53 protein-coding genes (1 of these 53 running past the window's edge) are annotated in these 57,671 nt (G+C 39.7%); 28 read left to right on the plus strand and 25 right to left on the minus strand.

Annotation, left to right across the window (positions count from 1 at the left end; all coding sequences use genetic code 11):
- Positions 1 to 759 carry the 5' portion of a cation:proton antiporter gene (locus KQP93_RS19740; RefSeq protein WP_217876864.1) on the minus strand. The gene continues 429 nt to the left of window position 1, outside the view, so the window shows 759 of its 1,188 coding nt (coding positions 1–759); its start codon is at positions 757 to 759; its stop codon lies off the left edge, out of view.
- A complete protein-coding gene (locus KQP93_RS19745) occupies positions 759 to 1,970 on the minus strand; it encodes a tyrosine-type recombinase/integrase (RefSeq protein WP_217876865.1) in 1,212 nt (403 codons plus the stop codon). The genes KQP93_RS19740 and KQP93_RS19745 overlap by 1 nt, the downstream gene beginning before the upstream one ends.
- A 134-nt stretch (positions 1,971 to 2,104) precedes the next feature.
- On the opposite strand from KQP93_RS19745, the gene KQP93_RS19750 reads away from it, so the two are divergent.
- The 5 genes from KQP93_RS19750 (at position 2,105) to KQP93_RS19770 (ending at position 10,525) form a co-directional block, all read left to right on the plus strand.
- On the plus strand, positions 2,105 to 2,668 hold the full coding sequence (locus KQP93_RS19750; protein ID WP_054553327.1) for a YSC84-related protein: 564 nt from the start codon (positions 2,105 to 2,107) through the stop codon (positions 2,666 to 2,668).
- A gap of 371 nt (positions 2,669 to 3,039) precedes the next feature.
- On the plus strand, positions 3,040 to 3,357 hold the full coding sequence (locus KQP93_RS21705; RefSeq protein ID WP_054563095.1) for a hypothetical protein: 318 nt from the start codon (positions 3,040 to 3,042) through the stop codon (positions 3,355 to 3,357).
- Between the two features lie 164 nt (positions 3,358 to 3,521).
- The gene (locus KQP93_RS19760; protein ID WP_217876866.1) at positions 3,522 to 4,811 is read left to right on the plus strand and encodes a serine/threonine-protein kinase; all 1,290 of its coding nucleotides are present in this window, start codon (positions 3,522 to 3,524) and stop codon (positions 4,809 to 4,811) included.
- Between the two features lie 35 nt (positions 4,812 to 4,846).
- Positions 4,847 to 8,761: an ATP-binding protein gene (locus KQP93_RS19765; protein ID WP_217876867.1), complete on the plus strand. Its 3,915-nt coding sequence runs from the start codon at positions 4,847 to 4,849 to the stop codon at positions 8,759 to 8,761.
- 204 nt (positions 8,762 to 8,965) lie between these two features.
- Positions 8,966 to 10,525: a methyl-accepting chemotaxis protein gene (locus KQP93_RS19770; RefSeq protein ID WP_217876868.1), complete on the plus strand. Its 1,560-nt coding sequence runs from the start codon at positions 8,966 to 8,968 to the stop codon at positions 10,523 to 10,525.
- Positions 10,526 to 10,542: 17 nt separating this feature from the next.
- Here KQP93_RS19770 and KQP93_RS19775 read toward each other — a convergent pair whose 3' ends face one another.
- The 5 genes from KQP93_RS19775 to KQP93_RS19795 form a co-directional block, all read right to left on the minus strand.
- Positions 10,543 to 11,592 carry a patatin-like phospholipase family protein gene (locus KQP93_RS19775; protein WP_217876869.1) on the minus strand — a complete coding sequence of 350 codons (1,050 nt, stop codon included), beginning with the start codon at positions 11,590 to 11,592 and terminating at the stop codon, positions 10,543 to 10,545.
- 26 nt (positions 11,593 to 11,618) lie between these two features.
- Positions 11,619 to 13,028, minus strand: coding sequence for an alanine/glycine:cation symporter family protein (locus KQP93_RS19780; RefSeq protein ID WP_217876870.1), 1,410 nt, complete (start codon positions 13,026 to 13,028; stop codon positions 11,619 to 11,621).
- A 120-nt stretch (positions 13,029 to 13,148) separates the two neighbouring features.
- Positions 13,149 to 14,105, minus strand: coding sequence for a patatin-like phospholipase family protein (locus KQP93_RS19785; protein ID WP_217876871.1), 957 nt, complete (start codon positions 14,103 to 14,105; stop codon positions 13,149 to 13,151).
- 175 nt (positions 14,106 to 14,280) lie between these two features.
- Entirely contained in the window at positions 14,281 to 15,276 is a 996-nt protein-coding gene (locus KQP93_RS19790) for an LLM class flavin-dependent oxidoreductase (RefSeq protein WP_217876872.1), read from the minus strand.
- 67 nt (positions 15,277 to 15,343) lie between these two features.
- Complete coding sequence (locus KQP93_RS19795; RefSeq protein ID WP_217876873.1) at positions 15,344 to 16,117, minus strand: siderophore-interacting protein; 774 nt, start codon at positions 16,115 to 16,117, stop codon at positions 15,344 to 15,346.
- Between the two features lie 112 nt (positions 16,118 to 16,229).
- Here KQP93_RS19795 and KQP93_RS19800 point away from each other — a divergent pair, with 112 nt between their 5' ends.
- The 3 genes from KQP93_RS19800 to KQP93_RS19810 all read left to right on the plus strand — a co-directional run bounded on the left by KQP93_RS19800 (position 16,230) and on the right by KQP93_RS19810 (position 18,385).
- Positions 16,230 to 16,664 (plus strand): MarR family winged helix-turn-helix transcriptional regulator, encoded by a 435-nt coding sequence (locus KQP93_RS19800; RefSeq protein ID WP_054563088.1) that lies wholly within the window; start codon positions 16,230 to 16,232, stop codon positions 16,662 to 16,664.
- 63 nt (positions 16,665 to 16,727) lie between these two features.
- Positions 16,728 to 17,141 carry a LexA family protein gene (locus tag KQP93_RS19805; protein ID WP_054552219.1) on the plus strand — a complete coding sequence of 138 codons (414 nt, stop codon included), beginning with the start codon at positions 16,728 to 16,730 and terminating at the stop codon, positions 17,139 to 17,141.
- Complete coding sequence (locus KQP93_RS19810; RefSeq protein ID WP_217876874.1) at positions 17,129 to 18,385, plus strand: Y-family DNA polymerase; 1,257 nt, start codon at positions 17,129 to 17,131, stop codon at positions 18,383 to 18,385. The genes KQP93_RS19805 and KQP93_RS19810 overlap by 13 nt, the downstream gene beginning before the upstream one ends.
- Here KQP93_RS19810 and ybaK read toward each other — a convergent pair.
- Positions 18,382 to 18,843 carry a Cys-tRNA(Pro) deacylase gene (gene ybaK, locus KQP93_RS19815; protein WP_217876875.1) on the minus strand — a complete coding sequence of 154 codons (462 nt, stop codon included), beginning with the start codon at positions 18,841 to 18,843 and terminating at the stop codon, positions 18,382 to 18,384. The genes KQP93_RS19810 and ybaK overlap by 4 nt on opposite strands.
- A 150-nt stretch (positions 18,844 to 18,993) precedes the next feature.
- On the opposite strand from ybaK, the gene KQP93_RS19820 reads away from it, so the two are divergent.
- The 3 genes from KQP93_RS19820 (at position 18,994) to KQP93_RS19830 (ending at position 20,786) form a co-directional block, all read left to right on the plus strand.
- Positions 18,994 to 19,230 carry a hypothetical protein gene (locus KQP93_RS19820; protein ID WP_130167504.1) on the plus strand — a complete coding sequence of 79 codons (237 nt, stop codon included), beginning with the start codon at positions 18,994 to 18,996 and terminating at the stop codon, positions 19,228 to 19,230.
- 77 nt (positions 19,231 to 19,307) lie between these two features.
- The gene (locus KQP93_RS19825; protein ID WP_054552213.1) at positions 19,308 to 19,652 is read left to right on the plus strand and encodes a DUF3302 domain-containing protein; all 345 of its coding nucleotides are present in this window, start codon (positions 19,308 to 19,310) and stop codon (positions 19,650 to 19,652) included.
- 3 nt (positions 19,653 to 19,655) lie between these two features.
- On the plus strand, positions 19,656 to 20,786 hold the full coding sequence (locus tag KQP93_RS19830; protein ID WP_217876876.1) for an HlyD family secretion protein: 1,131 nt from the start codon (positions 19,656 to 19,658) through the stop codon (positions 20,784 to 20,786).
- Between the two features lie 60 nt (positions 20,787 to 20,846).
- Here the strand turns inward: KQP93_RS19830 and dnaJ are convergent, their stop codons facing one another.
- The gene (gene dnaJ / locus KQP93_RS19835; RefSeq protein ID WP_217876877.1) at positions 20,847 to 21,986 is read right to left on the minus strand and encodes a molecular chaperone DnaJ; all 1,140 of its coding nucleotides are present in this window, start codon (positions 21,984 to 21,986) and stop codon (positions 20,847 to 20,849) included.
- A 233-nt stretch (positions 21,987 to 22,219) separates the two neighbouring features.
- Complete coding sequence (dnaK, locus tag KQP93_RS19840; RefSeq protein ID WP_217876878.1) at positions 22,220 to 24,142, minus strand: molecular chaperone DnaK; 1,923 nt, start codon at positions 24,140 to 24,142, stop codon at positions 22,220 to 22,222.
- 239 nt (positions 24,143 to 24,381) lie between these two features.
- Between dnaK and KQP93_RS19845 the strand changes: the two genes are divergently transcribed.
- Positions 24,382 to 25,182, plus strand: coding sequence for a thioesterase family protein (locus KQP93_RS19845; protein ID WP_217876879.1), 801 nt, complete (start codon positions 24,382 to 24,384; stop codon positions 25,180 to 25,182).
- Here KQP93_RS19845 and KQP93_RS19850 read toward each other — a convergent pair.
- Positions 25,171 to 25,947 (minus strand): substrate-binding periplasmic protein, encoded by a 777-nt coding sequence (locus KQP93_RS19850; protein WP_254907758.1) that lies wholly within the window; start codon positions 25,945 to 25,947, stop codon positions 25,171 to 25,173. The genes KQP93_RS19845 and KQP93_RS19850 overlap by 12 nt on opposite strands.
- 140 nt (positions 25,948 to 26,087) lie before the next feature.
- Here KQP93_RS19850 and KQP93_RS19855 point away from each other — a divergent pair, with 140 nt between their 5' ends.
- From KQP93_RS19855 to KQP93_RS19865, 3 genes are read left to right on the plus strand one after another with little or no spacing between them, the layout of a single operon-like run.
- Positions 26,088 to 27,326, plus strand: a complete 1,239-nt coding sequence (locus KQP93_RS19855) for a PqiA/YebS family transporter subunit (protein ID WP_217876880.1) — start codon at positions 26,088 to 26,090, stop codon at positions 27,324 to 27,326.
- Complete coding sequence (pqiB, locus tag KQP93_RS19860) at positions 27,323 to 28,978, plus strand: intermembrane transport protein PqiB (RefSeq protein WP_175080622.1); 1,656 nt, start codon at positions 27,323 to 27,325, stop codon at positions 28,976 to 28,978. Before KQP93_RS19855 ends, pqiB begins: the two co-directional genes overlap by 4 nt.
- The gene (locus KQP93_RS19865) at positions 28,978 to 29,589 is read left to right on the plus strand and encodes a PqiC family protein (RefSeq protein ID WP_217876881.1); all 612 of its coding nucleotides are present in this window, start codon (positions 28,978 to 28,980) and stop codon (positions 29,587 to 29,589) included. Before pqiB ends, KQP93_RS19865 begins: the two co-directional genes overlap by 1 nt.
- On the opposite strand, the gene KQP93_RS19870 is transcribed toward KQP93_RS19865, so the two are convergent.
- Together KQP93_RS19870 and KQP93_RS19875 are read right to left on the minus strand one after the other, a co-directional pair.
- Entirely contained in the window at positions 29,572 to 30,063 is a 492-nt protein-coding gene (locus tag KQP93_RS19870; RefSeq protein WP_217876882.1) for a GNAT family N-acetyltransferase, read from the minus strand. The genes KQP93_RS19865 and KQP93_RS19870 overlap by 18 nt on opposite strands.
- A gap of 3 nt (positions 30,064 to 30,066) precedes the next feature.
- Complete coding sequence (locus KQP93_RS19875) at positions 30,067 to 30,471, minus strand: NUDIX hydrolase (protein WP_217876883.1); 405 nt, start codon at positions 30,469 to 30,471, stop codon at positions 30,067 to 30,069.
- A gap of 287 nt (positions 30,472 to 30,758) precedes the next feature.
- On the opposite strand from KQP93_RS19875, the gene KQP93_RS19880 reads away from it, so the two are divergent.
- Complete coding sequence (locus KQP93_RS19880) at positions 30,759 to 32,141, plus strand: Na+/H+ antiporter NhaC family protein (RefSeq protein ID WP_217876884.1); 1,383 nt, start codon at positions 30,759 to 30,761, stop codon at positions 32,139 to 32,141.
- Positions 32,142 to 32,190: 49 nt separating this feature from the next.
- On the opposite strand, the gene KQP93_RS19885 is transcribed toward KQP93_RS19880, so the two are convergent.
- A complete protein-coding gene (locus KQP93_RS19885; RefSeq protein ID WP_217876885.1) occupies positions 32,191 to 35,076 on the minus strand; it encodes an insulinase family protein in 2,886 nt (961 codons plus the stop codon).
- Between the two features lie 166 nt (positions 35,077 to 35,242).
- On the opposite strand from KQP93_RS19885, the gene KQP93_RS19890 reads away from it, so the two are divergent.
- Positions 35,243 to 35,656: an MAPEG family protein gene (locus KQP93_RS19890; RefSeq protein ID WP_217876886.1), complete on the plus strand. Its 414-nt coding sequence runs from the start codon at positions 35,243 to 35,245 to the stop codon at positions 35,654 to 35,656.
- 50 nt (positions 35,657 to 35,706) lie between these two features.
- On the opposite strand, the gene KQP93_RS19895 is transcribed toward KQP93_RS19890, so the two are convergent.
- Positions 35,707 to 36,414, minus strand: a complete 708-nt coding sequence (locus KQP93_RS19895; protein WP_369598769.1) for a peptidylprolyl isomerase — start codon at positions 36,412 to 36,414, stop codon at positions 35,707 to 35,709.
- Between KQP93_RS19895 and KQP93_RS21660 the strand changes: the two genes are divergently transcribed.
- From KQP93_RS21660 to ushA, 3 genes are all read left to right on the plus strand, one after another.
- Positions 36,392 to 36,460 (plus strand): hypothetical protein, encoded by a 69-nt coding sequence (locus KQP93_RS21660; RefSeq protein WP_350338400.1) that lies wholly within the window; start codon positions 36,392 to 36,394, stop codon positions 36,458 to 36,460. The genes KQP93_RS19895 and KQP93_RS21660 overlap by 23 nt on opposite strands.
- 231 nt (positions 36,461 to 36,691) lie before the next feature.
- Positions 36,692 to 36,889 carry a hypothetical protein gene (locus tag KQP93_RS19900; protein WP_217876888.1) on the plus strand — a complete coding sequence of 66 codons (198 nt, stop codon included), beginning with the start codon at positions 36,692 to 36,694 and terminating at the stop codon, positions 36,887 to 36,889.
- 75 nt (positions 36,890 to 36,964) lie between these two features.
- Complete coding sequence (gene ushA, locus KQP93_RS19905) at positions 36,965 to 38,572, plus strand: bifunctional UDP-sugar hydrolase/5'-nucleotidase UshA (RefSeq protein WP_217876889.1); 1,608 nt, start codon at positions 36,965 to 36,967, stop codon at positions 38,570 to 38,572.
- Positions 38,573 to 38,630: 58 nt separating this feature from the next.
- On the opposite strand, the gene KQP93_RS19910 is transcribed toward ushA, so the two are convergent.
- Both KQP93_RS19910 and KQP93_RS19915 read right to left on the minus strand, forming a co-directional pair.
- A complete protein-coding gene (locus tag KQP93_RS19910; protein WP_254907759.1) occupies positions 38,631 to 39,578 on the minus strand; it encodes a hypothetical protein in 948 nt (315 codons plus the stop codon).
- Entirely contained in the window at positions 39,565 to 40,467 is a 903-nt protein-coding gene (locus KQP93_RS19915) for a hypothetical protein (RefSeq protein WP_217876890.1), read from the minus strand. Before KQP93_RS19915 ends, KQP93_RS19910 begins: the two co-directional genes overlap by 14 nt.
- A gap of 219 nt (positions 40,468 to 40,686) precedes the next feature.
- Here KQP93_RS19915 and KQP93_RS19920 point away from each other — a divergent pair, with 219 nt between their 5' ends.
- Together KQP93_RS19920 and KQP93_RS19925 are read left to right on the plus strand one after the other, a co-directional pair.
- Positions 40,687 to 41,550: a S1/P1 nuclease gene (locus KQP93_RS19920; RefSeq protein WP_217876891.1), complete on the plus strand. Its 864-nt coding sequence runs from the start codon at positions 40,687 to 40,689 to the stop codon at positions 41,548 to 41,550.
- 34 nt (positions 41,551 to 41,584) lie between these two features.
- On the plus strand, positions 41,585 to 44,704 hold the full coding sequence (locus tag KQP93_RS19925; RefSeq protein WP_217876892.1) for a TonB-dependent receptor: 3,120 nt from the start codon (positions 41,585 to 41,587) through the stop codon (positions 44,702 to 44,704).
- 415 nt (positions 44,705 to 45,119) lie between these two features.
- Here KQP93_RS19925 and KQP93_RS19930 read toward each other — a convergent pair whose 3' ends face one another.
- The 5 genes from KQP93_RS19930 to KQP93_RS19950 all read right to left on the minus strand — a co-directional run bounded on the left by KQP93_RS19930 (position 45,120) and on the right by KQP93_RS19950 (position 50,044).
- The gene (locus tag KQP93_RS19930; protein WP_217876893.1) at positions 45,120 to 46,130 is read right to left on the minus strand and encodes an ABC transporter ATP-binding protein; all 1,011 of its coding nucleotides are present in this window, start codon (positions 46,128 to 46,130) and stop codon (positions 45,120 to 45,122) included.
- Between the two features lie 11 nt (positions 46,131 to 46,141).
- On the minus strand, positions 46,142 to 47,641 hold the full coding sequence (locus tag KQP93_RS19935) for an ABC transporter permease (protein ID WP_217876894.1): 1,500 nt from the start codon (positions 47,639 to 47,641) through the stop codon (positions 46,142 to 46,144).
- Positions 47,641 to 48,681 (minus strand): extracellular solute-binding protein, encoded by a 1,041-nt coding sequence (locus KQP93_RS19940; RefSeq protein WP_217876895.1) that lies wholly within the window; start codon positions 48,679 to 48,681, stop codon positions 47,641 to 47,643. The genes KQP93_RS19935 and KQP93_RS19940 overlap by 1 nt, the downstream gene beginning before the upstream one ends.
- Positions 48,681 to 49,493 (minus strand): hypothetical protein, encoded by an 813-nt coding sequence (locus KQP93_RS19945; protein WP_062565497.1) that lies wholly within the window; start codon positions 49,491 to 49,493, stop codon positions 48,681 to 48,683. Before KQP93_RS19945 ends, KQP93_RS19940 begins: the two co-directional genes overlap by 1 nt.
- A 95-nt stretch (positions 49,494 to 49,588) precedes the next feature.
- Positions 49,589 to 50,044, minus strand: a complete 456-nt coding sequence (locus KQP93_RS19950; protein ID WP_254907760.1) for a MarR family winged helix-turn-helix transcriptional regulator — start codon at positions 50,042 to 50,044, stop codon at positions 49,589 to 49,591.
- 103 nt (positions 50,045 to 50,147) lie between these two features.
- On the opposite strand from KQP93_RS19950, the gene hmgA reads away from it, so the two are divergent.
- Together hmgA and maiA are read left to right on the plus strand one after the other, a co-directional pair.
- On the plus strand, positions 50,148 to 51,452 hold the full coding sequence (gene hmgA, locus KQP93_RS19955) for a homogentisate 1,2-dioxygenase (RefSeq protein WP_217876896.1): 1,305 nt from the start codon (positions 50,148 to 50,150) through the stop codon (positions 51,450 to 51,452).
- Entirely contained in the window at positions 51,452 to 52,081 is a 630-nt protein-coding gene (gene maiA, locus KQP93_RS19960; RefSeq protein WP_217876897.1) for a maleylacetoacetate isomerase, read from the plus strand. The genes hmgA and maiA overlap by 1 nt, the downstream gene beginning before the upstream one ends.
- Before the next feature lie 53 nt (positions 52,082 to 52,134).
- Here the strand turns inward: maiA and KQP93_RS19965 are convergent, their stop codons facing one another.
- The gene (locus KQP93_RS19965; RefSeq protein WP_217876898.1) at positions 52,135 to 52,365 is read right to left on the minus strand and encodes a TIGR02647 family protein; all 231 of its coding nucleotides are present in this window, start codon (positions 52,363 to 52,365) and stop codon (positions 52,135 to 52,137) included.
- 77 nt (positions 52,366 to 52,442) lie between these two features.
- Here KQP93_RS19965 and KQP93_RS19970 point away from each other — a divergent pair, with 77 nt between their 5' ends.
- Positions 52,443 to 52,742, plus strand: a complete 300-nt coding sequence (locus tag KQP93_RS19970; protein ID WP_217876899.1) for a DUF1496 domain-containing protein — start codon at positions 52,443 to 52,445, stop codon at positions 52,740 to 52,742.
- Between the two features lie 56 nt (positions 52,743 to 52,798).
- Entirely contained in the window at positions 52,799 to 53,065 is a 267-nt protein-coding gene (locus tag KQP93_RS19975) for a VF530 family DNA-binding protein (RefSeq protein WP_130167521.1), read from the plus strand.
- 4 nt (positions 53,066 to 53,069) lie between these two features.
- Here the strand turns inward: KQP93_RS19975 and KQP93_RS19980 are convergent, their stop codons facing one another.
- Complete coding sequence (locus KQP93_RS19980) at positions 53,070 to 54,692, minus strand: diacylglycerol kinase family protein (protein WP_217876900.1); 1,623 nt, start codon at positions 54,690 to 54,692, stop codon at positions 53,070 to 53,072.
- 304 nt (positions 54,693 to 54,996) lie between these two features.
- Here KQP93_RS19980 and KQP93_RS19985 point away from each other — a divergent pair, with 304 nt between their 5' ends.
- Positions 54,997 to 55,686: an anti-sigma factor gene (locus KQP93_RS19985; RefSeq protein WP_217876901.1), complete on the plus strand. Its 690-nt coding sequence runs from the start codon at positions 54,997 to 54,999 to the stop codon at positions 55,684 to 55,686.
- A 179-nt stretch (positions 55,687 to 55,865) separates the two neighbouring features.
- The gene (locus KQP93_RS19990; protein WP_217876902.1) at positions 55,866 to 56,963 is read left to right on the plus strand and encodes a HupE/UreJ family protein; all 1,098 of its coding nucleotides are present in this window, start codon (positions 55,866 to 55,868) and stop codon (positions 56,961 to 56,963) included.
- Positions 56,964 to 56,971: 8 nt separating this feature from the next.
- Here the strand turns inward: KQP93_RS19990 and KQP93_RS19995 are convergent, their stop codons facing one another.
- A complete protein-coding gene (locus KQP93_RS19995; protein ID WP_217876903.1) occupies positions 56,972 to 57,589 on the minus strand; it encodes a TetR/AcrR family transcriptional regulator in 618 nt (205 codons plus the stop codon).
- Between the last annotated feature and the right edge of the window lie 82 nt (positions 57,590 to 57,671).

Raw genomic sequence — 57,671 nt, forward strand, 5'->3', positions numbered from 1 at the left:
AACAGCTATAAAACCACTACCATGAAGGTTTTGTGTTAAAGAGAAAATAGCCATTACTAAGCCAATCAATAAAAATGGACTGCTATTATTTGCAAAGTAATGACGTGCTAATGCAATTTTTAAAAGTGGAATAAACACGGCCATCGACACACCTGCAATAAAAAGTGCAACACCTAGCTCTCTAGCAAAAACAAGTAAAGTATCAATTGTCGTCACAGCACTTTCTGGATTTTGAGCTAATAAAAGTAAAATTAAAAAGATGGGTACGCAAAGGCCATCGTTCAATCCACTTTCCGTATTTATTCCTTCTCGAACTTTTTCTGGTACCGATGTACATTCTAAAATTCCTTTGCTAAGAGCGGCATCCGTTGGTGTTAAAATAATTGCGATCAAGGCAGATTGAAAAAGTGATAACTCCGAAAAGAAAAACAACCCACCTGCAACACCTAACATTAGCGTCATCGGTAAAGCCACAAAAAGTAATAGGCTAGGGTACTGATAACTATGTTTTAATACGGGGAGTTTTGATTTGGCTGCATCGGTAAATAAAAAAATACTTAAGGTTAATTCTACCAAAGGTAAAATGTCGCTGAGTCCGGCGTCACCTAACTTAAACTCACTCGGCAAAAAGTAAGACATTGCAATCCCGACCAACACAAAAAACATCGGCCCAGTAATTTCTGTTCGTTCTAACTGACGAATTGTCAGCGAGTAAAATAAAAGAGCTAAGCCAACTAATGCCAGTATTGTATATTCCATTAAACTTTCCTTTTTATTCCAGACTTTGCGCGTTCTTTTATATTTGTTTGAATATAAATTTGATCTGTCGTAGCGATTTTTGCATGACCTAAATCTTCAGATAAATGTTTTAGCGGTCTTGTTTGAGCATCGTGTGTTGCACCGGTATGTCTTAACCAGTGAGCAGTAGCCGCTTCAAGTTGTTCCGCATCATCTTTAAAGCCGTCTTGTAAAAGAGACTGTTTTGCTAAGTCAAAACTTTGTTGTACCAAACGACGAATTTGACGAACAGTCATTCCACCTTTGCCACGAATTTTATGAACTAATGGCTCGGCTTCATCAACGCGGGGCAGGGCAGGTAAACCACGGTAAAGCCTATAACGTTTTAGATAAGATATAAAATCTTCACTTAAGGTAACATCACGTAATTTATTACCTTTACCCATAATTCTTAAAAACCAAAAACCATCATTATCTTGCCAAAAATGTGACATAACCGGCGACCACTGAGGGCGCTCGGATAACTCAGAGATTCGTAGATACAATCCTTTTAAACAAGCGAGAGTAAATAAATTTCTTTCTAAATCAGGTTGTTGCTCACATAAATCTCGAGTAACACCAAATACATACTCCCATTGAATATCACTGAGTGTATCGGGAATTTTAATTTGCGATTGCACAACTAAGTAAGGGCTATTCTTTTTAACAACCGGTACAAAGTTAGCAAAGGTTTTTTCTTCTAAAATTGCGAACTTATAAAAAACATTGAGTGCTGTAAACATAGCGGCGAGTGTTTGTTGGCTAGCAATATTTTCTTTATTGATGAAAGGGCGCCAATTTGTATTGAGCCGTCTTATGCCTTGTTCATCTTTATAACGCCATTGAACTGAATTTGATAACCAGGCTGAATCTGGTTCAACCATAAAATCAACATAAGCTTCAATATCGTCACGTTTTAGATCAAATACCGATTTTTCAGCAACCAACCACGACCATAAACAGAACCGCTCAAGCTCATTTCGAAATCGATTAAAGGTAGCTTCTGATTTTCGGCCATACACATATAGAAATTGATAAAGAAAACCTAAGTCATTTTTTGATTCAGCAACAGTCAATCCAACATGATGTATAAAGTTATCAAGTTCTGGATATTCTGTTGCAAGAGTATCATCTTCAAGATGGGCAATTTGGTAACGCAGTTGTTTAAGTGTATCGACGAGAGCAACGAGCATAATGATGTAATATCTTGTAAAATAACTAGTTATAAGATTACCATAAAGTCCGATACTGTCTAGTATTGGACTTAATATATCTTTAGTATTCGCAACATTAACTAGATTGCCATACTAATATTCAAGGAATATGTATGAAAAAGTTTATAGCTATTAGTTTAGTTTTAATCACTACAATTTTAACCGGTTGTGCTACAACAGGCAGTGCATCTCCCGATGAAAAACGTGCTTTAGTGCAAAGCATGAAAAACAATACATTAAGTGAGCTTTACGCTCAAAAACCTGATGTTAAACAACAAATTGCTAACTCTGCTGGTTATGCCGTTTTTGATAATGCCAATGTAAATGTTGTTTTAGCCAGTTTTGGCGGTGGTTATGGTGTTGTTAAAAACAACCTAACCGGTAAATCAACTTACATGAATATGGGTGAAGCGGGTTTAGGTCTAGGTTTAGGTGTTAAAGACTTTAATGTTGTTATGGTTTTTCATAATCAAGCAGCAGTAAATCGCTTTATTGAACATGGTTGGGCATTCGGAGGAAATGCAGATGCAGCAGCAAAATATGAAGATAAAGGTGGCGCTTTAGTTGCAGAAGCAATTGCAGACCAAGTAACCGTTTATTCTTTAACCGAAAATGGCCTTGCGTTACAAGCAGTACTGAAAGGCACTAAGTTTTGGGTAGATTCTGAGCTAAATTAAGCTATTTAAAACCCCTCTAAAAGTGGGCTAGTTAGCAACCTAACTCCCACTTTTAATTATTTTTACTAATTTAACATAACGTAATTTATGGGTAATTAGTTATACTTTAATCTTTAGGTATCGGCAATTATTTTAGCCAGTTTTCCACATAAGCATTTCTAATAATTTAATACTTAAAACAGCTATTCATTTCAAACTTTTGATTTATCTATGATATCAGAAATTTCGTATTTAATTCATAAGCCACTAATTTTACTTAATATTATTTCTTCATCTTATTATAGTAAGACTTTCGGGTTGAGCCATAAGGCTTAGGCCTCAATACCACTCACGATTCTCATTAGTCTAAACAATAATAACAAGGATTCATCATGAGGAAGTTTTTTCTAATCATCATAATTGGCTATTTCGCATGGGATTATTATGCAGTTAATTATGGGGGTATCTCACCAACACAAACGCTTCAAACAAAAATTATTGATCCCGTAAAATCAAATTACAGCCATAATCGAGATATCACAATATCTGATTATGAAAAGCCAGAGTATGAATGTGATGGCCGTCAATATTGCAGCCAAATGAACTCTCTAGAAGAAGCGTTATTTTTTACTAAAAATTGCCCTAACACAAAGTTAGATCAAAGCCCTGGTGAAGCCCCCTGCCAGAGTGATTTCATATTACGTGATTAGGTTTTATAAATCTTTATATGAACTAGTTGTTTTTATATAAACTAATATGTTGATTTAAAACATGAATCAGCCTAACAAATAAGATGGAAGATAGGTAAGTTTTGACTATACTAAATTAGTAGTAGCTATATAGTTACTTGTGTCTTTTTTAGTAAGGAGTTCTCTTGCCGGTTCCAGGATATGGTTTAGTTGATTGTATCGACAACAGCAGTTACTTCTTACTTCATAGCGCTAAGTCACTAAAAAACGGTGACCTAGTTCTTATAAAATCACTAAAAGATGCAAGTAGAGACAAAGACACCATAAACAAGCTTTTACTTGAGCATTCATTTTCAGATAAATTAGACCATCCTAATATTTTAAAACCTATTAATTTTATAAACGAAGATGACTGTACAGCCATCATTTATGAGTATTTTCCTGCCAAGCTTCTTTCTCAACTGTTACAAAAAGCCCCTGTTTCAGTAAATGATTTTTTGCCATTAGCTGCCAAGCTAGCAGAAACGGTCAATTATTTACACTCTAAAAAAATAATTCATAAAGATATCACCCCCCATCACATATTGATTAGTGAGGATTTATCTAGCTTTAAATTATTTGGTTTACATATTGCGACCTCTCTTTCGAAGTCTTCACAAAACTTAACTAGCCCGGCAGTTTTAGAAGGTACCCTCGCTTATTTATCACCAGAACAAACCGGGCGTATTAATCGAAAAATAGATTGCCGCAGTGATCTTTATTCTTTGGGTGCCAGTTTTTATGAAATGTTAACCAGTAAACCACCATTTAGTGAACAGGACCAACTAGCCCTAGTGCACTGTCATATTGCTAAAAAAGTTGTACCTGTTAATAAAATTAAAACAAACATTCCAAAAGTTATTGCTGATGTTATTAGTCAGCTACTTCAAAAAAATGCAGAAGATCGTTATCAATCAGCTTGGGGGTTAGCTAAAGATTTACAACTAATTTCAGCTCGGTTTGAAAGTGATCCATCACTCACTAATTTTGAATTACCAAATGTAAACTTCTCAGCATCAGAGCAATTTAGTATTCCGCAGAAGTTATATGGTCGTGACAAAGAAATAGGTGAGTTATTGCAGTCTTTCGAGCGTGTCGCCCGAGGGAGTTGCGAAATCTTTTTAGTATCAGGTTATTCTGGTGTCGGTAAGTCTGCGCTGGTGAAAGAAGTCTATAAACCAATGACAGGAGAATATGGATATTTTAGTTCTGGTAAGTATGATCAGTATCAGAGAAATATTCCTTATTCTGCCATCACTGATGCCTTAAATAAATTTTGCCGTTACATTTTAACAGAGCCTAATGATGAATTAATTCTTTGGCGAGATATTCTCAACAACCATCTCACTGATAAAGCAGTACATTTATGCAATTTAATCTCTGACTTAAACCTAATTCTGAAAATTAAAGATATAGATATACCGAAAAAAATATAGATAAAAGTCTGTTACATAGTTTATTTTTAAGGTTTATGACTGCAATTTGCAGTAGAAACCGCCCTTTCATTTTATTTTTAGATGATATGCAATGGGCCGACTTAGCATCTTTAGAGTTAATAACATCTTTATTTGATAATTCAAAGTTACATTATTTATTAATAATCCAAGCATTTCGCGATAATGAGGTTGATAGCCAACACCCATTCACTAAATGTATCACTGAAATTAAAGAAAAAAACATACCTATAAATCAGGCTTTTTTAAATAACTTACCGCAAGGTGTAATAAACACGCTAATCAGTGACACCATAAATACTCCTGAAATAGACTGTCTTCCTTTAAGTGAACTCATATACAAGAAGACATTAGGAAATCCGTTTTTCGTTCTACAATTTACGACAGAGCTGTATGAAAAAGGTCTTCTATATCACAACCTAGAAGAGGATCGTTGGTACTGGGATAAAAATACTATTTTGGCAGAAAACATAACCGATAATGTTGTTGATTTTATGGCAGAAAAAATCAATGAGCTACCAAACCTAGCCTGTGACTTACTTAAATATGCTGCAAGTGTGAGTAATACATTCGACACTAATATGTTGGTAGCGCTTTCTGATAATCAATACACAGCCAAGCAGATAATTAATAATTTGATCCCTGCTATTGATAGAGAACTTATATTAACTCCGCAATCCATTTCACATGTCATTTCTTCACAAGTTGCAGTTAATGAAAATGTGCAATTAAAATTTTTACATTACCGTGTACAGCAAGCCGCCTACTCACTCATTCCTGAAAATGAGCGGCAGCAAGTTCACATTAATATTGCCAGACTGCTTTATCAGTATGCACTTAACAATAACATCCTAGAAAAAAGTTTATTTGATCTAGCAAACCAATTTAATAAAGCAATAGAGCTTATATGTAGCCCACTTGAAATAAAGCAAGTTATTGAAATTAATTATTTAGCCGCAAAAAAAGCATTTGAGTCGGCTGCTTATAGTTCTTCTTATAATTATCTTAGCTTTGCTAAGAGGTTATTAAAGAACGAACATTTTAAAGTTAATTACAGTGTAACTTTTGAGACCTTACTGTTGTTATGTAAAGTGAATTGTATTTTAAATAAATATGATGAATCCGATGAGCTTTATAGCATGTTACTAAAATATAAACATACATCTTTAGATCATGCCCGGGTACTACTGGTGAAAATGGATGATTTCCACCAACAGGGACTCTATCAAGAGGCACTAGATACACAATATCTAGCGTTAAAAATATTAAATCTCACTCCGCCTTCTGAGTTAGATAATTTAGATGCTCAAATCGTTAACGAGATTACGCTCATTGATACATACCTTGGACAGCATTCTATTGATAGTCTCTATGATTCTAATGACTTAGAAGATGAACAAATTTTATTATTACTCGATATTCTGACCAGCCTTTGGATCACCTCATATTTATTATCTGATGAGAATGTTGTGCAATGGGCATCAGTAAAAATGTGTAGCCTTTGCCTTGAACATGGTAAGTGCGAACAATCTGCCTTTGCTTATGTTCTTTATGGTTTTGTTTGTGTTAATAGGCTAAATGAGTTCAAAAAAGCGGATGAATTTGGCAAAGTTGCCCTAAAAATTGCTGATAACTACCCAAACCTAGCGTTACGCGGCAAAGTCTACTTTATGTATGGCTTAACGATTTGTCATTGGAGTAATCACCTTTCCTTTTCTACCAAAAGCTTTCGGCAAAGCTATCAATTCAGTTGTCAGGCCGGTGATTGGACATACGCAAGCTACGCAGCAGTTAATATTATTTCAAACTTAATAATAGAAGGCCTGCCCTGCACTGATGTTTTATCTGAGGCCAATAAGTACTTAAGTTTTTTAAAAGAAAAAAATGAAGAATCAACTAAAAGCTTTTTCATACCTGGTGCATATGTACCATTACTGCACTTAATGGGTAGATGTGATAGCCATAATAGCTTTGACTGCGATGTTTTTAATGAACAGGAACACCAACTTTATGCTAAAGACTCACCAATTATTCAAGCTTGGTATTACTATGCAAAAATTAGAGCGCTCTATTTAATTGGTCGATACGACGAAGCTCTAGCTATTATTGAGCATATTTATATCATCCCAATGGGTGTACCAGGACAAATTAAAACACCTGAAGCCTATTTTTATTCGTGTTTAGTTCTGCTTGCTAAACCAGAAACTTATTTAGATTCTAGTAAATATCAGGACATGTTTAAGCACATGTTTGCGCGCTTGAAAACGTGGAGTGACTGTTGTGCAGATAACTTCCTCCATAAGGTAAAATTGATAGAGGCTGAATTAGCAAGTTTGAATAAACAACCTTTCTATGAGGTATTTGCTCTTTATCATCAATCAATCGAGCTTGCTAAAGCTGCCGATTACAAACTGATTGAGGCACAAGCCAATGAGTTACTCGCAAATTACCTAGTTAAGCAAAGTAAACTTGAATATGTCATGCACCATCAGCAAAACTCTCAGACTATTTATAATCATTTATCAGTCAATGTTAAAGCAGCAAACTCATCATTAACAAACGATGAGGTCCCTGTGTTATCCACTAATTCACCTATAGAAGTTTCGACTAGTTCAATTGCGCTTAATTCCATGATGCAGGCAGCTAATTTACTTTCAGAAGAAATGGTTATAGATAAATTAATGAATAAATTAATTGCCATTGTTATGGAGTTTTCTGGTGCCTCAAAAGTTGCATTGTTACTTAAGAAAAATTCAAAATGGTGGGTTGAAAATATTGGTATTTTGAATGAGCCAAATTACCAATTTAAACCTTCGTCTTACGCTAAATCCACTGATATTCCTGCCAGTATTATCCGTTATGTGATTCGAACACAAAGTATGGCTTTAATTGGTAATGTGTCTGTCGATTCAGTTTTCGCCAACGACCCTTACATTGAGAAGCATCAACCAAAATCTATTTTATGCTTACCACTAATCTACAAGAATCGAATTAATAGTATTGTCTATTTAGAGAATGAACTCACTACTGATGCCTTTGGCCAAAACCATTTAGATATGCTCAATTTATTGATTGGCCAAATGGCAATATCAATCGAAAATTCAGTTCTTTATAGCCAAATGGAAGAAAAGGTCGTTGCACGAACTAATGATTTAGAAGAATCACTAAAGCAATTAAAACAAACGCAAAATCATTTAGTCGAATCAGAAAAAATGGCTTCATTAGGTCGGTTAGTTGCAGGTGTTGCCCATGAACTTAATACCCCCCTAGGTGTGAGTGTTACAGCCTCTTCAAATCTACTTGAATTAATCGAGCAACTCCGTGTAGCTTTCGAAGCACAAACTCTGACTCGTAAAGATTTTGTCTCTAGTATTGCGAATATTAATGAGGCAGGTTCTATTGTTTACCGTAACTTAAATAGAGCAGCCGAACTTGTCGCAAACTTTAAACTAGTCGCTGTTGATACTAGTAACGATGAAGAACGCGAAATTAATCTAAAAGACTATTTAACCGATTTAATCAGCAGTTTATCCCCAGCTCTCAAAAAGGGTCATCATTCTATCCAGATTGATTGTAGTGATGACTTAGTGATCAAGGTTGACCCTGGTGTTATCGCACATATATTCACCAATCTTATTTTAAACTCTTTAATACATGCCTTTGAAGATACACAAGAAGGTGAGATAACGATTACTGCAGAGCTTGAAGGCTCAAAACTTAGAGTTGATTTTCAAGATAATGGTAAAGGCATGACTAAAGAAGTACAGAGTAAGATATTTGAACCCTTCCACACGACCAAACGTGGGGCTGGCGGTAGTGGTCTTGGAATGAATATTGTTTATAACCTTATCGTTCAGAAGCTAAAAGGCACAATTAGTTGTCACTCTGAAGTTGGAAACGGCACTAAATTTACAATTTTATCTAACCTTTAACCCAGCCACCTAGCTTATACCAGTTAAAAGGTATTAACTTTTTTAACATAAAACCTGAATTTTCCTAGTTCTTTTTCACGAATTTATCGCTAAATTGTTTATAAACATTAGTGATTAAATTAACACTACCTCTTTCTAGTTCAGACTGTTTTTACTCCGCTAATTTACTTTCTGAATTTCAAGCTGTACTTGGATGATTTTAACGTGAAACATAGAATTAATACCGATACCGAAGTTAAATTTTCTGAATCTGACATCCTCCTATCGACTACAGATTTACAAAGTAATATTACCTATGCCAATGATGAATTTTGCAAAATAGCTGGTTTCACACTAGACGAAATGGTAGGTAAACCTCATAACCTTGTTCGTCACTCTGATATGCCAAAACTGGCTTTCGCTGATTTATGGCAACATCTAAAAAATGGTCAATCTTGGATGGGGCCTGTTAAAAATCGCTGTAAAAATGGTGATTATTATTGGGTAAATGCCTTCGTAACCCCTATCAAAGATAAAAGTGGCCGTTCGGTTGAGTTTCAATCCGTCAGAACCAAGCAAAGCGATGATGTTGTACAAAGAGCTAGCGCTGAATACACTAAAATAAACAATAATCAAAAATCCAATGCTACTGCGGCAAAGTTCGATGCCACTCTTTACATAAGTGCCCTATTGCTCATTAGCTTTTTAGCTTCGCTGGCTGCCGTTTTTAGTTCTGGATTCGATGTTTTAAATTGTGTACTTGTTCTATTTTTAGCATCAGCTAATGGGATTATGTATTTCTGGCGTCAAAAATATTTAGCAATTATAAGCAAAGCAAAACAAGTCTACGATAATCCTTTAATGGCTTATCTGTATTCTGGTACGAATGATCAATCTGGCTTTTTACATCTTGCCCTTGAGATGCAACAAGCTAAATTAAAAGCGGTTGTTGGCCGTGTAAATGATGTGACTATGGGCGTTAATCACAACGCGCAGCAATGCGCAGAGTCAGGTCATAATGTGACTGAACTTTTAAATAAACAAACAGACGAAGTATCACAAATTGTTGTTGCCACAGAGCAAATGACGGCCTCAATCAATGAGCTTTCATCGAGCACAATGCAATCAAATCAAGCTGCCGAAGAGTCAAACCAAGCAACCGAACAAGGCTCACTTGCGGTCAAGCAGACGATAACTTCAATAAGTGAACTTGATGATAAACTCAAGGCCGCGAGTAGCCAAGTAGAAAACTTAATTGAAGGCAATCAACATATTGTGGCAATTTTATCTGAGATAAATGCGATTGCTGATCAAACTAATTTACTTGCTTTAAATGCGGCCATCGAAGCTGCCCGTGCTGGTGATCATGGTCGTGGCTTTGCCGTTGTTGCTGGTGAAGTACGTGCATTGGCCTCACGAACTCAGCAATCCACAGAAGAAATAAACAATGTATTAAATCAGCTCACACACGCTTCGAAACAAGCACAACTTGCCATGAAAGACGGGCTTAATTTGTCGGCTAAAAGTGTTGAACTTGCACATCAAAGCGGTGATAGTTTAGACCACATTAAAGCCCAGTCTATCAAACTAAGTGAACTCAATAGTATCATTGCTCACGCAATGAACGAGCAACTGACAGCAAGCCAAGTTATTGCTACAAACTTAACCTCGGCACAAGACTTTGCTCATGAGTGCACAGAGCTTGGCCATACTTCGCAGCAACTTTGCGAAGCGCTCCTCAGTAAAGTAACAGAGCAAACATCCTTGATTAATCAGTTTAAGTAGCTGTATCAAAACCACTATTATTTGATAAGGTTTATTTTCGGTGTGTGCTGATTAGTACACACCGCATCAAATGCTTCTGCTAGCCGTTCTGTTTCTTTGAATACCTGCTGCCAATATTTAATTCGTGTATCAGCATCAAGTTCAGTAAAGTCTTTACGATCAGGGATTTTTCCATAAGGTAATGAAGCAACAAAGTCAGCTGATGGAGTGATCATCACTACGTTATCATAGTTACTCGGAGTAATGCCGCGCTTTAGGCTCTTATCAAACCAACCCGCTTTAGGGCTGTTATTAAAATGCGGATATAAAATAAGCCCGTCATTATGAATACTTAAGTCAAAGTGGTAATCGATAATACCGCCATCGCGATACATACCAGGCGGTGTTCCTTTAATATTTTTAATGCCCTGCATAACTAATGGGATAGAGCCTGAAGCAAGTAACGCATCGGCTAAATTATCTTCACTAAGTTCAATAGTATGGGTATTGAAAGTATTGTTATCTGAAAACGATAATTGACTATCCGCAGGCTGAAATACATAACGCTCATATTGCTTGCTTAACAAACGCCTATTCATTCTATTGGCTAAATAGCTTTTAGATAACCCCATTAACTGCATCACTTTGTTTTCTGATGCTGTAAAGCCATTCGATTTTGCAACTATAAAGTGGGCTTTAAAAATAGGGTTGTTAATAATTTCGTGAATACCATTTTCAGCAAATACAGTGCTTAATAACTCTCGTGCTTTTGTAGTTATTTCTTCTGGTTTTGCTTTATTTGATGAATAACGTGTTTCAGAGTAAGACTTTGCTAATCGAGATATTGCAGCAACAGGGTCATTTTGTGCAAAACAGGCAGATCTAAATGCACCGGCACTTGACCCTAACAAATTTAGAGGCGTGGTACGGTCTTTAAAAAATTCACCAAATAGATATTTATCCAAACCAAATAATGTAAACCATTTGGGCCCGCCGCTTGCTCCTAAAAAGGTATTAAACAAATCGGCAGACAGGCCTTGCTCTTGAATTGCTTTTGCAGCACTTGGCCCTGCGTAAATATCTATCATGGTTACTTTTCTCGTTATTTTTTAGATTATTTGCGCCAAATCCCTTGTTCTGTTTGACCTTGTACCTGCACTTTTTCAGAATCAAAACTCGGTTCTTGCCCTGCTTCACGTTGACTATGGTAGTCTTTTGTCACAGATAAGATGGTTGGCGTTAAGCGTATGATAGCGATAACGTTCACCACTGTCATTAAACCTAAAGCAATGTCTGCAAGATCCCACACTTGTTTAATGGTAGCCGACGCCCCCCAAATCATCATTGATAAATATAAACAGGTGTAAATCCCACGGCCGAGTTTATTATCTAGTTTAAATAAATGTAGGTTACTTTCTGCGTAGGCATAGTTTGCAACCACAGAAGTAAACGCAAATAAACAAATTGCAGCCGCTACAAAATAAATGCCACCAGCAGCCATATGCGCTGTCATAGCAGATTGAGTTAAGCGTATACCTTCCATTTCGCCGCTAATATCAATATCAGCCAATAAAATAATCACCGCCGTGCAGCTACACAGCACGATAGTGTCGAAAAACACCCCTAGCATTTGAATGTAGCCTTGAGTGACCGGATGATTTGGTACTGGTGATGCACAGCCAGATGCATGTGGCACACTCCCCGCTCCGGCTTCATTCGAATAAAGCCCTCGCTGAATACCATTTTTAATTGCGGCGCCCATTGCTCCTGCGCCTGCTTCTTGTAAGCCAAAAGCTGAAAGTAAAACATCCTCAATCATCGCAGGCACTTTACCGATATTCAATAAAGTAATAATGATGGCGGCGAGTACAAATAAAATGCCCATAACTGGCACAATTCGTTCGGCAAAGCGGGCAATAGCTTTAAAGCCACCTAAAATAATAGAGCCTGCCAGTATTGTGATCACAATACCTGAATACAGTGTTGGTATTTCAAATGCGTAATTGAGGGCGTCGGTGATGGTATTAGTTTGCATGGCACTAAACGTAAAGCCATAACCAAGGAACAAGCAAAAGGCAAAACACACCGCAAGCGCTCTGCTGCCCAAGCCTTGCTGAATATAATAAGCAGGCCCGCCTCTAAACTCGCCGTTGGCATCCCTGACTTTATAGACTTGCCCAAGTACGCTTTCGGCAAAGCCTGTTGCCATGCCCAAAATAGCAATCACCCACATCCAAAATATTGCGCCACTGCCCCCTAACGAAATCGCAACGGCAACCCCTGCAAGGTTACCAGTACCTACACGTGCTGAAAGACCTGTACATAAAGCTTGAAAAGAACTAATTGAGTTTTTATCTGTGCTGCTACTCGACTTTAGCAGGCTAAACATATGGCGAAACTTAACCAGTTGGATTGCTTTTAGTCTTACCGAAAACCAAATACCAGCAAACAGAAGAATATAGATAAGAATTTGGCCTTCTCCCCAAAGAAGACCATTGATCGTCGATACAGCACTATTAAACATGGCAAGCCTTAATAACTCTTATAGATAAAAAGTCACAAAAAGTGAATAGCTAACCACTTTAACTTTATTTACGAATATCTCAAGTAGGCAATGGGATTAATTAACTGAGCCTGCTACCAACTAATTTAGCAGTTGCTGCTGTAAAAAAGCACGACCTGCTGCTAAGCCTAATTTGTGATCATAACGCAGATCATAGTCAGTGCTACCTAATACCTTACTGCGTAGTTTGTCACCTGCAAAAATTTGTGTGATACGGGCATCACTTGGCGGGTTTGCAATGAAATCGAGTTCATCTTGATAAGCTTGTTCATGTTGAATCAAGTAATCAATGGTTTTAGGGCAATAACCTGATACACAAACCAGTGATTTTAACTTATTAACCCATTCAGATTGTACTTGAAATTTTTCATCAACAGTACGAATGACCACAATATCTCTGGCACCACGATTATAGGCTTCTTTCACAGGTAAAGGGGCAGCTAGGCCACCATCTAAATACATATCATGCACTAAATCACTATTAGAGCTTTGAATAATTGCATCGTTTGCTGCCTTAGTTGTTAGCCAAGGTGTTAAGTTAACGCCATCTTTATATAAAAATGGTAATGCACTTGAAGCTTTTAACAGAGCTAACCATTGCGTATCTTCACCATTTGGGCTCAAGTAATAGGGTTTACGGTCAGCCGCATTAGTGGTTGTGATCAACAGTTCGCGATTACCTAGGCTTTGTGTTGCAGTTTTAAAATCTAAAGCGCGATTTACTTCTTTGGTTTTATCAAAATACCAATCAAGGTCGACAATGCTTTTACCAAACAGACCGCGGCCAAGTTGGAAAAAACGTTTATGACGCGAAAGGCCTCTGATCAAACGTTTCGCATAGCCTTTTTGACGCGCTAAATAACTCGTTAAATTTTGAGAGCCTGCTGATGTGCCAATGAATAAATCGAATGGATCGTAATTATTTTCTAACCATGCATCGAGCACACCTGCGGTAAAAATCCCTCGTTGCCCACCACCCTCAGCGATTAATGCTGTTTTTGTTTGTGGTTCTACTGCGGCAATTGTTTGAGATTTCACGGTGCACCTTCCTAGGGTAATGGTTAATAAGTGTATTGTATAAAGTTAAATTCAATCCTTAAAACGGAATAATTAAATTGAATCAATCTATAAAACCGTTTGGAAAGTAAGTGTCAGGGCTTAAGCAATGCGCATAAAAAACTCATTACACGCATTCACTATTTGGCAAACCGTATTAGTGCATGATGCTTGCTAATATTTCCAGCGCATGTTGTCTGTCACTCAATTCATACAGGTCATTTGTAAAAATAAACTCATCAACCTGTAGCGTTTGTTTAATCATACTCAGCTTATGCTTAACGCTCGCTTGACCGCCAACAACTGAAAGCCCTAAAAAGCTTTCTACTTGCATTTTTTCTTGTGCTGTCCACAAGCCTTCCATTGTTGCAACAGGCTCTTTAAGCCAAAGAGGCTTGCCGCGCATAAGTGCTAAAATACGTTGTTTTGCTGTGGTTGCTAAAAACTGTGCTTGTTCGTCGGTGTCAGCGGCAACAACGGGTAAGCCAAGCATGACGTATGGCTTATCTAATACCTCAGATGGCTGAAACTCTCTGCGATACAATGCAATGGCATCTTCAACAAAGCGTGGGGCAAAATGACCAGCAAATGCATATGGCAGGCCTTTTTTAGCAGCAAGCCCAGCACTATAAAGGCTTGAGCCCAGTAACCAGATTGGTACATTAGTGTCTTCACCTGGGATTGCGCGTACTGGAGAGTCACCTTTATATGGGCCAAGTAAAGCTTGCAGCTCAGTTACCTCATCATTGAAGTGCTCAGCGCGTTGTTCGTCACGGCGCAAAGCACGGCTGGTAATTGGGTCACTACCTGGTGCTCGACCTAAACCTAAATCAATGCGACCGGGGTATAAACTCTCAAGAGTGCCAAATTGCTCAGCCACCACCAGCGGTGGGTGGTTAGGTAACATCACCCCACCCGCACCTACGCGGATATTCTCGGTTTTGCCTGCGATGTGACCTATCAGTACTGAAGTTGCGGCACAAACGATACCACGCATATTATGATGCTCTGCCATCCAAAACCGATTAAAACCCAGTTTGTCGGCTGTTTGTGCATAGATAACGCTATTCGCTAGTGTTTGCGAAACGGTTTCATGCTCTTTCATTGGGCTCAATTCAAGCAATGAAAAAGGTGTGTTGCTAAGGTCTGACATTCGCTCTCCAAAATTTAACTCTTTATAATTAGTTAATGAGTGCGAATGGCTATTTTTCAAATGCTAATTAGGCACGGCTTTGTTGCTGTTTTTCCACCTTTAGGCCATCGGCATCAATACCACGCTTCCAATAAGCTGATGCAACAATGTGTTCACGGTCAATTTCAAAACTGCTTGTTACTAAACGGCGAATTGCCTTCACCAAGTTTGCTTCTAACGCCATAAACACCATAGGTTGCGTGTTATAACCTGCGCATAAGCGTGTTACTTGGTCGAGTAGATCTGTTTCTGGCTCATCTGTAACTAACCATTCAACACTATGTTGGGTGTGTGCTTTAATTTGCTCAAGCTCAATGATGTCTGCTTTATCAGCAACATGAATAATGACATCGACAGTGGCATCTTGTGGTAATACTTGTAAGTAGCCATTGATTGCATTTACTGAAGTTAAATCTGCCAGCATTAAATAATGTGTTTGCGTAAAATCAGTGAGTTTTTTAGGGCCAGGGCCTGCAATACCTACCTCGTCGCCTACACACGCATTTTGTGCCCAGTTGGTTGCCACGCCTTGATGTTGGTTAACCACAAAGTCGAGGGTAATTGCACCGTTAACAGAGTTGATATCACGAATAGTGTAAGAGCGCATTAATGCAGGGTGCTCAGCGTGTAAATCAAGTTCAACCTTAGATTCACCGGCATGCGGGAGTAGCACCTTTACGTACGCACCTTTTGCATCTTGTGGGAAGTCAGCAAACTCGTCTGAGCCAACAACAATTCTTTGTAGATGCGGGGAAATACGTGTAGTACTTAATACGTTTGCACGACGAACTTTTCTAGCCATCTTGGTCTCCTAGCTGGTTAAATTGCACAACGCCCCAATAGTTGATATAGTCAACTATACGCTTTTAATTGACTTTGTCAACTAATGCTAACTAGCTTAACTTAGGTGAACCATGCCACAAACCTCTCTTTCTTCTGCTTTATTTACACTGGCACAAAGTTACCGTGTCACTGTGCGCGAAGCCATTAACGCCAACGAGCTTGGTCTTAACGCACTGCATGTACGCTGCTTACATATCATTGCCGAAACACAGCACTGTACCGCCAATGATATTGTTGCCAAAACCGGCCGTGATAAAGCACAAATAGCACGCTTAGTAAAAGAGCTTATAAAGCTTGAACTGGTTTCTAAATGTGCCGACGAAAATGACAAACGCTGTTTAATTTTATCGTTTACTGATCAAGGTAACGCCCTGTTCTCGCGTTTAGAAGTTGCAGAGCAAGAGGTTGATGCCAAACTTTGCCACGGTTTAACTGATCAGCAAGTACGTGATTTTATCGCTATTGCCACAACCATGATCGAAAATATCAATCACAACACCCCGTGATCTTATTGGCAAGATAACCATAAACCACTATACTGTACAAACGTACAGTACAGTGGTTTTGTTATGCGTGTTATTCCTATTTATATCGAAGCTGGCGTATGTGGTTTTGAATCACCGGCAGCACAATACAAAGAGCTAGGCTTATCATTAGATCAGCTATTGATTAAACACCCTGATGCAACATTTATTGGTATTGCCTCTGGCGAATCAATGCAAGGTGTGGGGATTTTTGATGGTGACTTATTACTAGTTGATCGCGCCGAAGACGTTAAAAATGGCGATGTCATTGTCGCGAATCTAAATGGTTTATTTGTTTGTAAACTATTAGATAAACACAATGCACAGTTATTATCAGCCTCACCTAAATACCCTGCAGTGCAACTACGTCAATCTGATGAATTTCAATTAGAAGGCGTGGTCACTCGCTCAATTCGCTTACATCGCAGTAGTAAAGAGCTATTAGCATGTACGCCTTAGTCGATGCGGTGGCCTTTTATGCAAGCGCCGAAAAAGTGTTTGACCCAGCTATTCGTAGTAAACCGGTTGTGGTTCTTACTAACAACGATGGCTGTATTTGTGCCGTGTGCCCTATTGCACGAAAGTTGGCTATTCCAAAATTTCAGCCTTATTTTCAAGTAAAAAAAATACTCGAAGATAACCAAGTGGTGATCCGCTCATCTAACTATGAGCTGTATGCGGATTTAAGCGAACGGATGATGAACGTGATTGGCCGCTTTTGCGATAATCAGCACATATACTCTATTGATGAATCATTTTTAAACTTTACTGGTTTCAACAAGCTTATTCACGACTGGCATAGTTATGGCCATGATATTCGCCGTACCGTGTGGCGCGAAACAAAGCTGCCTGTTGGGGTTGGATTTGGCCCAACAGCCACCCTAGCCAAAGCCGCCAATCATGCAGCGAAAAAACTCCCCGGCTTTGATGGCGTTGCAGTGATTGATTCAGAACCTTCACGGGTAGCAATTTTAAAAGTCATGGATGTACAAGATGTTTGGGGCGTTGGTCGACGCTTAGCTAAAAAACTCAAAGCAATGAATATCAATACGGCCTTTGATTTAGCCGAACAAGAACCACGAAAAATAAAACGCCTTTTTAGTATTGTATTAGAGCGCACAGTGAACGAGTTACGCGGTAAAAGCTGTTTAGCGTGGGATGAAGTACGCCAAGACAAAAAAGAGATTTTTTCGACCCGCAGTTTTGGTGAGCGTATCACTGACGCCACAGCGTTAAAAACGGCACTGATCAATCATTGTGTCATTGTGGCAAGAAAACTACGTGCGCAAGGCTCACACACTCAGCGCTTATTAATGTTTGTGGCCAGCTCTCCTCACCAAGATGGCTATTATAAAAAGTCCTATATTTATGAGTTTAGTGTCGCCACCGCCGATAGTTGTGTGTTTGCCAATGCCATCAGCGAGGTATTTGATCATCTCTATAAACCTGGAGTGCGATTTTATAAATGTGGTGTAGGTGCCCTTGAGTTATCAAGCCAAATGTTTCAGCAGCCTGATTTATTTCAAGCGCCTATCGATAACCCTAAACTGATGAAGTGTCTTGATAACATTAACAGCCGTTATGGCGTGGGTACTCTTGCCATTGCCAGCGAAACTCCTACGACCCGTTGGCATATGAAACGCGCGTACTTATCGCCTCATTACACAACGCGCTGGCATAACCTACCAAAAATACATTGTTAAAAGTCTGCCAGCTTAGCATTTAATAAACTGCATAAATCCTTAGGTGCCAACGCAATCTCAAGGCCTCGTTTACCTGCTGAAACATACATCACGTCAAAGCTATCTGCTGATTGATGCACATAGGTATTAAGGCGCTTTTTCTGACCTAGTGGGCTCACACCCCCTAAAATATAACCTGTAGTATTTTCGACTTTTTGTTGTGGAGCCATCTGTACTTTTTTAACCTTTGCTGCCTTTGCCAGCATTTTCAGGTTAACTTGCTGGCTAACAGGCACAATAGCAACCAAAAGCTGGTGGTCAGCATCTTCAAGTACTAAGGTTTTAAATACTTGCTCAGCTGGTAGCTTAAGCTTTTCAACCGCTTCAAGGCCAAACTGTTGTTGCGAAGGCGCATGCTGATAACTAAGCACATCAAAACTAATACCTTTCTTCTTCAGTAAGTTTATAGCCGGCGTCATTGATTTTCCTATAACTAATTAATTAGCAGTCACTTTATGAAACATACCGTGAACAAGGAATATAAGGCAATAGAAAAACCGCTACAAAACACACTAAATAGGCCTAATTCGACTACACTAAAGTAATGAATCCTGGGCAGGGTAACAAGCATGTCTAGACACACAGGGCTCTATCTAGCCAAACAGTTATTTATCATACTCACCCTACTGTATGCAGTAAATTTTGTGTGCAACGAATACCTAGCATGGAATGCCTACATGGATTGTCAAAGCAAATGCCATACGCTTGGCTTAGAAAAAGGCCGAATACAAAACACCACATTTTCAGAGGATGTGACTTTATGCCGTTGTCTTGCTGATACCGACTACTACGTTGTACTGAACTAAATCTGAAAATACCGACTAGGAATTAGGGAAATTTCACGTATTATTAAATTGATTATAAGTTAAACAAAGGAAAGTACATGTTTTTAGACTACTTTGCGCTGGTCATGCTAGTGTTTGTAACGGTAGTAATATTTTATGGTGTTATTGCCATTCACGATATTCCCTACGAAATTGCTAAAAAACGTAATCACCCTCACCAAGATGCCATCCATTATGCAGGCTGGGTTAGCCTATTTACCCTACACGTACTGTGGCCATTTTTATGGGTTTGGGCGACATTATGGCGTGATGACCGTGGCTGGGGTTTTAACCAGATCCAAAAGGAACAGGAAGACTTAGCAGAGAAAGTAGCTAGCCTGACAGCCACAGTGGCAGCACTACAAGCACAAATAAATGCTCAATCGAATAATAAAGAGAAATAGAATATGGATTTGTTATTAATACTCACTTATACCGCATTGTGCATTGGTATCTTTAAAGTTTTTAAAATCCCACTTAATAAATGGACAGTACCCACCGCGGTACTCGGTGGTGTGGTACTGATAGGCGCTTTGATCCTGTTAATGAACTATAACCATCCACATTCAAATATGGCCAGCAGTGCCTATGTCACAACACCTATTGTGCCAAATGTACGTGGTACCGTTGAAGAAGTTGCAGTAAAGCCAAATCAGCCTGTTAAAAAAGGTGACTTACTGTTTCGCCTAGACGATACCTTATATCGAGCCAAACTAAATCAAGCTATTGCAGCTTTGCAAGATGCAAAGCAGTCAGTGCTCGGTTTAGAAGCGGCCTATAAATCAGCACAAGCCAGTGCTCTGATGGCTAAAGCTGAATATGATCGTAGTAACAAAGAATACGAACGTTATGAAAAAGGCGCAAAAAGTGGTGCTTACTCAAAAGGCCAAGTTGATAATAAATTAGGGGTCTACTTAGCAGCAAAGGCAAGTTACGAAGCAGCACAGGCCGAAGAGTTACGTCAAAAACTTGCATTTGAGTCTGAAATTAATGGCGAACAAACTAAAATTGCCGCAGCTCGCGCTAATTTAGAGCAAGCTCAATTTAACTTAGACAGCACAAGCGTTTATGCACCTACCGATGGCTATGTTACACAACTAACATTACGTCCTGGAATGATTGCAGTACCAATGCCACTACGCCCAGTAATGACCTTTGTGCACAAAGAAGATACCGTTTACGTCGCTGCATTTAGACAAAATTCACTATTAAGACTCGAACCAGGTTACAAAGCAGACTTTATCTTTAAAGCTATTCCTGGCAAAACCTTTGCGGGCGAAGTAATCGATGTATTACCTGCTATTGGTGAAGGCCAAGTACAAGCACAAGGCACACTGATGGGCACTGAATTTTTTGCTCGCCAAGGCCGCGCTATTGTTACTTTAAAAATCACCGACGACATGAGTGAATATCACCTACCACAAGGAACAAGCACAGAAGTCGCTGTTTATTCAGAGCACTTCGAACACGTATCAGTGATGCGTAAAGTATTGATCAGAATGAAAAGTTGGCAAAACTACCTATTCTTAGATCATTAAACTGAAAATTGAAACATAAAAAAAGGCGCTAATCAGCGCCTTTTTACTCTCTAACTAAATTTACTTAGTTAGGTCATCGAAGAATTTCTTCACACCATCAAAGAAACCTTTTTCTTTTGGACGGTTTTTAGAGCCATCTTTACCCATGCTTTGCTCAAGTTCTTCAAGCAATTCACGTTGACGATCATTTAGATTCACTGGTGTTTCAATAACTACTTTACAGATCAAGTCACCTTGAGCGCCACTACGTACAGACTTAACGCCTTTACCACGCATACGGAACATTTTGCCAGTTTGGCTTTCTGATGGGATCTTCAGTTTTGCACGGCCATCTAGTGTCGGCACTTCAATTTCGCCACCCAGTGCTGCTGTCGTAAAGCCAATAGGCACTTCACAATACAGGTTATTGCCATCACGTTGGAAAATCGGGTGCTCACGTACAGAAACCTGAACGTATAAATCACCTGCTGGCGCACCATGCATGCCCGCTTCACCTTCGCCCGATAGACGAATACGGTCACCTGTATCAACACCCGCTGGGATCTTCACTGATAAGGTCTTCGTTTTTTCTACGCGACCTTGACCATGACAGCTGTCACATGGATCAGAAATAATTTGACCTGTCCCCTGACACGTAGGACACGTTTGCTGAACCGCAAAGAAGCCTTGGCGCATTTGTACTTGGCCTGCACCATGACAGGTAGTACATGTTTTTGGTTTCGAACCCGCTTTTGCACCGCTACCGTCACATGGTTTACAGCTAACCCAAGTTGGCACTTGAATTTCAACATCTTTACCACGAACAGCCTCTTCAAGGCTTAAGTCCATGTTGTAACGTAAGTCAGAACCACGTTGTTGACGCGATTGACGACGACCACCGCCACCACCAAAGATATCTCCAAACACATCACCGAAAATATCACCAAAATCACCATGACCGCCGCCGAAGCCACCGCCATGACCGCCACCACCTTGTTCAAAGGCTGCATGACCGTACTGATCATACATCTGACGTTTTTGTGGATCAGTTAGTACTTCGTAGGCATCTTTTACTTCCTTAAATTTAGCTTCAAGGTCTTTATCGCCTGCGGTACGGTCTGGATGATATTTCATCGCTAAGCGCTTATACGCTTTTTTTATGTCTCGTTCGCTGGCATCTTTGCTCACGCCGAGAACTTCATAATAATCGCTTTTTGACATATCTATCACACTACTCTTTTTACTGCAGCTACACTGCGTAAGGTAAATCGACTGGTACAAATCATATTATGGTCTTAACCATTTAAAAGGATTGGCATCTTTTCAATTTACCGTTTATATACATGCAAAAGGCGCGTCAAGCGAAATCGCTGGCGCGCCTCAATCATTTCATCCTAACTTAATTGGCTAAACAAAGCAGCCATTATTGCGTTAGGCAGAAGCGAAACGAGCAATTACTTGTCGTCTTTCACTTCTTCGAACTCTGCATCAACAACATCGTCATCTTGTTTTGCAGAAGATTGCTGTGCACCTGCATCCGCACCACCTTGTTGTTGCTGTGCTTTAGCTTGTGCAATTTCCATTAGCTTTTGTGACTTCTCAGCAAGAGCTTGAGTTTTTGCTTCAATCTCTTCTTTGTTATCACTCTTAATCGCCGCTTCTAGCTCTGTAAGCGCAGCTTCGATTGCTTCTTTATCTTCTGCAGGTAATGCATCACCCGCTTCTTCGATTTGCTTGCGTGTACCGTGAACCATTGCATCAGCTTGGTTACGAGTTGCTACTAGCTCTTCGAATTTTTTATCTTCTTCAGCGTGCGCTTCAGCATCACGAACCATTTTTTCTACTTCATCGTCGCTTAGACCTGAAGAAGCTTGGATTGTGATCTTCTGCTCTTTACCTGTATCTTTATCTTTAGCAGATACATGTAAGATACCGTCCGCATCTACGTCGAATGTTACTTCGATTTGTGGTGTACCACGTTGTGCTGGGCGAATACCTTCTAGGTTAAATTGACCTAGTGATTTGTTATCGCTTGAACGCTTACGCTCACCTTGTAATACGTGAATCGTTACCGCTGATTGGTTGTCTTCAGCTGTTGAGAAAACTTGTGATTTCTTAGTAGGAATCGTCGTGTTTTTCTCAATTAGAGCTGTCATTACTTGACCCATAGTCTCGATACCTAGTGATAACGGAGATACGTCAAGTAGCAGTACATCTTTAACGTCACCAGCTAGTACACCACCTTGAATCGCTGCACCTACTGCAACTGCTTCATCTGGGTTAACATCTTTACGAGGCTCTTTACCAAAGAACTCAGCAACTGTTTTTTGTACTAAAGGCATACGTGTTTGACCACCAACAAGGATGATGTCATTTACGTCGCTTACTGATAAATCAGCGTCAGCTAGTGCACGCTTAAGTGGCTCGATTGACTTAGTTACTAAGTCTTCAACAAGTGACTCAAGTTTTGCACGAGTAACTTTAACGTTCATGTGCTTAGGACCAGTTGCGTCAGCAGTCACGTACGGTAAGTTAACTTCTGTTTGCTGTGCAGAAGAAAGTTCAATCTTCGCTTTTTCAGCAGCTTCTTTAACACGTTGCATTGCAAGTGGATCAGTTTTAAGGTCGATACCTTGGTCTTTCTTGAACTCTTCAACTAAGTAGTTGATAACACGGTTATCAAAATCTTCACCACCTAAGTGAGTGTCACCGTTAGTTGCAAGAACTTCAAACGTGTGCTCGCCTTCAACTTCGTCGATTTCGATGATAGAGATATCGAAAGTACCACCACCTAAGTCGTATACTGCAACAACGTTTTCACCTTTGTTTTTGTCCATGCCATATGCAAGTGCAGCGGCTGTTGGCTCATTGATGATACGTTTAACTTCAAGACCAGCGATACGACCAGCATCTTTTGTAGCTTGACGTTGTGAGTCATTGAAGTATGCAGGAACTGTGATTACTGCTTCAGTAACCGCTTCACCTAGGAAGTCTTCTGCTGTTTTCTTCATTTTTTTCAGCACTTCTGCTGAAATTTGTGGTGCAGCACGTTTCTCGCCACGCGCTTCAACCCATGCATCACCGTTATCAGCTTTTACAATTTTAAAAGGCATGATACCGATATCGCGTTGTACTTCTTCGTCTTCAAAACGACGACCAATTAGACGCTTGATTGCAAATAATGTGTTAGTTGGGTTAGTTACTGCTTGGCGTTTTGCAGGTTGACCAACTAATGTTTCACCGTCTTGCGTGTATGCAATGATCGATGGTGTTGTGCGATCGCCTTCCGCGTTTTCAATAACGCGTGCTTTATCACCGTCTAGTACTGCTACACAAGAGTTAGTAGTACCTAAATCGATTCCAATAATTCTACCCATGAATCTTCTCCAACTTCAAAATTCGTTAAAACGTTCGATGACTAGTAGATAGGGGTGCAGGAAACTGAATTCAACTGTAAAAATGAAAAAAATTTACTTTTTTTTGAAATATTTTCGAAATGGCCGTTTTTTCCACAAAAAGCGGTGTTTTCTCAGCCTGCTTGCAGGATAAACAAACTGGTCTGATGACCTTGGCTATGCTATAACAAACACCATAACAATAAATGTTAAGGAAAATTATGCATTTTGAACAATTACTCGCCATGGCAGCTGAACTAGGCAAAGACAAAACAAAAGTTATGCAGTTTCCAGAAAACTGGTGCCAAGGTCGCACAGCGTTTGGTGGATTATCTGCAGCTTTATTATATCAAGCTATACGTCAGCATATCGATAGCTCTCGCCGTTTACTCTCTTTAAGCACTAACTTTGTTGGCCCGTTAATCGCTGACAATGATTTTTCAATCGACGTTGAAGTCTTACGTGAAGGCAAAAACAGTGCGCAGGTACTAGCAAAAGTGATTCAAAATGGCGATGTTTGTGTTATTACACAAGCCTGTTTTGGGGCTGAGCGTCAGTCCGATGTTCGTGTAGATGTCACTAAAACTATGCAGCTAAAACCGGTTGATGAGCGTTTCATCCTACCTTATAAAGAAGGCGTGATGCCGGCATTTTTCCAACATGTGGCACTGTGTTTACAAGACGGTAATATGCCATTCTCTGGAGCAGACACCTCACATTTAGGTGGTTGGATGAAATTCAAACATGTGCCAGAGCAAATGAATGAAGCCCATATCATCGCCCTAACAGATGCATGGCCACCAACCTTATTACAAATGTATAAGCAACCTGCACCAGCAAGTAGTATGTCGTGGTACATAGAATTTGTAGAAGAACCTGCAATTGCCCATGATGCTTGGATTGGCTACGAAGCGGTTACACATCACAGTAAAGATGGCTATGGTCTAGAAGATGGCTGTATTTGGAGTGAAGACGGTAAGCTGATTGCATTGAGCCGCCAAACTGTCGCGCTATTCGCGTAACTCAGGCTCAGAAAGCTGCGCGTACTCAGTACCATCAAGGCGAATAATTGCTTGATATTCGCCTGACTCAATGATCTCACCAAGGCCCAAATTAAAGGTATTTTTTAACGTTTTACTGTAAAAAAAAGCAGGTCTTGGTGCTTCTTTGAAAATTGCATGCACAGCAAAAGGTTTTACCTCTGCGCTTTGTTTATACTTCTCAAAGTAATATAAAAACACTCGGCGCTCTAAGATAATTACATCGACCCAGCCTTTCATAAGGTGATCAACTTGCGCTTCTTGGTTTACCACTTCTTCGTAAGAGCGCAAAATATTGGTAACTGACTTAAAAGGTGCTTCAATAAAATTAGTCGCATTTTGAAAGGCAAGCACGCTTTTACCTGCTAAATCGTAGATACTATTAATCTTAAGATCTTTATCAGCAAGACTAACCGCCACATTTTGATAGCGAAGAAGTTCATCGCTCTTATATATGTGTGAAGTAAGTACAGGTGGGAAGTTCAGCGCAATATCAACCTTGCCCTGCATAAGCTGCTGCTCAGCACGCTTATTAGACATATATTGAATACTGATATTAGAGATGCCTTGCGACTTAAAAGCAGCTTTCAATATTTCAAGTTGAATGCCACTGTTAGTGTCTTGAATAACGTAAGGAGGTAGAGACGAGCTTGCAGCAACAACAATGGGTTTTTGCCTATTTGGCTCAGATAAACACTCACCTTTCACACTAACAAACAACATTAAAAGGATAAATAATTGCTTCACTGCTCACCTTAAGGAATTAAATGAATTAAAAAGCGTAATCGCTTTGTACAAATATTAGCTTATATTAAACAAAGGTGCATTTGAATTTATACACTATTTGGTGCAAACTTAACTAAGTTCTTGTTTAAGAGACCCTAAGTTTGCAAACAGCCTGTCCTAGCTGCGATCTTGTCATTGAGATCCCACACTTAAGTGCAAAACAAGTGGCAATATGCCCTCATTGCAATACAAAGCTTTCGGCATCGCAAGCTAACCAAGATAGTATGGTAGTAGCACTGAGTTTAAGTGCTATTGTTATGCTACTGAGTAGTATGTTTTATCCATTCCTGTCTTTTACCAGTAGTGGCATTACTCAAACAATCACCTTACCCGATGCCGCACGTATTCTATTTAATTACGACAACGACTTTTTAGGTTTGTTCATCGACACCAGTATTATTGGTCTGCCCTTATTGCTATTAGTACTCATAATTCCTTTGCATTTAGGCTTATTAAAAGCGCTACCGTATCAATGGGGAAAAAGACTGTTAAAAACCACCTTTGCGTTAGAACCTTGGATCATGTCAGAGATTTTTTTAATTGGCGTAATGGTCAGTATGGTAAAAATCATGTCGATGGCTGATATTGAATTTGGTGTAAGCTTTTGGGCTTATAGCGCATTTGTTATTTGTTATGTGGCAGCCACAGCAAAATTAAATAAGCACACCTTATGGCAACAATTAAAAGAACCTGAGTATATAGAACAAACACAGCCAAACACGCGTGCTATTGATCAAGGTTTAAGAGCATGTCATGTTTGTGGACAATTGTGCGCGACCGAAACCTGTTCACGTTGCGACTCTAAAACTTACAGTCGCAACCCTTTTAGTGTGCAAAAAGCCGCTGCATGGTTATTAACCTCAGTGGCCTGTTATATTCCTGCCAATGTCTATCCTATTATGTATACCACGAGCCTTGGCGATGAAACCCCATCGACAATTATTGGTGGCGTAATGATTTTATGGAATAGTGGTTCGTACCCTATCGCAATGATCATCTTTTTAGCGAGTGTGGTTGTTCCCCTTGCCAAAGCGCTAATATTAAGTTTTTTATGCTTTATGGTGATGAGGCCAGCAAACAGACAAACTAAAAGCTATACACGTATCTACCAATTGACTGAATTTATTGGCAAATGGTCAATGATCGATGTATTTGTTGTGGCGATTCTAGTAGCCTTAGTACAACTAGGAAACTTAATGTCAGTAACACCTGGCATTGGCACAATATTTTTTACGACCATGGTTATATGCCAAATGTTGGCAGCCCATGCGTTTGATCCACGCTTATTGTGGGATAACCCAGATAACTTAAGTACTGCGAAACAAGAGACCTTGGCATGAGCGAAACCGCTAAAATAAAAACAGCGCCAAATATATCAGCAATCTGGATCATTCCAGTTATTGCCTTATTAATTGGCGCATGGATGTTGTACCAGTATCAAGCAAATAAAGGCACCACCATTTTTATCAAAATGCCTCATGCAGAAGGTATTGTGGCTGGTAAAACAGAAATAAAAGTACGTAGTGTGAAGATTGGCCAAATCGACCATGTTCGTTTATCAGATAAACAAAATAGCGTTATTGCAAGGGCGCAAATCGATAAACATTATGATGATTTACTGACAGATGATGCGAAAATTTGGGTTGTAAAACCACGAATTGATGACACGGGTATTAGCGGCATGAGTACCCTACTCTCTGGTGTGTATTTAGAATTTGCACCGGGAGAGAGTAAAAAGCTGGCCGAAAGATTTGAGCTACAAGATGAACCGGCTCTAATTGGTAAAGATGTAAAAGGTGGGCGCTTCACCCTATTAAGTTATAACGCAGAAGTGCTTGATGTGAGTACCGGTATTTACTTTAAAGATTACAAAATTGGCCAAATAGAAACCGCCACCTTTGATTGGAAGAATCAAGCGATGAAATATGGCATTTTTATCAATGAGCCATACCAAAACTTGATCACCTTAAACTCTATTTTCTGGGTAAACTCAGGCATCGAAATAGACCTATCTGCAGATGGTATTAATGTTAATACAGGCTCGTTAAGTAAATTGCTCAAAGGCGGTATTTCTGTTGGTATTCCTGAGCAACAAGCGCCCGGTGAAGTGGCCAGTAACGGCCATAGCTTTTCTTTAAGTAATAGCTACAAAGCCGCTTTAGAAGAACGCTTTTACGATTTTGACTACTACTTAATCGACTTTGAGCAATCAATTCGCGGCTTACGCGCTGGCGCTCCTGTAGAATACCGAGGTATGCGTATTGGTAGTGTGGTTGAAGCACCTGCAAGTGTCATAATAGATGGCAAACCTGCGCACTTTAGAACCGATAATACCGCAGTACCTGCCCTGATAAAAATTGAATATGGGCGCCTCTACCACGACAGTGCAGCAGCACGCGAGTTTTGGTACTCGAGTTTAGATGGTTGGATCAAAAATGGTCTTCGAGCGTCTTTAAAGCCGGGTAACTTACTCACTGGCGCAGTGTACGTTGACTTAGATATTTACGATAATGCAGAGCCTGCCGAATTAAAAACAATTGCCGAGTACACTGTATTCCCGAGTGTATCAAGTGGTATTACGGTCATAGCTGACCAAGTCTCTGATGTATTAAATAAAGTGAATAATCTTAAAATTGAAGATAGCTTAGCGCAAATGCAAACCACCTTTGCCGAGTACCAAGCGCTTGCTCATGATATGAGAGAGCTACTAAATAAACAAGATACGCAAGACTTACCGGGTGATATTAATCGCAACTTTGCAGAAATGACTAAGAGCATGCAACAGTTCGATAAAACTATGAAACAATTTGAAAAAACCATGGCAAGTTACGAACAAGGTTCAACATTCCACCAGCAGTTGCAAACGACTTTATCTGAATTTAAACGTTTAAGTGAAGAGCTACAGCCATTCACACGAGGTTTAAACCAGCAACCTAATATGTTGATCTTTGATAAGGAGCTACCTGCCGATCCAACGCCGAGGAAACAATAATGAACTATAAACTCTGTGCTTCAGTGGCATCAGTGCTGTTACTTTCGGCCTGCAGTCAAACGTCATTCTCGACCATTGAGTATTATCAATTTTCGCAGCCAATAGTCGCTAAGCAACGCCTAGCTGAGAATACACAAGCACAGCTCAGAATTAACACCGTACAGTTACGAGGTGCGCTTAATAATCGTGGCATTGCAATGGTTCTCGAAAACAACAGGGTCAATGCTGCTAACTACCATTTATGGAGCGAATCACCGGATTTAATGTTAACCGCCAGTGCCCATCAACAACTTTATACTGAACTTGATAATTGGATGGTAATAAAAGGTTTACCGGTGATCACCGATTTAGATCAGCAAAGTTTCTATGAATTAGAATATGAGCTACATCACTTTAACGGCGATGAACAAGGCAATGCCAACATTGCTGGGCTTTGGCGTTTATACTATACAAACCCTGAGTCGGGCCGAAAGTTAAAGGCCGTCAATTACTTCAATGAACTTACGCCATTACAAGACAGTGATTACGAAGGACTTGTCGCAACACTTGAGTCAACGTGGCTAAAGGTCAACAAACAAGTTGCAAACGAGGTATCAAAGCTTGCTCTTTAATAAGAGTTTTAGAGGCTGATTGTCATCGTTAATGATGACATCGCCTAGAAATTCAAAGCCAAGTTTCTGTAACACTTTCTGTGAGCCAATATTTGTTTGCGAGGTTATTGCTGCAAGTACACCAAGTTCTAATACGTGCTTTTTTGCCATCAATAACCTAGCAGCAGCTGTAATGATCCCCTTGCCTTCATACTTAGCTAACAAGGCAAATCCTAAATCGGGGATAGCTAACGCATCGCGCTGAAAGAGCCCCACCATACCAACCGGTGTACCATTTGCTAAACAAACAATGTAGCTACCAAAACCAAATTGCTGGTGGCTATTTATAAACGTTTGTTGAATATAATGCTCAGCTTGTGCGAGCGTATTAATGTTTTTATTACCAATATGCTCTAAGAATGTTGCTTGGTTTAAAAGTTCAACAATAAAGGTTGCATCATCTGGCTGTCCGGCACGCAAATATATATCTAACATGAGTTAAAACACCTTACTAACGACGTCATTGCTAAAATTAAGGCAGTCGAGAACACGCTCTTTTTGTACTTTAGATAACTCATCAATATCAAAGTAGCCATACTCTGTGTGCTCATCGCTCAACATTATCTCAGCACCCTCAGCCATATGAGCACGGAAAATAAACGCATGGGAGTTAAACGCTGTGTGATAATAAACACCACTTAAATAAGCAATGTCTACGTCACAATTAAGCTCTTCTTGGCATTCACGAAGTAACGCTTGATGAATGGTTTCTCCTTTATCTAAAGCCCCGCCAGGTAATCCCCAACTTTTTTGACCATAATTAGCTTTTAGTAATAACACTTGCCCTTGGTTGTTAGTGATAACCGCATGACTACTGAGTCTGTATGTATCTGAAAATGCCATAAACCTTAGCTTAATAAAGTTAAAAAAGTAATACAGTTGAAGAGTGTAAAATAATTATCATCGCAATAAAAATTCTTATTGACTAAATTAATATTCAGGATTATTTTCCTTGCGATGTTTTGGGCAAAACAAAAGCAGTATACCCTCTATACTGTCTGGCGCCAGCCAACGCAGGCACTTTCCCTAATGGGTCCATAAAAGTGTGTTCGCGTAAAGCAGTTACTTGAGTCTATAGACTTCTGATTTCTGTAAGCAATCTCGCATTGCTTAACTGTGTGAAAAATATAATGCAAGAACCTTCTGCGTTAAGTTTACTGCCGCCAGTATTGGTGGTGGTTTTGGCCGTATTTTTACGCCGCCCTATTTTATCTTTACTAATTGGTGCTTTGTTTGGTTTAGCCATGCTAGGACCAACCGCTGTGTTAGCCAATTTTGCTGATATTTCATTAAAGGTAATGCAAGACGAAACCATTGCTTGGCTAATTTTAGTCTGTGGTGGGTTTGGTGCATTAATCGCTTTATTAGTAAGAACCGGGGGGGCAAGTGCCTTCGCCGAATTAGCGTTAAAGTTTGCCAAAGGCCAGCGCTCATCGTTGGTGATGACATTTGTGCTAGGTGTGATTATTTTTATTGATGATTACTTAAATGCATTAACCGTCGGTGAAACCATGAAACGTATCACCGATAAGTTTAAAATTAGCCGTGAAATGCTCGCTTACGTTGTTGACTCAACAGCTGCGCCTATCTGTGTGCTGGTACCACTCTCTACATGGGCCGTTTTTTTTGGTGGCTTGTTAGTTGATAATAATGTTGCACCAGAGGGTCAAGGTATTGCCGTCTACATTCAAGCAATCCCTTATATGTTATACGCTTGGTTTGCAGTCATTGTTGTATTACTGGTTAGCTTAAATGTCATCCCTGCTTTTGGTCCGATGAAAAAAGCACAACTACGTGCCATGAATAATCAAATCGAGATCTCGAATAGCCAATACACGGATGTTCAAACAGCGGATGAATACGCAGTAAAAGCAGCAGAAGAAAACTTTGAAACAGCCGCTTCAAACGGCAAACTCTATAACTTTTTAGTGCCGATAGTTTTACTTGTTGCATTTACTGTTTACTTTGACATTGACGTATACAAAGGATTGCTTGCAACCTTTGCCGTTGTTTTACCTTTTTATATGTTACAAAAGTTGATGACATTGTCAGAACTCGTTGAGCGTATGCTTGATGGTTTTAAAAGTATGATCCCCGCTATTGGGACTGTGGTTGCAGCATTTATATTTAAAGATGTGTGTGACCAATTAATGCTTCCGCAATATGTCATTAATACATTAAGCCCTTATATGACGGCGCAGTACCTACCTGCGGTGGTATTCTTAGCAATGGCAGTACTTGCTTTTGCAACGGGTTCGAGCTGGGGGATTTTCGCGGTAACGATTCCTATTGTAATGCCACTGGCTTACGCAATTGATGCCAATATTCCTTTAGTGATTGGCGCTTTATTGTCAGCGTCGTCATTTGGTAGTCAAGCGTGCTTCTATTCTGATTCCACGGTTCTTGCCGCACAAGGCTCTGGGTGTGATTTAGTCAGCCATGCTATCACGCAACTGCCTTATACCTTACTTGCTGCAACCGCTGCATTTATAGGATTTTTGCTTATCGCATAAATTAAAAAGCCCAAGCAAATGCTTGGGCTTTTGTTTATCAACTATTAAGTTACTTTTGGAATTTAATGCCTTTGTAATAAGTCTCTAAGTTTTCAACTTTTCTTTGGTCTTTCAGATCAGCAAATGGCTTATCTGCAAACTTACTACCACGCATTTGAATATTTAAACGCGCAGCTTCACTATTGAGCATCGTTTTCTTGTAGTAATCTTTCAGATCAGCCAAGGTTACTTTTTCAACTTCAGCGATAAGCTTTTCTTTAGAGTCGAAGTTGAAGTTTTCACGGTACCAATCAGAAATAAGCGGTGACATTTCATCACTTAAATTCTTAGGTTGCTCTTTTAAAGACACAAGCGTTGCATTTTTAAGTTGTGCAAATGTTTCTTCTGTCATGTTATCAAGCTCAACAGCGTATTGCTTTTTGAACTCATCAAAACGCGCTTGCATTTCTTTAGGGCCTTTAACCGGTGTTTGAATATAAAGACCCAATGCAGAGTAGTCTTCGATAGGACGTGCTAGTGCACCAACCGCATAAGCTAACTGCTCTTCTGTACGTAACTTATCAAACGCTACGGTTCTAAAGTGGCTTTGTAAAATTTGTGCCTGTGCTTTTTGCTTATAACCTGGGGTTGGGTGTACAACCATATCAATAATTGCTACATCAGCTACATCGATATCTTTTTGCAGAACAATGCGCTCACCAGGCTGAGGTAACCAAGCTTTGCTTCTGGCAAACTCCGTCGCTTTATGACCTTTAGGTAAAATAGCGGTTAGCTTACTCGCAATAGAGTCAACATCGTTTTGGTTGTAGTTACCAAACGTGAATACGCGTAAATCATTTGCAGCAAGTGTAGATTGTTTAATAGCCGAAAAATCTGCAAGGGTTAGTGCATCTGCCGCTGCAATCAAGGTTTCGGTATCGAATTTACCACTACGAGTAAGCTTAGAGTACTCACCGAATGCTTGATAGAACGGGAACTGCTTTTGCTGATTTAATAAATCACGCTTAAAACGATCGATTGCTTGTGCAAAACCTTCTTCAGACACATCTAACGTTAGATTTTCAAGCGCCTGAGCTAAAAGTACATCTTGTTTATCAGTAAAACCGCTTAGCGATAACACAAGGCCATTACTTGGCTGTAACCCTAAACTCATACCTGCAACAGCAGCTTCTGTGCTTAGTTTGCTTTGTTGTAAGTTATAAAGATCTGCCCAAATTGAATACAGAACCTGTGATTTCACATTCACAAGAGCATCTGGCGTATTAATATAAACTTCAACAAGACCTTTAGGTTGTTCAGCAAACTGCTGACTTGCTTGACGCCAAACTTTAACACCTTGTTTATCAAATACCAGTTCAGGGTGTGCTTGTTGTTTAAACTCAGCGGTTTTAATTGCAAAGCTTTCAGGTAATAAGCGGTTTACTGTTGGTAATGCTAAAGTGTATTCGCTTGGTTTACTCCAACTTGCAACTTCTGCTTCGCTGATGTCTTCTATACGGTATTTACCATCGTAAAAATGCAGCTGTGAATCAGTTTCTTCTTGTTTAGAGATATACCAAATGCGCAGCGTATCTTCGTTTAACTGCGAAAGGACATTTTGCACTGCATCTGAATCAAACTTAGCATAATAATAAGGTGCATTAATTGCGTTGTTCACAGGGAACTTTTGCATGCTATCAGTTAAGTTACTTACATAACCAAACTCATCACCTTTTTCTAGGAATTGAAATTCATTGTTTAACGATGTACGAATTTCATTAAAGTATTTGCTATCAACACCCTGCTCTTTAATAAGCGCAATGTACTGCATAACCATAGCGACAATTTCTTCGCGGTTTTGCATGCCAGCATCAGTCAATTCAATATTAACCGTTAAGCTACCGTAGTTACCATATTGTGTTGGTGCATCAGAAGCAGATAAACGTGACACCCATCCTTTATCACGCAAAATTTGTGCAGGACTACCTTGCATTTCGTTACTTAAAAGGTATGAAACAAAACGATTTGGTTTAACCGCAAACTGTGAACTGTTATCAGCAATTGTGAACTCTAACTGTAGCTGTTTTACATCTTCATTCGGTGAGTAATAAACACGCTTTCCGCCAGCAACAGAAAAGTCTAACTTATCAGTCACCGTTGGCTTTTCGATTTTTTTATTTTCAATATCAGCAAAATACTGTTTAGCTTTTGCTTCCATTTCAGCCAGTGGACGATTTGAGATCATCGCCACTTTCATAATGTTCGATGAATAGTACTTGTTATAAAAAGCAACGGTTTCTTTATGCAGATTGCTGCCTTCTTTGTCCCCTAAAGTTTCTAGGTTACCAATTAAGAAGCGGTTTGCAGGGTGTGAGCCCATCATTTGGCGTGCCAGTTTAAATTGGCCAAAAAAGTCCATTTCACGGCGCATTGACCACTCTGCGTTTACCGCATTTTTTTCTTTGTCTGTGTATTCTGGGTAAAGCTTTGGCGATTTAAAAAAGTCTGCAAAGCGGTCAAGTGCTTCGTCGTAGGCATCATTGTTCACTTTGAACATGTAGTTTGTGATATCTAACCAGGTGTAAGCGTTATGTGCGCCACCATTTTTGGTCATGAAATCACTGTAACCTTTAGTGTCTGGGTAGCGGTCTGTACCAAGGAACAGCATATGCTCTAGGTAGTGCGCCATGCCTTGTTGCGACATAGGGTCGTGCAATAAACCAACGCCTACACTCAATGCAGCAGCTGATTTTTCAGCACTAGGATCTGAAATTAAAATTACATCAATTTCGTTATCTAGTTTTAATGTTTTGTACTCACGGGTGTCGTTTGGGCTGATAACTAACGAGTCAGGAATAAGGTTAGTATTAGCTGCAGGAGGCGTTGTGGTAGAAGTAGAAGAACAACCTGCTAACACTGCAAAAGCGATTGCACTGAGTCCTATTATTTTTTTCATTATTTTGTATCCATTAGAAATTGAATAAATTTTTATTTATCATGTGTTTTCGAGCGCCGCAATTCAATGCTTTTCAGCTAAGTTACAGCAAAACTTTGTAACACATTGTGAAAATGCAATACTTACGGTTAAGATTAATAGCAATAACTATAACAAAGGATGAGCTATGGAAAAGTGGCTAATTGTAGCAATGTTCACTCAGGTCTTTCTGACTTTTGCAGTCATGTACATTATGGGTAAGCGTCGTTTTCGTGCGGCAAAACAAAAAACCATCGAGATGAAAGACTTCTTAACAATGGAGCTTGAAAAGGCTGGGGATAATGTTCGCGTAGCAGATCGTAACTTTATCAATCAATTCGAAATGCCTGTGCTGTTTTTTATTGCGTGTTTAACAGCTCTGCAAGTAAATGCTGTAGGTACTGTATTTGTTGCCCTTGCTTGGGTTTATGTTGCATTAAGAATTATTCATAGCGTAATACACTTAACTTCAAATACCTTGAAGGCACGCTATTATAGTTTTGTTGTCAGTAGCTTTATAATGCTAGTAATGTGGGTGCTTATTTTAGTTAGAATCTTCTAATAATCATCAATACAAAGAAATAAGGCGCTTTTTAGCGCCTTATTAAGGAATTATTTACGACGAGTAAAACCTGCAAGAGCTAATAAAGATAGCATCCACGCAAGACTCCCGCCTGAGCTACTACCACCATTGTCTGAAGAGTTATCTTCATCAATTAGCGTGTTCTCTTTTGGTGATAAAGAAGCAGACGAATTCGGATCATCATCAATCACAGTGACACTGTTAATGTAGAATAAGTTTTCACCACTGAAACCTGACGTTGTATCTGGGCACTGCTCTTCATTAAGGTTTACTACAGGGATTTCTCCGCAGTGTACTAAAGAGGTGATTTGTTCTAAAACATCCATACTCTGTACAGTTACTTCACCAAAAACAGTAAAGCCACCATTTTGTAAGTCTAGGTTAGCACTGTTATCTTTTAAATTGAAAAACCACTGACTTGTCGCACTATTAGCATTACCACCAAGCTTGGCCATTGCAATGGTACCTTTAACATTCGACAGCTCTGGCTCATTGGTAATAGCGTCAACAGTTTCTATCGCCTCGAAATCAGTATCAAATTTAAAACCACCACCTTGAAGAACAAAGTTATCAACTGAGCGATGAATAACCGTACCGTCGTAGCTGCCATCTGCAACATAGTTTAAAAAGTTTTCAACGGTAACAGGTGTGTGTTGATCATAGAGGTGAACAGTAATACTGCCCAGATCAGTCTGCATTTCGACAATAGTTGCATTGGCTGTAAAACAACTAGCCAATAAAGCAGTTGCAAGTAGATGTTTTTTCATTGTTTATCTTTCCTGATAATTTTTATTATAAAACTGCAAGAAGCTTAAACAAAATAGACATGCGCTTAAATAGCAAACAAAACAGTTACACAAAACGCGCCAAACCAATTACATCTCAGTTACATTAATTCACACCATGTATTCATTATGGTTATAAAAAATTTAAAGAATAAAACAAAATCGTCTTATCAAATAGGCTCAGTTTGTTAGTATCTGCACGACAACAATGAACACACAGGAATGAACCATGGCGAATGAAGAGAACGCAATATGCGATTTTGGCCTACACCAAGGTGAGCCTTACAGTAAGTTACCCGCTAGTTTCTTAAATTGGATGGTCGGCAATAATCATCAAAAGTCTCATTACGCAGAACAAGAACTACAACGCAGACAACTTGCCGCAACAGGACAACTAAATACAGAAAATAGCGACAAAAATTTATAAAAGACATTTAATTTAAACTTAAGTCGTTTAAACTAAGCGCATAATTAACCTACTGCTCTATTCAGGCAAACAATTATGCGCTTTTTATTACTAACATCGCTACTGGTTACCCTAACCGCGTGTAGCTCCTCTTCTAATAATACTGATTCAGCCCAATATTTAACTCTGCTTCATACTAATGATAACCATGGTCGTTTTTGGCATAACGAACAAGGTGAGTATGGCATGGCTGCTCGTAAGACTCTAATTGATCAACTAAAAGCTGAGGCCAAAGCACAAGGTCATGCTGTTTTATTGCTTTCAGGTGGCGATATCAATACGGGTATTCCAGAGTCTGACTTACAACACGCGGAGCCTGATTTTAAAGGTATGTCGATAATTGGTTATGATGCCATGGCAATTGGTAACCATGAGTTTGATAATCCACTGGCAGTACTTGATCAACAACAAAAATGGTCAAACTTCCCTTTTCTATCAGCCAATATAATAGATAAAAATACAGGTGAAACTCGTTACCAAGGCTATAAAATCTTCGAAAAGAATGGGCTTAAAATTGCTGTAATCGGCTTAACCACCACAGATACCGCTAAAATCGGTAACCCGCAATATATCGGTGGCCTAGAATTTAAAGACCCTACAGACGTGACAGCAAAATTAGCTCCAGAAATTGATAAACAGTACAATCCAGATATCACTATCGCTGTTACACATATGGGTCACTATGTTGATGCTAACTTTGGTATTAATGCACCCGGTGATGTGACTATGGCGCGCAATTTACCAAAAGGGATGCTTGATATTATTGTTGGCGGTCATTCACAAGAGCCTGTGTGTATGAAAGAAGCCAATGTTGCTGACAAAAGCTTTATGCCAGGTAAAGAGTGTAAGCCTGACCAACAAAATGGTACTTGGATCATGCAAGCCCATGAGTGGGGTAAATATGTTGGTAAAGCTGAGTTCAAATTAGAAAACAATGAATTAACTTTGCTCAATTACTCACTTATTCCGGTAAATCTTTATATCGATGATGAAAACGGTAATAAAAAGCTAGCGGCTGAGTACATTGAACCAAACAAAAACTTACAAGACATCCTTGCGGTTTATCAGCAAAAAGGCGCAGCACAAATTGCTGGTAAAATAGGTAACGTTGATACAAAACTTGAAGGTGACCGCAATAAAGTACGCTATGAACAAGTAAACTTAGCACGCGTTATTATTGCTGCACAAATGCAGTCAGTGGGTGCTGATTTTGGTTTGATAAGCGGTGGCGGTATTCGCGATAGCATTCAAGCAGGCGATGTAAGTTATAAAGATATTTTAAAAGTTCATCCTTTTAAAAACCGTATCACCTATATTGATATGACAGGCCAAGAGCTATATGACTACTTGCAGGTTGTTACTTCTTTTCCACCTGATTCAGGTGCCTACTTACAATATTATAAGTTAAGCTTTAAACGCAATAACGACACTTTATCTGATGTTAAAATTGCCGGTAAACCACTTGATATGGCTAAAACTTATCGTATGAGCATTAACAGCTATAATGCCTCTGGTGGTGATGGCTATCCTACTCTTACCAATAAAAAAGGCTTTGTGAGTACAGATGATACAGATGCACAGGCATTAAAGCGTTTCTTTGAGCAAAATAGTCCTGTTAAAGCGGCTGATTACGCCCCTAAATAAAGACTACTTAAATAGAAAAAGGGAAGTCAGTGACTTCCCTTTTTACTTTTAAACTAGATTACTTCCCAATGACTTCAATATCGGCAATCTCAATCGCTTTCAATCCGTAATGATGTAATCGCGAACGGGAGCCTTCACCATGGGCCTTAGGTGGATAATAGGTTTCTTTTATCTCAAGCTGGTCTTGCCAGACTTCATCAAGGGCAGCCCGAATTTCACTTAATGTTTTTTCTAAACTATTGGTAAAGTTTGGGCGCTTACGTATTGTGTGACCAAGCTCTACTAACCGGTAAAAATACTTGTTTGCTAAAGTCAGTAATTCTTCTGGTACATCTTTATTTTGATTAAGCACTACATCCGGATGTTCAATACAAAACTCAACCAATGCAAGGTAAAAGCACAGCGGTTTATTAGCAAGCGCCACTGTTTTATCAACAGCACAGCTAGCAGCCAAAGTTTTATTTTGAAGATCGACTATCAATTTAGGCTTTTCTTCTGCCTGAACTGCAATTTCAGGTTCGTGTTTAGCAATTTGGATTTTAGTACGCTCACTTATAAATAATAAGTAAGTAAATGCAGCTGCAAATAAACACACCAAAATAAACACAGCGATATCATCTTTAGCAAATAAAGAAGATGCAACAACAAAGCTAACCGTTAATGATTTTTGTGGTGCATGTAATTGCTTAGTGATTAAATCTGCACGGGCAGGATAATCAGAGATACCCTCAATGGAGTAAACCATCACGCCAGAGTCTGCTAACTGAGCATTAAGACGCGCGATATAATTGAGTACCATCTCTTTACTGCCTGAATGCTTTAAAAAATCATCAGGTAAATTTAAATGGTTTAAGTCAAGGGCAATACGGTTTTCAACTTTTGCTAGTGTCAGTGCATCATTATTTGTTGTCTTATAAGCTTTTGCTGTAATAAAGGTGGCAAATAATACCAAGCAACAGCTTAAAAATACTCCACCATAAGCAAACTTAATTCTAATTGGCAGCATTGCTATCCCCTACTTTCATTGTTTGCTGGTTTGAGTCACATTCCCAAAAAGACTCAACATGATTAAAGTAGTGAGAATTTTGATTGTGTGCCAATTGGGTTAACTGCGCTTGAACTGCACATAAAAGGTCGGTGTTTTCATCCTGCATTTTTAAATACCAACGGCTACCACTTATATTGTCGCGTATAGGCGTAATGTAGTTTTTAGAAAAACGTTGCTGGTCGCTGTCTTGCCAATAAGAAGAAATTAAATCGACCTTACCACTTGCAAGCAGCTCTCTTAATTCAGTATGCGAACTTGCGTAAGTGATATTTAGGTTTTCTAGGTTGATATCTAATTTTTTAAATAATTGTTTAGGGAGAATGTGTCCAGAGCGGCTCGTTGGGTAATCAAGCAAACCAATACGTTTATCTAAAAAGTAGCTTTTTTCAATGCGTGGCTTTTCTTTACTAGAAATTAAATAAGCAGTGTAGTCAGGAAAGCCAACAACTGCTTGGTAGTTATAGGTTGACTCGGCCATAAAGGCATTAATCAAGTTTTCTTTAGCCAGGATCAAATCTGCAATCCCTTTACCTAAAAACTCAATTGTGTCAGAAGTTTTATAGCCCCAATAAGAGGTGACCTTGCCGTATTGTTTACTAATGATGTCATCAGCGCATAAGGTTTTAGCGACATCCTCAGCCAATACTTTGCCAGATGAATACACCACCAGCTCGTTAAGGTTAACCTCTGATTTAGTATCACATTGGAAAGACGTTTCAATAAATGCATCGATATCAGATACAGCTGGTTTACCCTGCAAAATTCCGATATAAAAAAACAAAATAACTGCTAGAAACAAAAATGTAACAATCGACGATTTTTTTATTAGTATTGTTCTTAAATTCAATTTTAATAGCCAACAACGCTCCGTTGTCTCTATTTGAACAATTATTCTTACTTATTACAACAAGTAATTTTACCTGAATATTTTAAGCTATTGATAAATAACATATATGAACAAGAAATTATGAATCTTATTGAGTCCTTTCTATTTGCTTTTAAATTCAGGAAAATATGCATCAAGAAATCGTGCTTCAGGGCACATTCATTTTTGGACACTGAGTCAATGTTACAAAAAACAATAAAAATGTTGCTGTTATCGACACCAGTTATTTCTGCGGTGTTAAGTAACCCAGCTAATGCATGGGGTCAGAATGGTCACCGTATTATCGGTGAAATTGCATCTAAGCATATTACAGACACCACCAAGCAAGCATTAGTTCCTTTACTTGATGGTGATTCTTTACCACAGGTAGCAACGTGGGCTGATGAAATGCGTTCTGCTCCAGAAAAATTCTGGCAAAAGAAGTCTTCGCGCTGGCATTACATTAATTTTAAAGAAGGCGATGCCAAACCACATTACGACTCACATGCCCACCATAACAAAGAAACCGTGTCAGATATCCTCGAAGGCATGGAATATTCAATCTCAGTATTACAAAACCAAAAAGCTTCTCTAGGTGAAAAACAGTTCGCACTGCGTTTTTTAGTTCACCTTGTTGGCGATAGCCATCAACCTTTTCATGCTGGTCGTGGTGAAGATCGTGGTGGCAACAATATTTCTGTCACATTCTTCGGTCAAGATACCAATTTACATAGCCTATGGGACACAAAACTCATTGAAAATGAAAATTTGTCCTATACTGAGTTTGCGCAATTTATAAATACAAAAAATCAAGCGTTAATAACGGACTATCTTGCCAGTTCACCTAGCGATTGGTTAATCGAATCAAATAATATTGCAAACTCTCTGTATAAAGAAAATGAAACAAACGTAAGTTATAGTTATATCTATAAAAACTTACCAGTTGTTAAAACGCGCCTACAACAAGGCGGGATAAGATTGGCAGGTTTATTAAATAATCTATTTGATAAATCAGCAAAACCGTTAGTAAAGGCACTTAAGATGCCAACTGACAGCAAACTATAAATGAAACATAACCTCTAACACGGGAAATAACATAATGAAAATCCAACTCCGCAAAACAGCTCTATCACTTGCTATTGCAGCATGTGTTGGTGTGAGTGGTGCAGCGTTAGCAAATGAAACAACATCTGCTATCAAGGGTCAAATCAAAGGTCCTAGCGGCAACCCTGCTGCAGGCACTAAGATCACTATCGTTCACTTACCTTCAGGTTCAACTAAAGAAACTGAAACGAACGATGCGGGTTACTTCACAGCAAAAGGCCTACGTGTAGGTGGTCCTTACCGCGTTGTTGTAGATTCTGACGTATTCGCAGATCAAACATTCAACAACATCAACCTACAAGTTGGTGCTGACTACCCAGTTAATGTTACGTTAGAGAGACAATCTGATGTAGAACAAATCGTAGTTACTGGTCGTCCTATCAGCCGTATGTCTGGTGGTACAGGCCCAGCTGCAACGTTCACACTTGAAGATTTAGAAAACCAACCAGCTATCAACCGTGACTTAAAAGATATCATCCGTATCGACCCACGTGTAACTATCGATGATAGCCGCGGTTCAATCAACTGTGGTGGTGGTAACCCACGTTTTAACAGCTTAACGCTTGACGGCGTTCGTATGAACGATAACTTCGGTTTAAGCTCAAATGGTTACCCAACTATCGGTGCTCCTTTCTCTTTCGATTCAATCGAGCAAGTTGCGGTTGAGCTAGCACCATTTGATGTTCAATACGGTGGTTTCACATCATGTAACATCAACGCTGTTACTAAATCAGGTGGTAACGAAGTACACGGTGGTGTTTTCTTCGATTACACAAATGATTCAATGAAAGGCGACAAAATCGAAGGTGAAGACTACGACAACGGTGATTACACCGAAAAACGTTACGGCTTCAACGTTGGTTTACCACTAATTAAAGATAACCTTTTCTTATTCACATCTTATGAAAAAGTTGAAGGTGTTAAACAGTACGAGTACGGCGGTTTAAATACAGGTAGTGTTTCAGCTGCAGACGTTTCTCGTGTACAACAAATCGCACAAGATGTTTACGGTTATGACGCAGGTGGCATGCCATCAAGCGCACCAGTTGAAGATGAAAAAATCTTAGTTAAACTTGATTGGAACATCAATGACGATCACCGTGCAAACTTAATCTATAACTACAATGATGCTTTCACGCTATCTCAATCAGATGCATACAGCGATACAGTAGCTTTAGATAATCACTTCTTCAAGCAAGGTGCAGAATTTACATCAATCATTGGTTCACTTTACTCAGATTGGTCAGACAGCTTCTCTACTGAAGTTCGTATTGGTAAATCTGAGCTAGATGCAACAGTACAATCTTTAGATGCAGCTAGCGGCTTTGGTGAAATGCAAATTGATGCTGCAGGCGGTGGTACTATTTATATCGGTCCAGATGACTCGCGTCAATCAAATGACCTAGACTACGAAACAACGACTGTAAAACTTGCAGGTACATACTATCTTGATCAACACACGATCACAGGTGGTTATGAGTACGAGAAGCTAGACGTATTTAACCAATTCGTACAGCACACTCAAGGTGAGTGGCGTTTTGATTCTGTAGATGATTTTGAAGCTGGCCAAGCTGCACGTATTTACTATAACAATGCTGCTGGTACTAACGATCCAACTGATGCTGCTGCAAGCTTCTCATATGCTCAACATACTTTCTATGTTCAAGATGAGTACAGCTTCACAGATTTAGATGCGACATTGACATTTGGTCTTCGTTACGACAAATACACAAGTGACGACGCTCCTAACTACAACGAAAACTTTACTAACCGCTACGGTTTCAGCAACCAATCAACATTCGACGGTATCGATTTAATTCAACCACGTGTTGGTTTTGAATGGTATGCAACTGATGCATTAGAAGTACGTGCAGGTGTTGGCTTATTCTCTGGTGGTAACCCGAACGTATGGTTATCTAACTCATACTCGAACGACGGTATCACAAACATTGGTACTTACCGTGAAGATGTTGATTTATTCAATACACCGACAGTGAATGGTGGTACACCAGGTTACGAAGTGCCACAAGATATGTTTGATGAAGTTGCTAATACAACAATTGGCGCGGGTGACTCATCAGTAAATGCTGTTGACCCTGACTTCGATATGCCGTCAGAGTGGAAATATTCAGTAGGTGCAACATACACAACTGAAGATGAATATGTATTCTCAGTAGATTACTTATTCACTAAACGTAAAGATGCTGCAATCTTACAAGACATCGCGTTACAAGATTCTGGTAATACTACATTTGATGGTCGTCCAATTCTTGAACCTAAAGAAGGTCGTCGTACCGGCGATTTACTACTGACTAATGTAAGTGGTAATAGCGGTGAGTCTCACATCATTTCTGCTGCAATGAGCAAGCGTTTTGATAACGGTATTAGCGTACAACTTGCTTACGCTTACACTGATTCGACTGACGTTAACCCTATGACTAGCTCAGTAGCAAGCTCAAACTACGGTAACATGGCGACCTACGATCCGACTAACCCAGGTGCACACACATCTGATTACGAGATCCCGCATCGCTTTACTATGACATTAGGTTACACAACTGAGTTGTTCGATGGTTACAACACACGTTTCAACCTATTCAGCGAAACGTACAAAGGTCTTCCTTACAGCTATACATATAACGGTAGTGATAGTGTTTGGGGCGATAGCAACTCAAACCGTAGCCGTCAGCTAATGTATATCCCTGAAGTTAATGACCCTAACGTTGTTTACGACATGACTGCTGATGAAGTTAATGAATTTAACGAGTGGATTTCTGCTCAAGGCCTTGAACGCGGCGAAATCGTTGGTCGTAACAGCCAAAATGCTGATTGGTTCACTAAAGTTAATTTCAAGATGACTCAAGAGTTACCTGGTTTCATGCCTGGTCACAAAGGTGAAGTATTCTTCGTTATCGATAACTTAACAAACATGTTAAATGATGACTGGGGCGTGCTTAAGAAAGGTAACTTCGTTGGTAACCGTATGATCAAAACATCAATCGATGACCAAGGTCGTTATGTATACTCTGACTTCAGCCCTAACAATGGTAAAACTGCAACTCAAAGCGGCGCATCAGTTTGGGAAATGCGTGTAGGTGTACGTTACACATTCTAATAACGAGTTAACCTTGTTATAAAACAAAAGCCCGCCCCTACTGGCGGGCTTTTTACGTTTGGTGGAAAGTTAGTAAGAGTAAAGTTAGCGAGTTGCAAGGTAGAAGCGATTTTATGTCGCGTCCTAGAGCCCAGAACCTAGCGACTATTCTTTCGTAGGACTGGCTTTAGCCGGGAATGTTTGTAGTTACGAGATACGAGAGTAAAGCTTGAAGTAAGAAATTAATGCATTTATAGGTCGCAACGATTTTACATCGCGTCTGATGCCTGAGGGCTGATGTTTAACTCGATCTAAGATTGTTATTTAAGTCGTCATTTATGGCGACAAATCTTAAAACTTGAATGATGATGGGCTAAAGCCCGACCTACATTGATATGAAAATGCAGGCCATTTAGACCTGCACAGATATTTTTATTTAAGCTGCGTAAACCGCAAGTGGATGTGTTGTATTGATAGAAACATGCACTGCATCACCAGGGCGTACCATCACTTCATGGCTTACTCGGCTTGTCACCACAGTATCGCATGCCAGTTTCACAGCGCATAAACGGCTGCCACCTTCGTAACGAACCCATGTCACTTTACCATTGCTAGTAGCTGCATTTTGAATAAGGTGAACATCATCTGGGCGAAGTAATACATCAACCTTCGCAGTATCATGATCAACCCTAATAGCTGGTGCATTACCTAAATCAGTGGTGGCAATATCACCTTCACAATTACCGGCAATGAAACTTGCTTCACCTAAGAAGCGCGCTACAAAACGATTACTTGGTAAGCTAAAGCAGCGTTCAGGGCTATCGATTTGCTGAATAATGCCTTCTTTAAGTACGCCAACACGGTCACCGACAGATAAGGCTTCTTCTTGGTCATGGGTTACCCAAATAGCAGGAACACCTGCATCTTTTAATGCATTACGAATATCCCAACGAAGGGTATCTTTTAAAGCGGCATCTAAGTTTGATAACGGCTCGTCAAGCAATACAAAGTCTGGTTCGTGAGCAAGTGTACGGGCAAGGGCTACACGCTGCTTTTGACCACCCGATAAGGTAGCTGGCTTTTTATCACGAAATGCTTCAAGGCCCAGTAACTTAATCCAATGATCAGCTTTTGAGGTATCGGTTAATCTAAAGCAAATATTTTGCTGCACTGTTAAATGCGGGAATAACGCAAAGTCTTGAAATACCATACCCACTTTACGTTTTTCTGGTGGGACTTTTAACTTTGGGGTAGCACGCCATGAGCCTAAATTAATTTCGCCTTCGCTGATAGGAATAAGCCCAGCTAACGCTTGTAAAATTGTACTTTTACCACAGCCAGTTGGACCAACTAGCATGAGGATCTCACTTTCCCCAAGTGATAAGTTGAGTTCACTTACCACACGATTGCTACCATAATCGATAGACAGCTTACTAACTGATAGCATTAAACTGATCCTTAATGTTCTAATTGACTGCGCTTTTCACCAGAGAGCATTATAGCTAAGCCACATGCTGATATCACTACTAACAAGAGCCCAGGAATGGCAGCGCGACCGAAATAACCTGCTTCATAAACACGCCATAAATAGGTTGATAGTGTTTCAAAGCCTGTTGGGCCAAGTAATAAGGTCGCTTCAAGCTCTCGCATTGATTCTAAAAATACCAAGGCTGCACCAGCAATGATACCGCGTAGTGTTAAAGGTAAGGTAATACGCATAAATGCTTCACGAGGGCTGGCGCCTAATACGCGTGCCGATTTGATTAAACTCGAATCTAAGTGTTCTGTGCTGGTTCGCACAGAGCCAACTGCCAACGGTAAAAAACGTAGCACGTAGGCTATCACTAATAATGCCAGAGTTTGGTATAAAAGCGGTAATTGCAGGCCACCATAAACAAGTGCAGTACCCATTACGATACCTGGAATACCAAATCCGAAATAAGTAACCCGTTCCATAATGCGCCCTACTTTACCACTTAAGGCAGCATGAGCTACAGGCACAGCAACCACAACAGCGACAATAGCCGCAATGCCAGATGCATAAGCTGAGTTCCACGCAATGCTGAAATCAAAATCAGCAACACCATCACGGGCAAGCCAAAGGGTAAAAATGGCTAATGGTAAACAAATAGCCAATAATAAAACAGGTAGAAAAGTCACCAGCATTACTAATTTCTGGCTGTTCGATGGGAATAACATTAGCGGTCTACCGTGGCGCTCAGAAGCCGTTTTAATTTGTGATTCGATGAACAGTAAAAAGCCTACTATCACCATTAATTGTAGCGATAACATCGCTGCACGACTTAAACCAAAGGCGTTATATTCAACATAGATTACTCGAGTAAAGGTATCTAAGCGCATCATTGCTGGTGTACCAAAATCGGATAGAGTATAAAGCGCAACCAGTAATGAGCCCGCTGCTATACCGTTTATTACACGCGGTAATATGACTTTAAACACACTCATTGGCATCGACATACCTAAAGTGCGGGCCGCATTTACCATGCTGGCATCTAAGCTAAGTAAAGACGAACGCGTTGTAAGCATAACAAAAGGAAACGTGTATAGTGTCATCACAATAGCGGCGCCAGTTAAGCCATACATAGGGGGCGTTTCAAAGCCGAGCAGCTGATTTATCTCACCACCGGGGCCAAATGCTGCATATAAAGTAAACGCGCCAATATAACTTGGAATAGCAAGTGGAGCTGCAAACAAAACAAGCCAAAGCTTTTTAAAAGGAAGTTGAACATAAGCACTAATAAACGCAAGAGGCACGCCAATTAAAATAGAGCCTAAAACAGTTAACACCATAAGTGATAAAGTGTTACCAAGAATTTTTAAATTGTGACTATCAAAAACAGCCGTCGCATCACTGGCTAAAGTGATCAGAATATAAACTGGCACTAACGCCAAAAGCGCTGCAAGCAGCGCCATGGGATAAGAAGCAGGTATGCGCATTATAAAACACCGCTACTGCGCATAAGGTCGAGTGTTGGCCTTAAATCTGCCAATTGAGTTAAATCGATTTTGGGCGGCGAAACATCCGTTAACGCTGGTAATCCAGCTGGCTGCTCAATACCTTGGATCAATGGAATTTCATAGGCTTCACGCGCTAAGTAACTTTGTACTTCTGAACTTAGTAAGTAGCGCATAAAGTTCATTGCGTTCGGGTTGTCTGTCAGCGATAACACACCTGATGCATTAACTAAACAACCAGCATCTTGATTGGTAAAAGCAAGATCAAGGTTTGCATCTGGTTTACCTGACTTAAGACGTAACGTGTAATAATGGTTTGCAAAACCAATATCCACTTCACCACGTTCAACGGCCATCACTACGCCAAGCTCGCCGGCATAGGTTTTCGAACGTTTTTGAACTTTCTTAAGCCATTTAGCCGTTTTATCTTCACCTTCAAGAATACGCATTGCCGTGACAAATGATTGGAAAGAAGCATAAGCAGGTGCCCAACCAATTGATAAATCGCTATCAGCAATGGCCATTATGCTATCTGGGATCTGATCTTTGGTTAGGCGCTTAGTGTTGTAAGGTAGTGTGCGAATACGACCTGTCACTGGTGCCCAGCCCGGATAACGGAACTGAGGTTGTAATTGCGCTTCTAAGTCACTTGGTAGCGGTTTAGCTAAACCTGCGTCTGTTACTAAGCCAATCGCACCTGAGTCAACGGCCCAAAATAAATCAGCACGTTTAACACCCGCTTTCGCTTCAGCCACAATCATGTTGGCAAGTGCAGCAGTTGGGCCACGGCGAATTGATAAATTAAGTTTTGGGTTTTTCTTTTGGATTGATTGCAGTACGTTTTCGTACAAACCACCTTCACCACGGCCTAAATATAAGGTTAGGTCACCCTCTAGGGCGGGTAAGTCTTTCACTGAAATTGGGCTTGCAGCAGAGGCTGCAAAGGCACGAGAAAGAGGTAGCGGCATTGCGCCCACTACCCCAAACGCAGCCAGGCCTTGAATAAAGGTCCTACGCTTCACTAAAATACATCCTTACGTGCTTTTTCGGCTTCTTCTAGTAACACCTTAGCGCGATCTAGTTTTTCTTGCATATCAACAACCACTGCACGTACTTGGTCAACAGACCCTTTATCAGAAATAGCTTTAGGCAGGGTTACGTTAAAATCTTTTTCGAGAACTTCTACTAACTTCGCATCTTTTTCGATAAGTGTACCTTCAACACCTTCGAATAAGTGAAGGTAAGTATCGTGTACAATTTGGGTTGCTTCATCGCTTAAACGTTCTGCGTATTTTGCAACAACACGGTCTAATTTATGTTTGATCTCATCGATAGTAGCGCTTTGCGTCATTGTTTCAGAAGCAGTTGCTTTTACAGCTTTTAATAAGCCTTTTTGCTGAAAGTCGGCAGCAAGTTTAACAGCTCCAAGACCCTGCCACAAGGCAGCATTTAAGGCCTTTTGGTGCTCACGTACTTCGCTTGCTGGCTTTTTGTCATCAATGGCCATTTTGATACCATAAATGCCTTGCCAGATTGATGCATAAACCGGTACATAATTCGTTTCAATCGCACTGTGAAACTTTACTGATTCCCAGTATTCAATTAAATCATCACTTTTAACTGCTTTTGCGCCTTTTGTTTCATAATCGGTAACCATGGTGTCAACTTTACCGATCATCCACTCAACGTCTTCTGAGTAATCTTTTAAATTTTCTTTTAGATGATTAACGTGCTCACCAATTGGTCCATTTGCCAATACAGGTTGGGCAATAAAAGTAGATGCTAATACTAGGCTAAGGCCTAGTGTTTTAACGGTGTTTAACGCTAATTTCATAGGGGGGACATCCAAGTTTCTAATTGTAAATGATAGCCATTATCATATACGTATCGATTGTCTAAATCAATTGCTATAAAGCCTTGATTACAGAATTACACATTTTTATTTAAGTGATTGGAAAGCTTACTAAGTGTGTTCATAAATTGTTTAAGTTCTTGGCTATCTAAGTCACTCACTAAACCTGCTTGCCACTCATTTGCTATTGGCACAATTTGCTCATGCAAACGGCTCCCCTCAACGGAAAGCGATAATAAACTTGCGCGTTTATCCTTAGGGTTTTCTTTGGCTGTTATAAGGTTTCTGGTCAATAGCGACTTTACTGCACGAGACACCGTTGATTTATCCATTTGTGCCATATCACATAATTCTTTGGCAGTGCGCTCACCATATTGCGCTAAATTCGCAATTATCCGCCATTGTGGCACGGTTAAATCGAACTGCTGTTGATATAGCTCACTAAACTGTTCGCTCATTTGCATTGCAATATTGGCTAGTGAATAAGGTAAGAATTGTTTTAAATCGAGCGTTATTTGTTTGTCTGTCGTCATAGCTGCACTACTGTCAAAAAATATTTACACAAGTAAATTCAGTGTAGTTTGAATTTAGTCTCACATGAGAGTATCTTACCTAAAACCTTTCAGGAGTCTAGTGATGAATAACGAATTACAATATATGACTGGCTTTGGTAATGAATTTGAAACCGAAGCATTACCCGGCGCACTACCTATCGGTCAATTCAGCCCGCAAAAAGTTAAATATGATTTATATGCTGAGCAGTTCAGCACAACGGCATTTACAGCGCCCCGTGCTGATAACCGTCGTACTTGGTTTTACCGTATTCGCCCGTCAGTAATACAAGGTGATTACACGCCAATTGATAATGGCCTTATTTGCACCGCTCCTATTACAGAAGTGCCAACACCACCGACAATGCTACGTTGGGATCCAATCGAAATTCCAGCACAGCCAACTGATTTTATAGATGGTTTAGTCACTATGGCTGCCAACGGTAGTGCCAATGCGCAAACAGGTATTGGTATTCATATTTATGTCGCTAATAAATCAATGCAACACCGTTACTTTTATAATGCTGATGGTGAAATGTTATTTGTGCCGCAACAAGGTGAGCTATTACTTAGAACCGAGTGCGGACAACTAACCATTCGTGCAGGCGAAATTGCCGTAATTCCCCGTGGTATTAAGTTCGCAGTTGATTTGCTCACCGATACAGCGCGTGGTTATATTTGTGAAAACTATGGCCATGCCTATATTTTACCAGAGCGCGGCCCAGTGGGTGCCAATGGTTATGCTAATGACCGTGACTTCCACTACCCTGTAGCGGCTTTTGAAGATGTTGAAGGTGATTTTGAACTCGTTGCTAAATTCAATGGCAATATGTTCCGTTGTGATATTGGCCACTCGCCATTAGATGTGGTTGCTTGGACGGGTAACAGTGCACCTTACAAGTATGACCTTGCTCGATTCAATGTTATGAATACAGTAAGTTACGACCACCCTGATCCATCAATCTTTACTGTATTAACATCACCATCGGGTACAGAAGGTGTCGCTAATATCGATTTTGCTATCTTCCCTCCACGTTGGATGGTGGCTGAGAACACATTCCGCCCACCTTATTACCACCGTAATATTATGAGTGAGTTTATGGGCCTAATCGAAGGTGTATACGATGCCAAAGAACATGGCTTTGTACCTGGTGGTTCTAGCTTACATAATTGTATGTCACCACATGGTCCAGAAGCCGATGTATTCGAAAAAGCATCAAATGCTGAACTTGAACCACAACGCTACGAAAATACCTTGGCATTTATGTTCGAATCACGTTACGTTATTTCACCAACTAAATATGCCCTTGAAGGTAAAGAGCGTCAGCCTAATTACACAGACTGTTGGCGCACTATTAAAAAACATTTCACAGGTAAACAGGACGTATAATGAAACTTTATAGCTATTTTCGTTCATCAGCTGCATACCGAGTTCGCATTGCGCTTAATTTAAAGAACATTGATCACGAGTTGGTGACGGTTAATTTATTAAAATCAGAACAACAAAGCGACGAGTACCTAGCTAAAAACCCACAAGGGTTATTGCCTGCACTTGAAAATGAGCAAGGTGTACTTGCGCAATCGCTGGCTATTTTAGAGTGGCTAGAAGAAACTCACCCAGAAACGCCTCTATTAACTGGTGATGCATGGCAAAAAGCTCAGATCCGCAATTTATGTTATGCCGTAGCGTGCGATATCCACCCTATCGATAATTTGCGTGTATTAAAGTACTTGGCTAACGATCTTGGTGTTGATGAAGAAGCAAAAACGACCTGGTATAAGCATTGGGTAGAAGTTGGCTTTGAGAGTATCGAAAAGCTACTTGATGAAGCGAACACTTTTTGTGTGGGCAACAAACCAACGCTTGCTGATGTGTGCTTAGTGCCGCAAGTATTTAATGCCTTGCGTTTTAAAGTTGATATGACCAAGTACCCTAAAATTGCTGCTGTTTATGAGCAATGTAATAAGCTTGATGCCTTTATAGATGCTGCACCACAAAATCAGCCAGATGCAATTTAAGCTTTAAAATTTGGAGTTAAAAAGGCCCGAATACTTCGGGCCTTTTTAATTTGTTATCTAAGTGCTGAGTTAATTACACTCACATGGTTAATTAAATCGAGCCCTAAGTCGGTTAAGTAGCCCCCATCAGGACTATCTGTAATACCTTTATCATAAAGACGTTTTGCTGCATCTCTAATTGAGTTTTCGGCATCGGAGTGAATTTTAATTCCCTGCATTTGAGAGTTACGAGGAAATTTCGCAAGCAAGGTTAGTTCGTCGATCATATTTTTATCAAATTGCATGTGTTCACCTTTTTATTATTTATTCCTTGTCATAAGCTTAGTGTAGTTATACAAATCTGCCCAACGGGAGGCGTATTTTGTTAAAGAAAATTTTACTGTTAAGTACTTTGTTTACTTTAGGGTTTGTAGATCAAGCACAAGCAAACGAAAAACCACTAATCGTGCTTGATGGTCAAGAGGCATTAAACAATCAAAAAGTGTGTTGGTATGAAAATAAACGCTATACCGAAGGTGCCTATATTGTCGTTGGCGAGATGACTTTAATTTGCAGCGCCAAACAGCCTAATTTTTCAAACAGTGATTTGGCGTGGCTCAGACTAAATGCCAATGGCGAGATTATTTACCCAAAACAAGCGAAAACGATTCACGTCAATTAGCTTAAAACAAACAGATAGGGTACTATTGCGCGGTTGCAAATAACCTAAGATTTATCATGGACAATCAACCAAATAATCCGTTACATGGCGTTAAATTAGCCGACATCGTTACTAAACTTGAAGAAAAACTTGGTTGGGAAGGTATGGCAGCGCACGTAGATGTACGCTGCTTTCAGAATGACCCAAGTGTAAAGTCGAGTCTTAAATTTTTACGAAAGACCCCTTGGGCACGAGAAAAAGTAGAGCAGTTATATATTGATACCTTTATCAATAATGACCAAGCTGATGATGGCACTTTCCAATGGAAAAGTATTAAAAAGTAACCACTTAATCTTCAGCTGCTACAATCACCGAAAGCGATTTCGGTGATATCTCCACCTCTAGTTTATCTGCAGTTTTCACTTCACCATCAATAACATAGCTCAAACCGTTTTCTGCGCTTACTGTCACTCGTTTAGCATTTGTGTGGTGACTGTTAATGGCAAAACTAGTTTGTGTAATGCTTGAGAACACTAACACAGCAATACTTAAGGTACTCGCTTTTGAATCAGCACTAGGGGTTAACCAATTTACATCAAGTAAACCATCTTGATGATCTGGCTGACCTGCAGATTGAGCAAGTAAGGTAGTAAAAGGCGCTGCGTTGGCGATGATTAAACTGGTGGTATTGATTGTTTGCTCATCGTTATTATCAAGAGTAACAACATAGTCTTGCGCTTCATGCTCACCTAATGCTTGCCAAAATCCTTGTAAATAAGCTAATTGCCCAGACTCATTTTTAGCATCACGATGGGCTTTTTCAATCATCTTTTGTTCAAAACCAATTCCTGCAAGTAATAACATACGCTCGCCGTTACACACAGCGGTATCTATCCGACTCGCCTGCCCTTCAATTATCAGCTCACACGCCTGCTCTACCGGAATAAGCTTCGATTGTATACCCATCAACACATGAGCGAGCGCATTGGCAGTACCTAAAGGAATAATACCCAGTTTACACTCTGTATTTACAAGTACACTTGCAACCTCTGTTACTGTGCCATCGCCACCACAGGCTATGACTACATCAGGGTTCAATTCAAGTGCTTCTTTGGCCAACTCAGTACCATTTACCTGTTCTGAAGTGGTGTAAACAGTTAAATCGTAATACTCAGACAAACGAGAGGTAATTTGCTTACGTTTAGCTTCCCACAGTTTTGTTCCAGAAACAGGGTTAGCAATGAGCACAGCTTTATTTTTGATTAACAAGTCACCTCTACGATGGCGACGCACAAGATGACGTAGCTGGCGCTTGTTTAAATTTGCAGTTTCTCGTGTCTCTTTAATTTGTGCGAGTACTTGGTGAACATCGGCATCTTTATTTTGGCTAAGTAAGTAAGCTGCCATTACAAATACTGAGCGACCACGCCCTAAGGCGCAATGTACTACGACACGTCTATCTGCTTTTACTTGATGGTCAATCCAATTAATCGCTTGGTGTAATTGCGCGCGTGTTGGCACGCTATGATCAAGTACAGGGATATTTAAATAACGAATATTCTCTTGCGTAGAAGACCATTCAAGGCCATCAAACTCACAAGTTACATCTAAAATAGCTGTAATACCCATTTCTTTCATGGTCTCTATATCTGAAGGAAATAAACGACAGGCTAAAAATAAATGCTCATTAATTTGTTGTAATGGCGGCACTTTGTCGTGTTTTCTCGACCAAGCATTGTAAAGTTGTGCACCCAATAAAAATGGAATAAAAGCCCAACGAATATAGATAGGAATAACGCCATTTTCACGTTTTCTGAAAATACGTGCGATATTAAAAAAGTATGCGCCACTCACCAATAGCAACGACAAAGCCGTCCAATAAAAAAACAGCGCAAAGTAAACAGTTTCTACCCGAATAGCCGCAATTATAAATACAATCGCTAAAGCTAAGTAACTAAATGCTGCCCACATAATCACTCCTTGTTATTCTAATTGCATACTACGTTGCAAGTTTCACTCCAGTAAAAGCTGTTAAATTACCCCTACTGGCTATTTAAAATCAGTAACTTAGCATTTATAAAAAAGCTTACTATTTTAGTTTAGGACATTTTTTCACAATTTTATGAATAACTTACAATAATTTACATAGAACCAATTGGATAGATTTGCCAAGTACTCTTTCCCTGCTAGTCTAAGTTAAAAGCCATGCCTAATAATGACAGGTTTTTAGTAGAGCTTTCATCAAAAATTTAAATCAACCCGAGCCTAATTCGTTATGAAATACGATGACCAAACGCTACTTAATTTACTTGCAGCAGAATATGTTTTAGGCACTTTACATGGCCATGCCCGAGATAGATTTAGCCGCTTAATGCGCACCTCTCCTCGAGCCCGATACGCAACCTCATTATGGCAAAGATACATAAAAAACCTAGAAGACGCGATTGAATCTAACCCACCTGATCAGCAAGTTTGGGATAAAATAACAAAACGGATTGACCCACTTTTTTTACCAACACAGAAGAAAGCAAAAGGCCCTAACTTTGGAATATTTAAGGCTTGGGCTGCTATTGCAACAGCGGTCTGTATTGTGTTGATATTAATTACTTGGCAACCGCAAGAGTCGTTTAGTGATAAAATCTCTCACTCGGTAACGTTTTATGACACAGCAAATAATCCAGTTTGGAATTTAGAAATAAGCGATCACAGTATTTTACTTAAAGCTGCTAATGGCATGAGTTTACAAACTGATTATGACTACCAGTTGTGGATCCGTTTAAAAGGCTACCCGAGCGCCATCCCTATTGCTTTATTGCCAAAAACAGATAGCAAAGAAATTGCCCGAAACGCATTATTTAAACCACAAAATATCACTTTACTTGCAATAAGCCGTGAGCCAATTGGCGGATCACAATCAGGTAGCCCAAGTGAAATTATTTATACAGCCGTACTCGATGCTAACTAATCTTTCAAAGCGTAGAAACAATTTATAAATACGAGCAAAGCCTGTATTTCTAAGATAAACGACCTAGTCGATAAACCTTTGTAATTGCTATAGTGACAGCCTCTTTTTATATCCGCTTTAAAAAATAGGCGGTAATTCGAGTATTAGACTCGTCTCCTTGTATTATCTTAGGAATAAAAATGAAAAAGTCGTTGTTGTTTACGCTATTTCTATTAATTTTTAGCTCTATCTGTCACGCCCACCAGCAAAGCACCGCTTATCTTAATTTAGAACAACAAACGAGCAATAAGCTATCACTAGTAGGCTCTTGGCAAGCCTCGGTGAATGATCTCGATAAAGCGCTCAACTTCGATAAAAATCAGGATAATGTAATTACATGGCATGAAATTACATCACAGCAGCAAGCAGTATTAGACTATCTAAATAGCCATTTTAATGTGATACAACAAAGTCAAAGCTGCAAGGTCACGTTTGATGGTGCACTCAGTATAGATAACCACTTTAATCAGTCGTATATCCATGTGCCACTACAAGTTGATTGTCCATCTGATAGTTCTATAACGGTTAATTACACTGCCCTGTTTGATATAGATGAGCATCATCAAGTAATTGCTGCCATTGCTAAATCAAGCCGCGTATTTGAACAAAATACGCCAAAACAAGTTATAAACTTTGATGAGCAAAGCTTCACCACAACGTTTATTGAATATGTACATCAAGGCATATTACATATTTGGATGGGTACAGATCATATCTTGTTCTTAATCGCACTGTTACTAGGCTGTGTGTTAGTTCGCAAGCAAGGCGAGTGGAAACCTGTCGAGTCTAAAAAACAAATTCTAATTGATACAGCTTGGATCATCACCGCTTTTACACTTGCTCACTCAATAACGCTAACAGCGACTGCTATGAATATCATATCGCCAAACACCCAATGGGTAGAATTAGGTATCGCGCTTTCTGTATTATTTGCTGCAATAAATAATATTTGGCCAATGATTGTGCGTTTAGGCTGGATCACATTCTGTTTTGGTCTATTACACGGTATGGGGTTTGCGAGTGTTTTAGGTGAGCTTGGTTTATCAAATGAATACAAGCTAATGAGTATTTTAGCGTTTAATTTAGGGGTTGAGATTGGTCAACTGGTTATTTTAGCAATCTGTTTACCACTGCTAATGCTACTTAGAAATAACTCCTGGTACAAAAAAGCTATTATGCCAGCAGGCTCAGTGCTAATTGCCATTATGGCAATCCAATGGTCTATAGAGCGCTTTTAATAAGCGCTTTATTCAAAGGGTAACAACAAGGTTTTCATTGTTGGGCGTAGCGCTTTAAGTAACTCATGAATATCTAAATCTGGGTTGAGCATTTTACGCAGTAACAGGCCACCCATTACAGAGAACATCACTTCAATACGGGCATTCACTTCTTCAAGTGCAGTGCCTTGTAATGGCCCTCTTTCACCCACTAATAAATCACGCATAGAATCACGAGCGTGGCTATCTGACTCTCGTAATAAGTTAGCCACTTTTTCATTACGAGCAGCTTCGGCGAGCATTTCTAAATCAAGCGCACCTTGATTCAAATCGGTATGGCGCTCAACGCCTCTGCCTAGACCATCAAGCAATACAGTGACACGATCGCCGGGTTTATCAGCAAACTCTTTAAAGATTGAGAACATTTCTTCCATATCACGTTCAACAATCGATTCTATAATCGCCTCTTTACTGGCGAAGTAATTGTAGATATGACCAGCACTCATACCCGCGGTTTTAGAAATTTCGGCCATTCCCGCGCCATGATAACCCTTACGTCGAAAACAATCCGCTGCGGCACAAAGCACTTGATTACGTCTTGCCTCAGCAAGCGCAGGATCATTGTGTCTTTTCGTTTTTTGCGTCATGGTTTCTCCAAGCTTTACTGACTAGAGTTAACTTTAATTTAAACAAGGTTTACAGGATCTTAATCTTTGAGGAGAGTCAAAA

The sequence above is a fragment of the Pseudoalteromonas shioyasakiensis genome (genome assembly GCF_019134595.1).
GTDB classification, from domain to species: Bacteria; Pseudomonadota; Gammaproteobacteria; order Enterobacterales; family Alteromonadaceae; genus Pseudoalteromonas; species Pseudoalteromonas shioyasakiensis_A.

Coding starts and splice junctions, on each gene's coding strand:
- ushA (WP_217876889.1), top strand. CDS start 36,965: ATGCGCTTTTTATTACTAACATCGCTACTGGTTACCCTAACCGCGTGT.
- KQP93_RS19885 (WP_217876885.1), bottom strand. CDS start 35,076: ATGAAAAAAATAATAGGACTCAGTGCAATCGCTTTTGCAGTGTTAGCA.
- KQP93_RS19830 (WP_217876876.1), top strand. CDS start 19,656: ATGGATTTGTTATTAATACTCACTTATACCGCATTGTGCATTGGTATC.
- KQP93_RS21705 (WP_054563095.1), top strand. CDS start 3,040: ATGAGGAAGTTTTTTCTAATCATCATAATTGGCTATTTCGCATGGGAT.
- KQP93_RS19975 (WP_130167521.1), top strand. CDS start 52,799: ATGGACAATCAACCAAATAATCCGTTACATGGCGTTAAATTAGCCGAC.
- KQP93_RS19875 (WP_217876883.1), bottom strand. CDS start 30,471: ATGGCATTTTCAGATACATACAGACTCAGTAGTCATGCGGTTATCACT.
- KQP93_RS19825 (WP_054552213.1), top strand. CDS start 19,308: ATGTTTTTAGACTACTTTGCGCTGGTCATGCTAGTGTTTGTAACGGTA.
- KQP93_RS19950 (WP_254907760.1), bottom strand. CDS start 50,044: ATGACGACAGACAAACAAATAACGCTCGATTTAAAACAATTCTTACCT.
- KQP93_RS19805 (WP_054552219.1), top strand. CDS start 16,728: ATGCGTGTTATTCCTATTTATATCGAAGCTGGCGTATGTGGTTTTGAA.
- KQP93_RS19775 (WP_217876869.1), bottom strand. CDS start 11,592: ATGATAGATATTTACGCAGGGCCAAGTGCTGCAAAAGCAATTCAAGAG.
- KQP93_RS19890 (WP_217876886.1), top strand. CDS start 35,243: ATGGAAAAGTGGCTAATTGTAGCAATGTTCACTCAGGTCTTTCTGACT.
- KQP93_RS19800 (WP_054563088.1), top strand. CDS start 16,230: ATGCCACAAACCTCTCTTTCTTCTGCTTTATTTACACTGGCACAAAGT.
- KQP93_RS19935 (WP_217876894.1), bottom strand. CDS start 47,641: ATGCGCATACCTGCTTCTTATCCCATGGCGCTGCTTGCAGCGCTTTTG.
- KQP93_RS19900 (WP_217876888.1), top strand. CDS start 36,692: ATGGCGAATGAAGAGAACGCAATATGCGATTTTGGCCTACACCAAGGT.
- maiA (WP_217876897.1), top strand. CDS start 51,452: ATGAAACTTTATAGCTATTTTCGTTCATCAGCTGCATACCGAGTTCGC.
- KQP93_RS19985 (WP_217876901.1), top strand. CDS start 54,997: ATGAAATACGATGACCAAACGCTACTTAATTTACTTGCAGCAGAATAT.
- KQP93_RS19990 (WP_217876902.1), top strand. CDS start 55,866: ATGAAAAAGTCGTTGTTGTTTACGCTATTTCTATTAATTTTTAGCTCT.
- hmgA (WP_217876896.1), top strand. CDS start 50,148: ATGAATAACGAATTACAATATATGACTGGCTTTGGTAATGAATTTGAA.
- KQP93_RS19790 (WP_217876872.1), bottom strand. CDS start 15,276: ATGTCAGACCTTAGCAACACACCTTTTTCATTGCTTGAATTGAGCCCA.
- KQP93_RS19920 (WP_217876891.1), top strand. CDS start 40,687: ATGTTACAAAAAACAATAAAAATGTTGCTGTTATCGACACCAGTTATT.
- KQP93_RS19810 (WP_217876874.1), top strand. CDS start 17,129: ATGTACGCCTTAGTCGATGCGGTGGCCTTTTATGCAAGCGCCGAAAAA.
- dnaK (WP_217876878.1), bottom strand. CDS start 24,142: ATGGGTAGAATTATTGGAATCGATTTAGGTACTACTAACTCTTGTGTA.
- dnaJ (WP_217876877.1), bottom strand. CDS start 21,986: ATGTCAAAAAGCGATTATTATGAAGTTCTCGGCGTGAGCAAAGATGCC.
- KQP93_RS19865 (WP_217876881.1), top strand. CDS start 28,978: ATGAACTATAAACTCTGTGCTTCAGTGGCATCAGTGCTGTTACTTTCG.
- KQP93_RS19845 (WP_217876879.1), top strand. CDS start 24,382: ATGCATTTTGAACAATTACTCGCCATGGCAGCTGAACTAGGCAAAGAC.
- KQP93_RS19925 (WP_217876892.1), top strand. CDS start 41,585: ATGAAAATCCAACTCCGCAAAACAGCTCTATCACTTGCTATTGCAGCA.
- KQP93_RS19765 (WP_217876867.1), top strand. CDS start 4,847: ATGACTGCAATTTGCAGTAGAAACCGCCCTTTCATTTTATTTTTAGAT.
- KQP93_RS19795 (WP_217876873.1), bottom strand. CDS start 16,117: ATGGCTAGAAAAGTTCGTCGTGCAAACGTATTAAGTACTACACGTATT.
- KQP93_RS19880 (WP_217876884.1), top strand. CDS start 30,759: ATGCAAGAACCTTCTGCGTTAAGTTTACTGCCGCCAGTATTGGTGGTG.
- KQP93_RS19995 (WP_217876903.1), bottom strand. CDS start 57,589: ATGACGCAAAAAACGAAAAGACACAATGATCCTGCGCTTGCTGAGGCA.
- KQP93_RS19980 (WP_217876900.1), bottom strand. CDS start 54,692: ATGTGGGCAGCATTTAGTTACTTAGCTTTAGCGATTGTATTTATAATT.
- pqiB (WP_175080622.1), top strand. CDS start 27,323: ATGAGCGAAACCGCTAAAATAAAAACAGCGCCAAATATATCAGCAATC.
- KQP93_RS19910 (WP_254907759.1), bottom strand. CDS start 39,578: ATGCTGCCAATTAGAATTAAGTTTGCTTATGGTGGAGTATTTTTAAGC.
- KQP93_RS19745 (WP_217876865.1), bottom strand. CDS start 1,970: ATGCTCGTTGCTCTCGTCGATACACTTAAACAACTGCGTTACCAAATT.
- KQP93_RS19930 (WP_217876893.1), bottom strand. CDS start 46,130: ATGCTATCAGTTAGTAAGCTGTCTATCGATTATGGTAGCAATCGTGTG.
- KQP93_RS19780 (WP_217876870.1), bottom strand. CDS start 13,028: ATGTTTAATAGTGCTGTATCGACGATCAATGGTCTTCTTTGGGGAGAA.
- KQP93_RS19820 (WP_130167504.1), top strand. CDS start 18,994: ATGTCTAGACACACAGGGCTCTATCTAGCCAAACAGTTATTTATCATA.
- KQP93_RS19965 (WP_217876898.1), bottom strand. CDS start 52,365: ATGCAATTTGATAAAAATATGATCGACGAACTAACCTTGCTTGCGAAA.
- KQP93_RS19870 (WP_217876882.1), bottom strand. CDS start 30,063: ATGTTAGATATATATTTGCGTGCCGGACAGCCAGATGATGCAACCTTT.
- ybaK (WP_217876875.1), bottom strand. CDS start 18,843: ATGACGCCGGCTATAAACTTACTGAAGAAGAAAGGTATTAGTTTTGAT.
- KQP93_RS19945 (WP_062565497.1), bottom strand. CDS start 49,493: ATGAAATTAGCGTTAAACACCGTTAAAACACTAGGCCTTAGCCTAGTA.
- KQP93_RS19750 (WP_054553327.1), top strand. CDS start 2,105: ATGAAAAAGTTTATAGCTATTAGTTTAGTTTTAATCACTACAATTTTA.